Origin of the sequence: Streptomyces sp. NPDC001922 (assembly GCF_042891165.1) — a bacterium.
GTDB lineage: Bacteria > Actinomycetota > Actinomycetes > Streptomycetales > Streptomycetaceae > Streptomyces.
On record NZ_JBIASV010000004.1, the window covers coordinates 337,266 to 394,758 of the forward strand.

The following is a 57,493-nucleotide window of genomic DNA, read 5'->3' on the forward strand; positions in this document are numbered from 1 at the left end:
GGGAGCTGACCGGCGACGGCACGTGCCGCGGGGAAGAGCCGTACGGCCCGGTCGTGGGCGGCGACGACCCCGAGGACGTGGCCGGTGACGACGGCCGTGACCTGGAGTGCGGCGAGGGCCCCCGGCCCGAGCGGCGGCGCCGGGCCGTCCGCGGGGTGACCGCCGGCCGCCAGGAGCAGGGTGCGCGGCCCTTCGGTGAGCAGCAGCGTGCAGTAGTGGGCGATCAGATATCCCGCGGCGATCGGCAGCAGCGCGTGGACGAAGGCCGTGAACGGATGGGGCACCGGGCCGGAGATGAGGCGGACGGCGCCCGCGCAGACGGTGTGCAGCACCCCGACCAGCGCGACGGCTCCGAGGAGGCCCAGGGTGGCGGTGGGGGTGCGGCCCAGCGGTGAGGTCTGGACCGTGTCGATCCAGGAGGGCGCGTCGGAGAAGCCGTCGTAGGCGGTGCTGCCGAGCATCACACAGACCGTGGCGACCAGTCCGGGAGCGGCCGGTGTCGCGTCCAGCCCGTCGAACGGGTTCCGCAGGACGAGCCGTCCGTCGGCCCGGCGGCCGACCGGGGCGAGCCGTCCGAGCAGCGCCGAGTACACCTCGAAGGCGTCGCACCGGTCGAACCACCCGCGCCCGCAGAGGCCGGCGCCCGCCAGCTGGACGAGGGCGTAGCCGGTGAGGAAAGCCAGGAGGGCACCGGCCGACGCGGGCTCGGGCGAGGCGAGTTCGAGCCAGGTGTAGGCGAGCAGGCCGGCGGCGGCCGGCCAGTGGCCGAGGCGGTCCGGCAGCGGAACGGGGCCGGTGGCGGGGTCGCGGCGCAGGGCGCGGCAGAGCCCGGTGTGCAGGGCGCGCAGCGGGTTGAGCAGCCGCCACACCGGGCCGAGCAGCAGCGAGGCCGGGACGAGCCCCACCCAGAACAGGACGTGGACGGCGCCGGGTGCCGGGTTGCGGTCGGGGTCGTCGGGCCCGGCCAGCAGGAACAGGCAGACGGCGGCGCCCGCGAGGAGGCCGAGGCCCCGGAGTCCGGTGCGCAGGGCGGACGCGTCGGCGGCCCGCCGGACCGCGGCGGGGAGCGGGCGGCCTCCGTCGGCGCCGCGGAACCGGGACTGGGACCAGAGCAGCCCCAGGGCGAGGAACGACACGAACAGGGCGGCGAACGCCCCGGCATAGGCGTGGAACGGCGAGATCGGCAGGTCGTGCGAGGAGCCGACGCCGTGCGCGAGGAGGCGGATCACCGGACGGCGAGCTGGGCCAGCAACAGCCCGGATCCATGGGTCTCCACCTCGAACAGCCCGGTGCGGTCCAGGACGACGGTGAGCGTGGTGGTCCGCCCGGCCCGCAGCGCGGCGGACCGGTCGATGCCGTGGACGTGCAGCTCGTCGTCGGTGTCGCTGGTGACGCGCAGGGCGATCCGCCGGCCCTTGCGCAGCTCGATCCGGCCGGGGCGGGGACTGACCCGGCCGTCGGCGATCCTGACGGTGATCGTCCGGTCGGCGCGCGGCCGTCCGTGCCCGGTGGCCGGGGGCCCGCCGCCCGGTCCGCCGTCCGAGGAGGGCCGGCCGGATTCCGGCGGATGGTGGTGGCCGTGCCCCTGGGAGGGACGGCCGTGCCCGCTGCCCGCGGCGGTGGCCGTGAGCCGGGCGGTGCCCTGGACGGGCCGGCCGCGCACCGCCCACGCCGTGTGGTCGTCCGCGTAGAGCCGGGCGGTGAGCGTGTGCCGGCCGGCCGGGACGCCGGCGGCGGGGAGGTGGTGCCAACGGCCGTAGACCCGGGCCAGCTTGCGCCCGTCGAGCAGGAGGTGGGCGTGGCCGCCGCCGGGTACGGCGGCGCCGCCGACGCTGTCCGGGGTGAAGCGGAAGCGGCGGACGTCCAGCCGGACGTTCCACCCGTCCTCCGCGTCGGGCCGGACGGTCACGGTGACGGCCGGTGCGCCGCGCGCGGGCACGTCCCGCAGCCGGTGCCCGTCACCGTCGTCGGCGGTGAGCAGCCGGCCGGCCGGCCCGTCGGCGACGTCGTGACGGGTACCGGGCTTGTGATGGGTGGTGGGCCGCTCGGCACAGCCGGCTCCACCCAGCGCGAGGACGAGCGCGAGGGCCGGCGCGGCGACGGCGGACCGGGCCGACCGCCCCGCACGGCGCCGTCGGCGGGTTCGACGTTCCCTGCTCCCCGGCCCGGTCACGCCGTGGCTCCCGCCGGGTCCGCGGACCGTTCGTCCGTCCGCCGTGGCGCCGGGCCGGTGCTCCGTGCCGAGGCCACGACGGCCCAGAGCACCCACACCACCCCGAGCAGCCCGCGCAGCCAGGCGGGGCTCAACGGCAGCCAGGGGATCAGCAGGACGGCCTTGTCGAAGGCGTCCAGCAGCGTCAGCACGCCGAGCGCCACGGTCGTCCAGCCGAACGCGGGCCGCCGCCCGCGCAGCGCGAGCCCCACGACGGCCCACCACACCCCGGTGCACAGCAGGGCCAGCGGCGGTACGGCGGTGGGCGCCAGCGAGGTGGTCGCGCCGGCCACGTCGAGGGCCAGCCCGGCCGCGCCCAGCGCCGTGGCGGCCGTGGCCCAGCGGTGGTGCCGCAGCCGGCGCCACCAGAGCACCCCGCCGACCAGGGCGAGGACGGCGGCGACGGCCAACGCGAGCTGCACCTCGATCCGCTCGGCGCCGCGCGCCCCGTACCAGTCGCAGCCCGCGGGCAGCCGCCGGGCGCCCACGTCGTAGTCGGCGCAGACCAGCAGTTGGGCGATCTTCACCGGTTCGGCCAGCAGCCGGTGGGAGCCGCCGGAGACCTCCCCCGGCGTCCGTCCGCACACCGGCAGGGTGCGCGGGCTGCTGGCCCCGGTGTCCGACTGCCAGCAGTTGTCCCGGCCCTGGCCGTCCCACCACACATCGGTGCGGTTGGGCCGGTGCTCACCGCCGCGGGTCAGGCCCAGCCGGTTGCCGGCGTACCGGTTGTGGTGCGAGGTGTCCGTCTGTTTCGACCAGGCCTCCTCGCCGCGGATCCAGGCGGGCACGGCGTTCAGGTAGAAGCCGGTCCGGCGGTGCCCGTAGACCCAGTTGTCCTCGAAGACGTTCCAGTTGCCGCCCGCGGTGATGACGCCGGTGCCGGGCGGCATGGAGATCTGCGGGCAGACGACCCCGCGCTCGTAGCCGCGTTCGGCGGAGGGCCGGGCGCAGGTCCCGTCGGCGACGTACGGGTAGTAGTCCTGGTTGTTGTCGTGGATGAGGTTGCGCTCGAACCGGGCGTGGTTCTGCGGGAGTCCGGGGTGTCCGGGGAAGGCGCTGTCCATGGAGGCGCCGCCCATGTTGTGGTCGAACTCGTTGTCGTGCGCCCAGACCGAGTCCCCGGCCGTGCCCGAGTAGCCGACCATGTTGTGGTGGCTCCGGCAGCCCCGGATCTCGATGGAGTAGCGGGGTACGGCGTAGCCGCGGCCGTCGTTGATGTCGGAGGCGCTGCCCGGGTAGATGCCGGAGTCGCCGTTGCCGTAGGACTCGCAGTTCTTGTACAGCCCGTGGTCGCTGGCGAAGGTGAGGAAGCCGTACTCGTCGTTCCAGCGGGTGAGCACGTCGTCGATGACGAAGCCGTCGGCGGCCAGCACGTACAGCGAGTTGAACGTGGTGCGCTGGGCCGTGAAGTTGCGGAAGTAGACGCCGTCGGAGCCGTCCGCCCGGATCGCGTTGAGCTTGCGGTACCCGGCGTCGACGACCACGTCGCGCGGCCCGGCGCCGGTGCCCTCGATCTGCAGGTTCCGCTTGCCGAGGACGGCGACCAGGTTCTGGTTGTGCGGGCACTGCCGCTGCTGGGCGTAGGAGAGGATCTGGTAGCCGAGCGCGGCCGTGCGCGCGGTGAGGCGGGCGCAGGCTCCGGTGGGCGCGGGCTGGGAGGGCTCCTCCTCGTAGCGGCCGGGCAGGACGGCGATGTTCATGCCCGGCCGGTCCACGGCGTCGACCGCGGCCTGGAGATGCCGGAAGCCGTCCTTCCGGCACCGTTCGTACAGCTGGAGGTTGCGGCGGCGCAGGTCGTCGGGGAAGCCGGCGATCCGGCGCTCGAAGTCGCGTCTGCCGGTCTTGCACACCAGCAGGTCCGGCTCGCCCTTCCGGTACACCGGGACGCTGCCGGTGCCGTCGGGGAAGCGGACCTCGCGCTCCTCGTGTGCCTCCGCGGCGGGCGCCGTCACCAGCAGCGCGGCCAGCACGACCAGCAGAGCAGCTACTTTCCGTGTCCATGCCGAAGAGGCCATGCGCGAAAAGTAGAGCAGGGCTCACATATTGGGAAGACCCCATGCAGCCCCCCGAAGGCCCTGAAGGGCCGTGCAGCGCACCGGCGGCCGGGACGTCATTGACGGACCCCCGACGGCATTCCTATGGTCTTCCATAGGATTCCTTGAGCGGCGGGAGCACACGATGAGCGGCAGCGGCGGCATCGAGCAGGCAAGGAAGGCGGCCGAGGGACTGGCCCACTCCCCCGGATTCGGCAATGAGCACAGCTCGGAGGCGATTCCCGGCGCGCTGCCGCTCGGCCGCAACTCTCCGCAGCGCGCCCCGCTGGGCCTCTACGCGGAGCAGCTCAGCGGCTCCGCCTTCACCGAGCCGCGCGCACACAACCGCCGCTCCTGGCTGTACCGCATCCGCCCGTCCGCCGCGCACCCGGCGTTCGTCCGCACCGGCAACGGGGCCCTGCGCAGCGCCCCGTTCACCGAGACGGTCCCGGACCCGAACCGGCTGCGCTGGAACCCGCTGCCCGAGCCGGACGGCCCGGTGGACTTCGTCGGCGGCCTGTGGACCCTCGGCGGCAACGGGGACGCCCAGCAGCGCACCGGCATGGCGATCCACCTCTACAACGCCACCGCCTCGATGACCGACCGGGTGTTCTCGGACGCCGACGGCGAGCTGCTGATCGTCCCCGAGCGCGGCGGGCTGCTGCTGCGCACGGAGTTCGGCCTGCTGCGGGCCGAGCCGGGGCACATGGCACTGATCCCCCGCGGGGTGCGGTTCCGCGTCGAACTCCTCGACGCGAGCGCCCGGGGCTATGTGTGCGAGAACTACGGGCAGCCGTTCGCCCTGCCCGACCTGGGACCCATCGGCGCCAACGGGCTCGCCAACGCCCGCGACTTCCTCGCGCCGGTGGCCGCCTACGAGGACCGCGAGGGCCACGTCGAGGTGATCAACAAGTTCTGCGGCAACCTCTGGACCGCCACCTACGACCACTCCCCGCTGGACGTCGTCGCCTGGCACGGCAACCATGTGCCGTACGTCTACGACCTGCGCCGCTTCAACGTCCTGGGCAGCATCAGCTACGACCACCCGGACCCGTCGATCTTCACCGTGCTCACCTCGCCGTCGGACACCCCCGGCCTCGCCGGTGTCGACTTCGTGGTGTTCGCCCCGCGCTGGCTGGTGGGCGAGGACACCTTCCGGCCGCCGTACTTCCACCGCAATGTGATGAGCGAGTACATGGGCCTGATCGAGGGCGCGTACGACGCCAAGGCGGAGGGGTTCGTGCCGGGCGGCGGCTCGCTGCACAACATGATGTCGGCGCACGGTCCCGACCGGGAGACCTTCGACCGGGCGAGCGCCGCCGAGCTGCGGCCGCAGAAGATCGACGACGGGCTGGCCTTCATGTTCGAGACCCGCTGGCCGGTGACCGCCACCCGCCAGGCGGCGGAGGCCGGACACCTGCAGCGCGGCTACGACGACGTGTGGCAGGGTCTGGAGGCGAACTTCCGCCCCGGGGACCGTCCCTAGGTCCGGTCCTCCGGATCGGGCAGGATCGGGATCGGCGCCATGCACCGCGAGCCGAGGACCGGTCCGGGGACAGCCCCAGGAGGCACCGCGGACCGACCCCGGCACCCCCGCCCGGTCCGGTCCCCCGGAGCCGCGGCCGCACCCGGCACCGGTGCCCGCAGCCCCCGGCCCAGCCGTCATCGCCCCGGAGCCGCACCATGACCACCTTCGCCCCCGACTCCCTCGTACTGAACCGCAAGCTGCCGCTGTGGTACCAGGTCTCGCAGTCGCTGCGGGCCTCGATACTGGGCCGCCGCCCGCAGGATCCGCTGCGGCTGCCGACCGAGGACCGGCTGGCGGAGCACTACGGGGTCAGCGTGCTCACCATGCGCCAGGCCCTCAAGGAGCTGGAGTCGGAGGGGCTGATCAGCCGGCACCGGCGGCGCGGGACGTTCATCGAACCGTCCGCACGGCGCGGCGCCCCGGTCCGGCTGCTCGGCTCGGTGGACGCCATCGTGGCCCAGCAGTCGGGCGAGCGGGCCACCGTCCTGAGCCACGGGACGGTGCCCGTCCCGGCCGAACTGGCGGAGCACTTCCCCGGCCTGGACGAGGTGGTGGAGTACCGGCGGCTGCGCTGCGAGGAGAGCAGCGGCGAACCGACCAACTGGGCCGAGAACGCGGTACGGCCCGAGCTCGCCGAGCGGATCGACCTCGCCGATCTGACGCGCCTGCCGATGACGAAGGTGCTGCGGGACGCGGTCGGGGTGCGGATCAGCCGGATCACGGACACCGTCGAGGCCCGGCTCGCCGACCCGGAGACCGCCCGGCTGCTGAACGTGCCGCTGCTCAGCCCGATCCTGCACTACACGGGCGTGACGTACGACGAGTCCGGCCGGGTGGCCGACGTGGCGCGGATCCGCTACCGCGGGGACCGCTTCTCCTTCACGGTGACCCTGGAGGCATGAGGGGGCCTTGCACGATGAGCGTCCGGCGAGGTCGCGCGGTCCGGTGCTGTGCATCGCCAGGCGCCGGAGCGCTGGCAGCGGAGCCACCAGCGCTCTCCGGCAACACGGAGAGGTGCGGTGCCGGGCCGCGCGACCCGGGCGGGCATCGTGCAAGGCCCCCTGAGGGCCGCACCGCGGTGCCGAGCCCGGCGGTCCCCTCGGTCCGGTGACCCCGGAGGCAAGCGGGTCCCCCGCACGGGCCACGTGGGTACCATGCGGGCGGACGGAAGGACGTTCCGCGATGTCCATCGCGCCGGGGAGGGCCGCTGCGTGACGGCGAAACCAGCCGAGGAGCGGCCGGCCCCGGGGGCCGCGCCGCCGGCAGGCGCCCCGCTGCTCGCGGACCTGATGCCCTGGTCCGTGGCGCCGCTGCGGGCGGGCCGGGCGTGGCCGTTCGCCCCGGACGCCGCGTCCCTGCGCGCCCGCTGGGACGCCCTGGTGCGGTGCGACTCGGCCGAGGAGCGCGCCGCCCTGTTCCAGCCCTCACGGATCCGCGGACTGCACACCGCGGTGCCCCAGCTGCCCGGCCACGACGCCCCGACGGCACCGCTCGCCGCGGAGCGCGGACCGTGTCCCGAGCCGGTGCGGGTCCTGCACGGCCCGTTCGACCGGCAGTGGCTGATCCCCGACCACCGGCTGATCGACGCGGCCCGGCCGGAGCTGTGGCGAGTGGCCGGCCCCGGGCAGACCTTCGTGGTGGAACAGGCACGCGGCCCGGTGCCCGCCGCCCGCGCGGCGGAGGGCCGGGCCCCGCTCGGTGCCCCGGGCCCGGCCGGACCGGCCGTGGTGTGCTCCGCGCTGCTCCCGGACGGGCACGCGCCGGCCGGCCGCCCCGGGCGGATCCGGCCGCTCTTCCGGCGGCCCGGCGGCCGGGAACCCAACCTGGCGCCCGGCCTGCTCGACCGGCTCACCGATCTGCTCGGCCGGGCCGTCTCCGCCGAGGACTTCCTCGCCTGGACCACCGCCGCCGCGGCGCACGGCGCGAGCGGCTGCGCGGTGCCGCTCCCGCTCTCCCCCGCCGTCTGGGACACCGGGGTGGCACTCGGCCGCCGGATGCTGTGGCTGTACACGCACGGCGCGCGCTGCGGCCGGTCGCCGGACGACCGCCCCAAGCTGCCCGGCGGGCGCCGCCCGTACGTCCGGGCCGCCCTCCCGTCGAGCCTCCGCGCGCTGTCCGGCGCGCTGCGCTACGACGCCGACGAGGAGACCCTGCACCTGGGCGAGGGCCGGATCGCGCCGGTGCCCGCGGGCGCCTGGGAGTTCCGGGCCGCGGGGGTCCGCGTGCTGGAGCACTGGGTCGAGCTCCGCTCGGCACCGGCACCGGCCGGGCCCCTGGACGCGGTCCGGCCGGCTCTCTGGCCGCGGGAGTGGACCTCCGACCTGCTGGAACTGATCACCGTGCTCGCGCTGCTGGCCGAACTCCGCCCGCAGCAGCGGGAGTTGTCCGCACTCCTCACCGAGGGGCCGCAGCTCACGGCCGACGAGCTGCGGGCGGCCGGCGTGCTGCCCGCCCCGGCCGCGGCCCGCCACCCGGCGTCCGTGCTGGACCACCACGAGGAAGGCCCGAACGGCCAGTTCGCCCTGCTCTGAGCCGGTGCGGCACCGCCGCGGCGGGCCGGCGGAGTGGTTCCCCATGGCCCGCGGGCCTGCTGAAGACAGCGGCCCGGACCGCAGGCGGGAGCGGGCCCGGGCGCAGCGCACCGACAGCGCAACCGACCCGGACGCCCGCTCCCCTCACATCGTCCCGCCCGGGACCTACTTCTCGAGCGGCTTCAGACAGCGCGTGATCTGCGGCACGCCGTTGTGGAGCTCCTGGTACCGGCTGGTGCCGGCCGGGCAGGTGTCCACGCTGTCGGTCTCCACCACCTTGAACTCGGCCTTGATGCTCCCGCACTCGACGAGCTCGATCACGGGCTTCGCCTGGGTGCCCTTGTTCTCCACGCAGTCGCCCGGCTCGGCCGAGACGGCGGCCTTCTCCGCGCCCTTGGCGACGGTCCGTCCGTGCTTGTTCTTGGTGAGGGTGTTGCCCTTGCTGTTGTAGCTCCAGACGGCGGCGATGCCGAGGGCGACGACCACCGCGAAGATCTTGACCTTGAGGCTGCTCCCGGGCCGCCGCGGCGGGCGCGGTGCGGGACCGGGCATCATCTGCGGCCCGCCGTGGGGCGGCTGCCCCGGGTAGGGCTGCTGACCGTAGGGCCCCTGCTGCGGCGGTGCGCCGTACGGCGGCTGCTGCGGCTGGCCGTACGGGTGATAGCCGCCGGGCGGCTGAGGCGTAGACATACGAGTCCCCCATGAATGACAGTGCGGTGATGCCGCGTCAAGATTGACGTGGAGCCGACAAGTTAGCGCCCTGTCGCCGGAGCTCCGAGCCCGGGGGCCACCGCTGTCCCTGTGCGTCGCCATACGCCCGCGATGTCCCCTGCGGACCCGGCCCCGGCCCCCGGACTTCCCACCTAGCCGTCCCGGAGGATGCTCAGTCGAGACAGAACTCGTTGCCCTCGATGTCCTGCATCACGAGACACGACTCGTTCTCCTCGTCGGCAAGCAGGAGTCGCACGCGGACCGCGCCGAGCGGGATCAGGCGTGCGCACTCGGCCTCGAGCGCCGCCAGGCGCTCTTCACCCACGAGTCCCGTGCCGACCCGCACGTCGAGATGGAGCCGATTCTTGACGGCCTTGCCTTCGGGAACGCGCTGAAAGAACAGTCGCGGGCCCACACCTGAGGGATCCACGCAGGCGAACGCCGACCCCTGACGCTCGGGCGGCAGCGAGCGGTCGAAATCGCCCCACGTGGCAAACCCCTCCGGTGGCGGCGGTACGACGTACCCCAGCACCTCGCACCAGAAACGAGCGACGCGCTCGGGTTCCGCGCAGTCGAAGGTGACTTGGAACTGCTTGACCGATGTCATCGGCGGACCATGGCAAGGGGACTCCGGTGCTCGCTTCTGCATGTGAGGCGAGAAGGACGCTTCCCGAGTGAGGACCGGAATCGCACCGACACCGAGCCATGGCCGCCCTCAGGAGTGATCACCGCCACGCGCCGCGGCCCCTCCGGCACCGATGACAAACGCCCGGCCGGCGCGATAGGACCGGGCACATGAACGACTCCGCACAGCCGCAGCCCCTGCCGCTCGACGGCATCACCGTCGTCGCGGTCGAACAGGCCGTCTCCGCGCCCTTCGCCACCCGGCAGCTCGCAGACCTGGGCGCCCGGGTGATCAAGGTCGAGCGGCCGGACGGCGGCGACTTCGCCCGTGCCTACGACACCGCGGTGCACGGTCTGGCCTCGCACTTCGTCTGGGCCAACCGCGGCAAGGAGTCGATCGCGCTGGACCTCAAGGAGCCGCGGGGCCGGGAGGTGCTGGAGCGGCTGGTGGCGGACGCGGACGTCTTCGTCCAGAACCTCGCCCAGGGCGCGGCGGCCCGGCTGGGCCTGGACGCCGCGGCGCTCTGCGCGCGCCACCCCCGGCTGGTGGCCGTGGACATCTCCGGTTACGGGCCGGACGGCCCGTACGCCCACAAGCGGGCCTACGACATGCTCGTGCAGTGCGAGGCCGGGCTGGTCTCGGTGACCGGCACGCCGGAGCAGCCGGTGAAGGCGGGCATCCCCGCGGCCGACATCGCCGCCGCGATGTACGCCTTCTCCGGGGTGCTCGCGGCACTGCTGCGGCGCGGTGTCACCGGGCGCGGCGGTCCGGTCGAGGTGTCGATGTTCGACGCGCTGGCCGAGTGGATGGGGCATCCGCTGTACTTCGGGATGTACGGAGGCGAGCCTCCGGCGCGCACCGGGGTCGCGCACGCCGTCATCGCCCCGTACAACGCCTATCCGACGGCCGACGGGCCGCTGGTCCTGCTGTCGGTGCAGAACGACCGGGAGTGGCGGCGGCTCGCGGAACAGGTGCTGGAGCGGCCCGAACTGGCCGAGGACCCGGACCACGCGACCAATGTGGCCCGGACCCGGAACCGTACGAAGACCGATGCGGCCGTCACGGAGGCGCTGAGCGGCATGACGGCCGATGAGGCGGTGGAGCGGCTGGAGCGGGCGGGCATCGCCTGCGCCCGGCTCAACGGGGTGGCCGAGCTGGCCGCCCATCCCCAGCTGGCGGCCCGGGAGCGGTGGCAGGAGGCCGGCTCACCGGCGGGCCCGCTGCGCACGCTGCTCCCGCCCATCACCCTGCCCGGCGGGCAGGCGCCGCCTGCGGGAGCCGTGCCGGCCCTGGGGGAACACACCGGAGCGTTGCTGCACGCCCTGGGCATGACGGACGAGCAGGTCGCCGCACTGCGCCGGGACGGTGTCGTGGCCTAGCTCGACTCCACGTGCTGCCCGTGCGAGGTCCCGGGCTGCCGTATCCACGCGGCCAGGAGCCGAAGCGCCTCTTCGGAGCTGGAGCCTGCCTCGGCGGTGTAGACACTCAGCCGCTGGTCCGGGTCGGCGGGCAGGGTGAGGGACTCGTAGTTGAGGGTGAGCGGGCCGACGACCGGGTGGTGGAAGTGCTTGCTGCCGTGCGTGTGCCGGTACACGTTCTGGTCGGCCCACCAGCGGCGGAAGTCCTCATCCGCGATCGAGAGTTCGCCGACGAGTTCGGCCAGCAGCGGATCGTGGGGATGGCGTCCGGCGTCGCGCCGGAGCGAGGCGACGATGTCGTGGGCGTGGGTGTCCCAGTGGGCGTACAGCGAGCGGGCGGTCTCGTCGCAGAACATGAATCGCACCAGGTTCCGCTCGCGGTGCGGCAGCGCGTCGAAGTCGGTGAGCAGCGCCCGTGCCATCCGGTTGGACGCAAGTATGTCCAGTCGCCGCCCCAGCACAAGGGCGGGGGTGTGTTCGAGGGTCCGGAGGAGTTCGCGCAGCCCCGGGCGGACCGGCTGCGGACGCGTCGCCGTGCGGCGGGGCCTGCCTGCGGCGGGCTTGGCGAGCTGGAACAGATGGGTGCGTTCGACGGGATCGAGGCGTAACGCGCGGGAGATGGCGTCCAGCACGGTCTCGGAGACGTTCAGTCGGCGTCCGCGTTCCATGCGTACGTAGTAGTCGACGCTCACGCCCGCCAGTTGCGCGATCTCTTCGCGGCGCAGTCCCGGCACCCGCCGAGAGCCGCCGTCGTCGGACAGGCCCGCCTGGCGCGGGGTGATCCGTGCCCGCCGAGAGCGGAGGAACTCACCGAGAGCTGTGTTGCGGTCCATGCCGTTCACAATAGGGCCCAAGATCGCCCCGACGGCCCGCGAAAGGGGGACCGGCAGTCCCCCGGTCCGGCCGTTCCCGGGGCGAAGCGGACCCCCCGGAACTCGGTCAGCAGCCGATTCCGGTGCTGAAGTGGAACGTGTCGAGGCCGACCGGGGCCCACCCGCCCCGGCCGGCCGCTGTTCGCATCGAACGAAGGGAACTCCTGTGTCGGACACCAAGACATTCCTGATCACCGGCGTCAGCACCGGCCTGGGCCGCGCACTCGCGCGGGCGGCGTTGGCCGCGGGGCACCGGGTGGTGGGCACGGTGCGCACGCCCGCCGACGGACGGGCCTTCGAGGCTCTCGCCGGCGACGCGCACGCCCGCATCCTGGACGTGACCGACCATGAGGCGGTGGTCACGGTCGTGGACGGGACCGAGCGCGACCTGGGCCCGGTCGACGTACTCGTCGCCAACGCCGGGTACGGCCATGACGGCCTCTTCGAGGAGTCGTCGATGGATGACCTTCGCCGTCAGTTCGAGGTGAACGTCTACGGAACCGTGGCGGTGATCAAGGCCGTGCTGCCGCACATGCGGGAGCGCCGTTCGGGCCACATCATCGCCGTCACCTCGATGGGCGGGCTGATCACCATGCCGGGCCTCAGCTTCTACCACGGCAGCAAGTTCGCGGTGGAGGGCATCCTCGAAACGCTCGGCAAGGAGGTCGCCGACTTCGGCATCCAGGTCACCGCCGTCGAGCCGGGCAGTTTCCGGACCGACTGGGCCGGCCGCTCGATGATCCGCGCACCCCGTGCGATCGCCGACTACGACGAGCTGTTCGAGCCGCTGCGCGCCCGGCGCATCCACGGCAGCGGGCGCCAGCCGGGCGACCCGGACAAGGCCGCGGCCGCGGTGCTGCGCATCGTGGCGGCCGGCCGGCCGCCGACGCGCCTGCTGCTCGGCACCGACGCGCTTCGGCTCGTCCGGGCCGGACGCGACGCCTTCGAGCGCGACATGCTGGCATGGACCGAGCTGTCGGCCTCCACCGACTTCGACGACGTCAGCCGGTCCGCCTGACGTCTCTCGCTGTCGGGCCCCGGCGCGGAGCCTCGACGGCGGCCGTCATCACCGAGCCGGCCCGCTCCTGATCCACCACAGCCGGACCTGCTCGCGGGCCTTCACACCGCCCGGCGCCTCCTGGTAACCGGGGGACGTCACAACTCAAGCCAGGCGGGCGTTGTCCGACGGATGGCGCCGGCCGACAGGTGGCGTCGTCCGCCCGGGGCGGGGGTGGCGGGGCGCCGGTGCGGGCGATCGCCCAGCGGAGGATGGGGGGTACTTCCCGGGCCGCCGGGCCCGGAGGGAGAGAGCGCAGCCGACTGCGCCGACGACCGACACATACGGCGTGGGGCACCTCCCGTGCCCGAAGGGCTACGGGGAAGTGCGTGCCGGCACACCGCCGCCGGGGCGGATGTGCCGGACAGGGCCTGGGACCGTGCGCCTGGTCGGGTGGGGACGGGCCTGGTCAGCCGTGGTTGCCGAAGAGCGAACGGCGGAGCCGTCGCAGCGGGGCGAAGAGCGAGACCCGGGAGACCCGTGCCCCCCTGCTCGACACCGCCCGCACGTCACGGGACGCTATCTCCCGCATCAGCAGAGTGGCCTCCTCCGCCTCGCACGACGGCACGGCAGGGCCGGCCAGCACGGCGAGATGGCGGTCGAGGCGCGTACTGGACGCGCTGCTTCCGCAGCTGATGGCAGGGACTCGAGCCCTGCTGCGCATTGCTATCTGTTCCATGAGACTCCCCACCCAAACGAGGGCACCCGACCCGGGCAGGTTAACCCTACCGTCCCGTCACGTCACCCGCGCATCCGCGGGGCCCCGATTCACCTTCCCGGCAAGGGTGTTGACATTCGGAGGTGAACTGCGGTGCACCGGGGGCGCGTTGGCCGACCGGGGGTCTCGGGGGGCGCCGGCCCCGCCTCGGGGGCGCACCGATGGCGCACGCTGTGGGCGCCCGCGCCGGCGGCGGCTCCGGTCCGGCAGGCGGGGTGGGCGAGGAGGCCCCGGGAGGGGCCTCCTCCTCCGTGGGGGTGGCGGCCGGCTGTCAGGCCGCCGAGGAGAAGACGGGGAGATAGCCACCGGACTGTCCGGCGGCCTTGGGGTGGTAGGAGTTGTCGATCGGCAGGGTGACGCTGTGGATCCAGCTGTCGCTGGAGCAGATCTGGTGGCCGCTGAAGGTCCCGGTCACGTCGCCGAAGGTGAAGCCGTGGTCGGCGGCGCGCTTGGCGGTGGCGGCGTTGAGGTCGTCGGAGGCGGCGTTGAGGGCGGTCCGTTCGTTCTCGCTGAGGCCCGCGATACAGCTTCCGTTGATCTTGTACAGCCGCGGGTAGCCGAGGACGACGACCCGGGCGGCGGGGGCCTTGCCGCGGATGGCGGAGTAGACCTGGTCGAGCTTGCCGGGCAGCGTGGTGGCGACGTACTGACGCGCCTGCCGCACCCGCTGGAGACAGGTGCTCTCGGAGTTGAGCACGCAGGTGGTCATGACGTCGGCGAATCCGGCGTCGTTGCCGCCGACGCTGATGCTGACCAGCCCGGTGGCGGAGTTGAGCGGGGCGAGCTGGCCGGAGAGGACGTCACCGGTCCGCGCGCCCGAACAGGCGGTGAAGGAGAAGGACGCGGGCGCGTGGGCCGCCGCCCAGAGGGCGGGATAGGACTTGGTGCTGCGCTTGCAGTTGCCGCTGGAGCTGTCGTAACTCCCGGCGCCGACACCGGAGGAGTACGAGTCGCCGAGGGCCACGTAGCGGGGGGCGGCCTGTTCGGCGGAGTACGCCGCGCCCGCCCCGGCGAGGGCGAACGCGGCACTGAGGAGGATTGCGGACGATACGCCCGCAGACCGGGACAGTTTCATGGAACCTCCCTTAGCAGGACCTCTGCCACATCTGTCGTAGCAGCGCCCAGGCCACTCCGGAAGTGTCCATGCCAAACAAAGGTTCGGACCTTCTGCGCGGTGCGCACCCCCTGTCCCGGCCGTCTCCTCACGGACCCGGCAGGCCGGGCCAGCGGACAGCAAGCGGGGGCCGGCCGCAGGGGCCGGCCCCCGGATGGGAGCGTCGTTGCGCAGTCTCCCCGGGCGGCGGCTCCGTCGTCACGGACGCCGGAGCCGCCGCGGGGACGGTTGCCAGGGGCCGCGGTACGTCAGCCGACGTGTCCGGGCAGCGCCTCGTCCGCCGGTTCCTGCTTCGTGGCGGTGATCGCGGCCAGCGTGATGAGCAGGGCGACGACATACAGGGCGGCGGCGACGAGGAACGCCGTGGAGAAGCCCTGGGTGAGCGCGTCCCCGGCCCGGTGCACCAGGGTCAGGTCCTTGGCGGCGAGGGCCTTGTGGAGCGTCACGGCCGCGTCGGGGAGCCGGTTGTCGGCCGTGGTGGTGGCGATCGTGGCGAGGACGGCCAGGCCGAGCGCGCCGCCCACCTGCTGCACGGTGTTCAGCAGGGCGGAGGCGATGCCCGCGTCCTGCTGATCGACCCCGCTGACGGCGCCCAGGGTCATCGGAATGAACGTCAGGCCGAGGCCGACCGCGGTGACGAACATGGCCGGCATCAGCGCGGTCACATAGGAGGACCCGGGGTCCAGGGTGCTGAGCCAGAGCATGCCCGCGATGCCGATGAGCAGCCCGGGGGCGGCGATCCGGCGGGGCGCCAGCCGGCCGGCCAGCTTGGAGCCGACGGTCGCCGCCAGGACCATGCCGACGCTGAACGGCAGATAGGCGAAGCCGCTCTCGATCGGGCTGTACCCGAGGATCTGCTGCATGTACAGGGTCAGGAAGTAGAAGGTGGCGAACATGCCCGCGCCGACGAACAGCGCCATGGCGTAGCTGCCGAACCGGTTGCGGTCGCGGAACAGCCGCAGCGGCATCATCGGGTGCGCGACCCGGCGCTGCAGGGCCAGGAAGACCACGAGCAGCACGGCGGCCGCGGCGAAGCAGCCGAGGGTGCGGACGTCGCTCCAGCCGGCCTCCCCGCTGCGGGTGATGGCGTAGACGAGCGAGACCAGCCCCAGGGTGCCGGTGACCGCGCCGGGGATGTCCAGCCGCCCGGGGTTCCGCTCGCCCTCGGCGAGCGACTTGGTGCCCGCCAGGAGTGCCACGCCGATCGGGATGTTGACGAACATGACCCAGCGCCAGTCGACGTCGGTGAGCACGCCGCCGAGGAGCAGCCCGAGGGTGGACCCCATGCCCGCCATCGCGCCGTAGACGCCCATCGCCTTGTTGCGGGCCTCGCCCTCGGCGAAGTTGGTGGCGATCAGCGACAGGGCGGTCGGTGCGGTGACCGCGGCACCGATGCCCTGCAGCACCCGGGCGCCGATCAGCAGGCCCTCGTTCGGGGCCAGACCGCCGAGGAGCGAGGCGAGGGTGAAGACCGCGATGCCGAAGCGGAACATGCGGCGGCGTCCGAAGAGGTCACCGGCACGGCCGCCGATCAATAACAGCCCGCCGAAGGCCAGGGCGTAGGAATTGACCACCCAGGCCAGGTTCGACGCCGACACGTCGAGGTCGGACTGGATGCTGGGCAGCGCGATGTTGGTGATCGTGCCGTCCAGGGCGACCATGAGCTGCGCCATGGCGATGGTGAGCAGGGCCAGTCCGGAGCGCTGGACGGCCGGCGGGGCCTCGTCCGCGCCGGCCGCGGACACGGCCCCGAGGGGCTTGGACATGGGAGAACTCCTGGTGATCGAGAGCGGTTCGACGGTGCGGCCGGAGGAACGGCCGCTGGGACCGGGCCGACCGGGCGCGCGGGATCCGCACGGTCCGGCCGCCGGCCGAACGGCACGGGCCGCGGCCCGGACGTGGGGACGCGTGACCGGCGTCCCCCGCGAGAGGCCGCGGCGGAGAAACGGGGACGGGTGCCGGGCGCGGCCAGTTCATCCGTACGGCGAGTTCACCCGTACGGGCGAGGGTCCTCGGCCGGCCGCCCCTCAGACGTAGAGCTTGTCCACGAAGTCGAAGAGCTTCGCCCTGGTGCGCTCGGACTGCTGCTCCACGGTGAGGGACTCCTCGAAGCGCCCTCCGGGCTCCGGGAGTTTCTTGCCGCGGACGTAGAGGGAGCAGGCCAGGTCGGAGCAGATGTAGACCCCGACGGAGTTGCCCTCCCGGCCGGAGGGGCCCACCTTCCGGGCCGCCATCAGGGAGACGCCGTTGCCCGGGTGGGTGGTCAGGCAGAGGGAGCACATGCTGCGGTGCAGGGGCCCGCGGTGCTTGGAGGGGAAGCGGAGCGTCACGCCGATGAGCCGGCCGTCGCGCTCGACGACGATGTAGCTGCGGTCCGGCGCGGCGGGGTCCCGCCAGCCGAGGAAGTCCAGGTCCCCCCAGGGCCGTTCGGCCAGATCCCGCGGCACCGCCAGACGCTTGGCCTCTCCCTTGGAACAGTTGACGAACGAGGCGCGGATGTCCTGCTCACTCACTTCCTTCATGCGGCGGACGCTAGCAGCGCCTATGTATATTAGGCAACAACCAAGGAGCTCTAGGTTACGTCGTGGTGGAGGTGGCACATGGGTCGTGCTGGACTGACTTCCGGCCGGGTGGCGGAGGCGGCCGCGGACTTGGCGGACAAGGTCGGATTCGAGAAGATCACGGTGTCCGCGCTGGCCCGGAGTTTCGGCGTGGCCGACGCCAGCCTGTACTCGCATGTGAAGAACGTGCAGGACCTGCGGACCCGGGTCGCCGTGCTGGCCGCGTCCGAGCTGGCCGACCGCATCGCGGCGGCCGTGGCGGGCCGGGCCGGCAAGGACGCCCTGACCGCGTTCGCGCACGCCTACCGGGACTTCGCCCTCGCCCACCCGGGCCGGTACGCCGCCGCGCAGATCCAGCTCGATCCCGACGTCGCCGCGGAGTCGGCGGGGCACCGCCGGCTCGCCGAGACCACCTACGCCATGCTGCACGCCTACGAGCTGAGCGAGCCGGATCTCACGGACGCGGTGCGGCTGCTGCGCAGCGCGTTCCACGGCTTCGCCAGCTTCGAGGCCACCGGTGGATTCGGCTTCTCCCGCGACATCCAGGCCTCCTGGGAACGGGCGATCGAAGCGCTGCACGCCGCGCTGGAGCACTGGCCCGCCGCGCCGTCCGGGGACGGCGCCGCGTGAGGGACGACGGGTAGGGGCGGGTGCGGTCATGGCGCGCTCCCCGTCCTGCGGCGCGGAGCAGTGCGCGCCGCAGGACGGGGAGCGCCGTGGGCCGGGGCCGCCGTCGGGGCGACGGAGCCGGCCCCGACGCCGGGCTCAGGTGTTGGCGCCGCCGTCCACGGTGATCGAGGCGCCGGTGATCCACCGGCCGCCGGGGCCGGCCAGATGCGCCACTGTCGCGGCGATGTCCTCCGGTGTGCCGAAGTGGCCGAGGGCGGTGCGCGCCGCCTTGGCCGCGGCGTCCGGGCCGTCGGCGGGGTTGAAGTCGGTGTCGACGGGGCCCACCGAGATCACGTTGGCGGTGATGCCGCGCGGCCCCAGATCGCGGGCCAGCCCCTTGGTCATGCCGATGAGCCCCGCCTTGGTCAGCGCGTACAGGGTCAGTCCGGGGCGCGGGACCCGCTCCGCGACGCTGCTGCCGATGGTGATGATGCGTCCGCCGTCGGTCAGATGCCGGACGGCGGCCTGCGTGGCGACGACGGGGGCGCGGACGTTGACGGCCAGCAGCCGGTCCACGTCCTCCAGCGGGGTGTCCTCGATCGGGCCGCCGACGCCGGTCCCGGCGTTGTTGACCAGGATGTCCAGCCGGCCGAACTCGGCCACGGTCTGTTCGACCGCGGCGGTCACCGCGGCCGCGTCGGCGCAGTCGGCCCGTACCGCGAGCGCCCGGCGGCCCCGGGCCTTGATCCGCTCGACCACGTCGGCCGCGCTGTCGGCGCTTTCGCGGTAGGTGAGCGCGACATCGGCACCGTCGTCGGCGAGCCGCAGGGCGACTCCGCGCCCGATGCCGCGGCTGCCCCCGGTCACCAGGGCCACCTTGCCGTCGAGAGGCGTACTCATGAGCATCTCCCTTTCCGGAGCCGTTCATTGGACGGGAACAACAGGGGAACCGCGGGACCGTCGATGGCCTCTCGGGTCACACCGGGCGGGCCTTCTCGCCCACGTCGTCGGGCCGTTCCCCCGGGGGCGCCGGCGCGGGGACGGCGCCGCCCGCGGGGGCGGTCCGCCGGGGCCCGGCCCACTTGCGCATGACGGGCGTCTCCACGCCGTGGTACAGGAGGAAGGAGAGCGCCAGGCTGAGGGCGAAGGCGGCGGCGATGACGAGCAGCGCGGTGAACGGCGGCAGATGGTGGTCGAATCCGACGAGGCTGCGGACGAACAGCAGCGCGATCTCATGGATCAGATAGAAGGCGAACGAGACCTCGCCCAGCCTGCGGAACACCGGTGACCCCAGCCAGGAGGTGCGCCCGCGCGACTCGGCCACGGCCAGCGCCCCGATGAGCAGGGACATCGGAATGACCGACACCGCGTCGAGGGTGTAGTAGAAGGGCACGAACAGCCCCACGACATAGCCGACGGCGGTCAGCGCCACGGCCTGTGCCACGCCCGGACCGGTCCACCGGCCGGAGAGCACGATGCGGGCGATCAGAATGCCGAGCACGAAGTCCAGCAGCCGGACCGGCGGGAAGGTGAGGAGGAACCAGAAGGGGTACATCGACACCCCTTCCAGCATGGTTCCGTCGAAGTCGTCCGGGAACCGCGGGGTGCTGGGCAGCAGTTGGGCCACCGTGGGCAGCACCATGATCACGGCGATGGCGCCGCCGACCCACCACCAGAGCCGGGCCACGGGGATCTTCTTCACCAGCGGCAGCAGCAGCGGGAACAGCAGGTAGAAGAGCAGGTCGCAGGAGAGGGACCAGCTCGGGCCGTTGCCCCCGCCCGGGGCCGGCCGCCAGGCGTGCAGCAGCAGGACGTTCAGCACGGCGCTCACCGGCGGGGTGGAGGCGGCGGCGAAGAGGGCCATGGCCAGCGCGAAGGTGACCAGGTGGTTCGGGTACATCTTGAACATGCGGCGGCGCAGGAATCCGCCGTAGGTCTCCCCAGGCCTGGCCGACCAGGTGAGCACGAACCCGCTGAGGATGAAGAAGAACGTCACCCCGGCGGTGCCGGCGCTCTCGGTGGCGAAGTGGAACGCTTCCCCGACTCCGGTGTCCGGAGCGACGAAGTTGAACGTCGCGGCGTGGCACAGGAAGACCACCAGGGCCGCGACAAAGCGCATTCCGGTGATCGTGTCCAGCCGGCCACGGCGCACGAGACCCGCATTACCGTCCATGTGGCTTCCTCGTCGATACGCTCATCCGGGCGGCGCAGGGCCCGTTCTCCGTACTCCTGGGCCGTGGCACGCTGCTGTACGAAACGGTGGGACTGCCCGGAGGGACCTGTGGGCCCCGGCACGGCGCCGCCCCGTGGTTCCCGGCGGGTCCCCCGCGCTGTGCGGCGGGTCGCCGGGAGGTGGAGCGGACCGTCGCCGAACGTCCCCCGGTGGCGCGGCGCCCTGTGCGGAAGGGGCCGCGGCGGGCCTGATCTTTGCAGAAGACGGCGCACCGGTGTAGGTGCCGGGATGGCCCGTGGCGGACGTGGCCGCGGGCGGTCAACGGTCCGCGCCCGTACCGGTCCGACACGGTCCGCTCCGGTCCGGTCCGGTCCGCTCCAGTCCACTCCGGTCCGGTCACAGCGATCGGGCGATGACGATCCGCTGGATCTGGTTCGTCCCCTCGATGATCTGGAGCAGTTTGGCCTCCCGCATCCACCGCTCCACGGGGTGGTCCTCGACGCAGCCGTACGCCCCCAGGGCCTGGACGGCGTCGGTGGTGACGCGCATGGCGGTGTCGGTGGCGAAGAGCTTGGCGCGGGCCGCCGCGGCGGTGACCCGGGAGGCGTCCTCCCCCGCGTCCAGGCAGCGGGCGGCCTCGCGGAGGAGCGCGCGGGCGGCGGCGACCTGGGTGGACATGTCGGCCAGTTGGAAGGCGAGCCCCTGGAAGTCGGCCACCGGGCGGCCGAACTGGCGGCGGCTGTGGGTGTAGGCCACCGCGTGGTCGAGCGCGGCACCGGCCAGGCCGACGGCGCAGGCGGCGATGCCCAGCCGGCCGCGGTCGAAGAGGCCGGAGGCGATCAGGAAGCCCTTGCCGGGGCGGCCGACGAGCCGGTCGGCGGGGACCCGGGCGCCGTCCAGGACGACGGGGGCGGTGGGCGAGGAGCGGACACCCATCTTCCGCTCCGGCCGGCCGACGGAGAGGCCCGGGGTCCCGGCGTCGGCGAGGAGCAGGGACAGCCCGCGGACACCCGGGCCGCCGGTGCGGCAGAAGAGGTTGTAGTAGTCGGCCTGCCCGGCGTGGCTGGTCCACGCCTTGGTGCCGGTGACCGCGTAGTGGTCGCCGTCCCGGACGGCGGTGCTGCCCAGGGCGGAGATGTCGGAACCGGCCTCGGGTTCGGAGATGCAGTTGGCGCCGAGCTGTTCGCCGCCGAGCATGCCGGGCAGCAGCCGGGCCCGCTGCTCCTCGCTGCCGTGGGCGGCCAGCCCGTAGCAGGACAGCACATGGATGTTGACCGACTGGGCGACGCACAGCCAGCGGCGGGCCAGGATCTCCAGCACGGTGAGGTACGCCTCGTACGACCGGCCTCCGCCACCGTACGCGACGGGATACGGCAGGCCGAGGAGTCCGGCCTTGCCGAGGGTGCGCAGGAGCTCGCGGGGGAACTCGGCGCGTGCCTCGAAGTCGGCTGCGCGAGGGGCGAGTTCGCGGTCCGCGAGCTCTTCGGCCAGCGCGAAGAGCTCACCGTCCCGGTCGGTGCGTTCCGGCCGGGGCGCTGCCTCGCGGGTGCCGCCCGGCCCGGTGCCGTGGGATCCGGTGCCGTGCGGTCCGGTGCCGTGGGATCCGGTGCCGTGGGATCCGGTGCCGTGCCGCCCCGTGCCCTCCGGCCCGGTGCGGGCCGTGGCGGTGTCCGGTGCCGGCGGGGGTGCCGGTACTGCCGGTCGTGTCATGTGGTCGGTCCTCCGCGAGATGAAGGGGTCGGGGACGGCCGCGTCCGGACGGGGCGGCAGCGGTCAGCCGCGCCACTCGGCGGCCTCGGGCCAGGCGCGGGCCACCCGGCGGACGGCGTGGTCCCAGTACGAGCGGACGGAGAGGTCGGCGTAGATGAAGTCCCGCTTGAGCCGGACGTCCGACGCCGTGGAGACGGTGTACGGGCGCCCGCTCTGCTCCGCCAGGAGCTGGAGCCGGCAGGCGCGTTCCAGGACCTGGGCGAAGACGGCGGCGTGCCGGACGCTGCGGCCCACGATCACGCCGCCGTGGTTGCGCAGCAGGACCCCGGCGCCGTCGCCGAGCTGCTGGGCGATGGCCTCGCCGGTGGCCTGGTCGAGCACGGTGTTGCTGGTGTCGGTGAACAGCCCGAGGCGGCCGGTGAAGTGCGCTCCGTCGTGCGAGACGGGCCGGATCTCCAGATCCGTCGCCCCGAACACCAGGGTGTGCGGGGCGTGGCTGTGCACGATCCCGCCCACGTCCGGGCGGGCCCGGTAGATGGCCTGGTGGAGCGGGAGTTCGGGGGGTGCGAGGGGGTCGGTGGGGTCGTCGGCCCGGACGGAGGCGGCCACCACCTGGCCGGGGGTGGCCTCGTCGAAGCCGCACAGGGCGTTCTTGATGAAGAAGGTGTCCCGGCCGGGCAGCCGCGCCGAGATCTGGCCCTGGTTGAAGTCGTCGTGACCGTCCATGGACAGCATCCGGGCGCCCAGGGCGAGCTGGGCGCCCAGCCGTGCGGGCACCCGGTCACCGGGCCGGAACGAAACGGTCATGCGCGCTGCCCTCCGTTCGGCCCGCTCCGGGGTGCCGGGCGGTCCGTCGTGTTCCACAGGTCGTCGAAGACGGTGTGCACGGGGTACTCGCCGGGGGCCCGGCCGACGCACCAGCGGGCGACGGCGACCGCACCGGCCGCCGCGGCGCCGAGTGAGTGCACCTCGTGCCGGACGGTGAGCGTCTGCGCGGCCCAGGCCAGGCGGATCTCGTGGTCGCTGACCGGGGGCCCGGCGCGCAGGGAGGCGACATCGGACGGTTCGCGGCCGGTGCGGTCCCGCCAGCGGCCGGCGAGCGCCGCGGCGGTCGCGCTGGGCCGGTGGGCCTTGGCCGCCGGATGGCGTTCGAGGACGGCCGCCTCGGGCACGGCGCCGGTGACTCCGGCCCGTTCCATGGCGGTCAGCAGCCCGGCGAGGTGGTCCAGTGCGCGGGTCTGGAGGTAGTTGCCCAGGGAGAGGTTGGTGGCGCGGACGACGGCCGTGTCCCGGGCCAGCTCCGCCATCCGCACCAGGTGATCCGGGGCGAGGCCGGACACGCACTCCACGAGCGGCACCCGCAGCCGGGCGCACAGGTCCAGCACCCGGCCGACGGCCGCGGGCGCGCCGCAGTCGACGACGACGTCCGGGAGCGGCCCGCCGCCGGCCCAGGCCTCGGGCCGCCGGGGGTTCAACTCGCGGACTTTCAGGTCTTCTTCGGCGCAGCGGCGGGCGACGGCGCCGCCGAGCCGGCCCCGGCCGACGACGCCGACGACCCCGGCGCGCGGGACCGTGCGGGGTTCAGGCACGGGCCGCTTCCTCGAGGTGTTCCCCGACGAGGGCCACGATGCCGTCCACGGTCTCGTAGCTCTCGTTCTCCTCCTCGGGGTCCAGATAGACGCCGAGTTCGTTCTCCAGGGCGTCGATCATGCGGATGTAGGAGAGGGAGGAGTAGCTGACTCCGGAGAGGGACCAGCCGGTGGCGGCCAGTTCGGCCTCCGTGAGGTCGCCCTCGGCACAGTCGAGCACGATACGGACGACGCGGGCGCGGAGCGCGTCCGACGCGGGAACCGACATGGGGCTGTCTCCTTCGGGGTGTGTCACACGGTTTCCTTGGGTGCCTCGGGGGCCGAGCGGGGCGTGGGGCCGGGGCCTTCGACGACCGTCCGGGGTCCGGGTGCGTCGAACAGCCGGCGCAGCTCCGCCATGGCGGGTTTGCCGGTGGTGCCCCGGGGGATCTCCGGCACGACGCGGAGCAGGCTGGGCACCTTGTGGGCGGCGAGCCGTTCGGCGGTGTGCCGGCGCGGTCCGGCGGGGTCGAGCGCGGGGTCCGCGGCGAGGACGGCGCCGAGGGCCGGGCCGCCGTGCCGGTCGGTCACCTCCAGCACCACGGCGTCCCGGACGCCCGCGGCGCCGCGCAGCACCTCGGCGACCTCGACGGCGTCGATCTTGCGTCCGCCGACATTGATCACCTGGCTGGTGCGTCCGGTGAGGACCAGGCTGCCGTCGTAGAGGTAGCCGAGGTCACCGGTGCGGTAGTAGCCGTCGGCGGTGGTCCTGCTCTCCAGCGCGCCGGGCGCGTTGAGATAGCGGGTGCCCATGGACTCGCTGCGGACCTCGACCGGGGCGGCGGTGCCCACCGTGCCGGCCCGCAGCGACACCCCGGGCAGCGGCCGGCCGAGTCCCGGGTCCCGCAGCGGGTCGGGGGCGAAGGTGAGCGGTCCGGCCTCCGCGGCGCCGAAGTAGTTCTGCACCGGCACCCCGGTCAGTGTGGTGAACCGCTCCTTGGTCTCCGGGCCCAGCGGCGCCGCCGAGGAGATCGCCATCCGCAGGTCGCGGAAGGCGGCCCGGTCGGGGGCGCGCCGCACCAGCGACTCGTAGAGCGCGGGGAAGCCGACGAGCCGGGTGGCCCGGCTCTGCTCCAGCATCCGGACGACCCGCCCGGCGGTGGGCAGTCCGGCGGCGAGGTGCAGTTCGGCGCCGGTGAGGAAGGCCGGGAGCAGCGAGGTGTTGAAGGCCAGCCCGTTGGAGAGCGAGGCGAAGCAGGCGATCCGGTCGGCCGAGGTGAGGCCGGTGCCGGACACCCAGTTCTGGGCGGCCCGGTGGACCGCGTGCGCGGAGAACTCGATGCAGTGCGGCCGGCCGGTGGATCCGGAGGTGAAGCGGCACACCTCGGTGGTGGGGTGGAGTGGGGGGCGGTCCGGCCGGGCGGGGAGCGCGGTGAGCGCGAGCGGTCCCACGCTGCCGTGCCGTACGCCCCCCGCGGGTACGGCCGGGGTGTCCGCGTCGTGCAGCAGCAGGTCCAGTCCGCAGTCCTCGGCGATGGCCTCGGTCTCCTGCGGCCCCGCGGCGCGGTCGATGAGGAACGGCACCCAGCCCGCGCGCAGGACGGCGAGGTAGGCCACCACATAGGCGGCGGAGTTGGCGGCCCGGATGCCGGCCCGCGGCCGGTCGTCGTTGGGAGGTTCTCCGTCGGCGGGCGGCCGGCCGGTGCCGGGCGCGGCGCGGTCCGGGGCGGCGGGCCGCACCACGGAACCGGTACCGCGCGCGGCGAGGTCCAGTGCCGTGGCGGCACTCCGCTCGTACAGCTCCCGGTAGCCGAGCGTGGTGTCGCGGTCGACGACCGCGGTGCGCTCGCCGTGTGCGAGCAGGACACCGGAGATGAGGTCACTGAGCACGCTGCTACCTCTCGTTGTGGGCGTAGGCCCGGTTCAGCCGGTCGAGCTTCACGGCGGACGCCCCGGGGACGCCGAGCATCGCCACGTAGAGCACCTCGTGACGCTCCGGCAGCGCGGCGAGCGTCCGCCAGCGGTCGGCGTCGAAGCCCCCGACGGTGGTGATCGCGACGTCGGCGCGGGCCGCCCCGAGGCAGAGGAGCTGGGCGAGGGCCCCGGCCCGCAGCAGGGCCTCGTCGACCCCGGCCGCACCCGGCCGGAAGATCTCCTGGCCGGGGGCGTGGAAGAGCACCACGGCCGCGGCGTGCCGGAGGTGTTCCTGGCCCATGCAGATCCGCACCACCTCGTCGTCGTCGGGGGCGGGCGCGGTGGGTCCGTCCGCGGGTCCGGTGCCGTACAGCGGGTGGCTGCCGGGGGTGCGGCCGGTCACCCGCCGGACGACGAGGGTGGCGCCCAGGCCCGTGTCGGCGGGCAGGTCGGTGGTCAGCGGGGTGCGCAGCGCGGCGAGCACCCGGTCCAGACCGGCGCCGGACAGCGGGGCCTCGGCGAAGTCCTTGGTGGAGCGGCGCCGGGCGGCCAGCTCGGTGAGCGAGACGCCGCCGGGGAAGGCGGGGGCGCCGGGCAGCGGCGCCATGGCCGGGAAGAGCGGCCGGTGCCCGGCGGCGGCCGGGGCGCGGGCGGGGAGCGCGCGCCGGTACTCGGTGAGCGCCCGCCGGCACTCGGTCTCGGGCCAGACGGCGGCCCGCCCGGCGGGGACACCGCCCCGGTCGTCCGCACAGCTCCAGTCCCGGCCGCCCCGGGGGCTCCCGGCGCGGGCCCGCAGGATCAGCGCGCTGTGCACGAAGCGGCAGTTGAGGTCGAGTTCGAGCAGTTCGGCCAGGGGCTCCGGGGCGAGCCGGGTGCGCAGTTCGGCGCGCCGGTGGGAGTCCTCGGCCAGGCAGAGCAGATGGGTCGCCAGGTGGGCGGTGTCCAGCTGGGCGTAGAGATAGCCGCGGTCGCCGTACTTCCGCATCGACAGCCAGGGCCGGACGACGTTGAGCACCAGGGACTCGTCCGTTCCCGGAACGCCGAGCCCGCTGTCCTCCAGGGCGCGGGCGGTCCGGGCGCCGGTGCGCAGCAGCCGGCAGGCGCGCCGGGCCACGTCCAGCGCGTACACGGCCGGGCCGTCGGGGCCGGGGACGACGGCGCAGTGCTCGTACGGATAGAGGGCCCCGGCGGAGGGGGCGGAGGGGCCGCCGGTCGGCGAGCCGTCCGCGGCGGTCTCGAACAGGGCCAGGACGGCACGCAGTTCGGCGGGCACCGGTATCCGGGGCGGCCGGGCCGTGGGAGCGGCGCAGAGCGTCATCCGCTTCCAGAGGAGCGCGGCACCGTCCGTGGGGCCGGCGGTGGCCCGCTCCGTGCCCGGATCCTCGGCGCCCGGCGCGCCGGGCCCGTAACCTAGGACAGACAGGGATTCCTTCACCGGGCCACTCCTTATCGTCCGGCTTCGGAGCGCCATCGGTGTGAGAGCATTCGTTCGCCACCCATGAAATTGCTCGCAGAAGTGCAGAGTTTTCTGGTCATCGACTTGATCCCTTCAGGGGATACGGATAAGCCGAACGGAACACGGAGTTCTCGGGGCCCCGCGGAACCAGAGGTGAGCCTTTCAGAGCCGAACTCCGAGGTACAGACGTATTGTTGGCCCGTGGCGGTCGCGGCCGACAACGGACACGACGATGAACCGGGGGGACATTCCGTGATCTTGGAGCCCGCACCATCGCATGAGGAAAGCTCACTGCACACGCTGGCCCGGCTCCTGGAACAACAAGAAAAGGCCCTGGAGACGGCCTCCGTCCACGCGCGGTATCTGCAGGAGCAGATAGCGGCGCTCTCCCTGTACAGCTCCGGTGCGGATCCGGGCGTCTCGGGTGTGGAGGACGTCACCGATCCGGAGCGGGCCCGCGCTCTGCTGAACTCGGTGGCCGTGCTGGCCCGTCGGCAGATCCTGGTGATCCAGCCCTCGGTCCTCGCCCGGCAGCTGATCGCCGACTGGATGAGCCGTGACGGCTGTTGCGGCCGGGAGGCGGGCGTGACGATCCGCACCATTCACCAGAGCTCCGCCCTGCACAGCGCCCGCACCACCGCCTACCTGGAGAAACTCTCCTGTCTCGGGGTCCGGGTGCGGGTGGCGCCGTTATTGCCGTTCCGCCTCATCGTGGTGGACGAGGCCCTGGCCCTGGTGTGTCCGCCGGGCAAGCTGCTGCTGGTCCGGCACCCGGCCCTGGTGCGCCTGCTGGGGCGGGTCTTCGAGTTCTGCTGGGACGGCGCCCGGGACATCGCGCGCCCCGCGCCCGCGCCGGACGCGACGGCGGGCACCGTGGCCTGCCGGGGCCCGGCGGACCGCTCCCCGCGGCTGACCGAACAGCAGCTGGTGATCCTCAAGTTGTGGGCACGGGGCCGCCAGGACGCGGCCATCGCCCGGGAACTGCGCGTCTCGCCGCGCACCCTGCGCCGCATGGTGTCCGCGCTGCTGCGCCGGCTCGGGGTAAGCAGCCGCTTCGAGGCCGGCGTGGTGGCCGCCCGCACCTGCGGCCTGCTGGACTCCCCCGACCCGCCCGCAGACGGTGCCGAGGAAGGACCCGGCGAGCCGGTGCAGGCCGGGACACCGGGCGAGGCATGACACGTCCGCCGCCGCACTGTCCGCCGACGGCCACGGCCGCCACGGGCCAACCGGGGCTCTACACGGGCGGGACCGGCTCTGCCACGATCTGGTCCTGACCGCGGCCTGCCACCACCGGCGCCGCACACCGGGGTGACCCTGCCGTCCCCCGCACCTCCCCAGCACCGCCGAATCGAGGGCGCTTCCGCCCCGTCGCCTGCCTTCCCGAGGGAGTTCCGCCATGTCGGTGTCCGAGGCGTCAGCCGCCCGGGACGAGACCGTCCGCACGCCGCTTCCGGTCCTCGGAAGCGATGTCCTGGTACCGCTGGTGACCGGCGGAGAAGTGCCGTACGCCGCCCTGGACTACGCGGCGAGCACCCCGGCGCTGCAACAGGTCTGGGACGACATCGCCGCCTACGCCCCCTACTACGGCAGCGTGCACCGCGGGGCCGGCTATCTGTCCCGGCTGTCCACTGATCTCTTCGAGCAGAACCGGGCCACCGTCGCCCGCTTCCTCGGCTGCCGCCCCGACGACCAGGTGATCTTCACACGGTCCACCACCGACTCGCTCAACCTGCTGGCCGCGGCCGTCCCCGACGGAACGAAGGTGTTCGTCTTCGAGACCGAACACCACGCCTCACTGCTGCCGTGGCGGCGGAGCGACGTCCACTGCCTGCCCGCGCCCCGCAGCCGTACACACGCCGTCGAACTGCTCGAACGGGCGCTCACCGGCCTCCGGGGGCCCGCGCTGCTGTGTGTCACGGGGGCGTCCAATGTGACGGGTGAACTCTGGCCGGTCCGCGAACTGACCGAAGCCGCCCACCGGCGGGGCGCCCGGGTGGTGCTGGACGCCGCACAGCTCGTCGCGCACCACCCGGTGGACATCGCCGGACTGGACGTCGACTACGTGGCCTTCTCCGGCCACAAGCTGTACGCGCCGTTCGGCTCGGGAGTCCTCGCCGGCCGCGCCGACTGGCTGAACCGCGCCGAGCCGTATCTGGCCGGGGGCGGTGCGAGCAAACGGGTCGTCCGCCGCGCCGGCGGCACGCTGGACGTCGAGTGGCACACCGGCACGACCCGCCACGAGGCCGGCTCCCCCAACGTCATCGGCGTCCACGCGATCGCCTCCGCCTGCCGTACCCTCACCGCCGCGGGCTTCGACCGCCTCGCAGCACGGGAGCGCCGGATGGTCGCCCGGGTCACCGAGGGGCTGGCGGGGATCGGCCCGGTGAAGGTGCTGTCCCTGCTGGGCGAGGACTGCCCACGGGTGTCGGTCATCGGCTTCGTGGTCGCGGGCTGGAACAGCTCGCACCTGGCCGCCGCGCTCTCCGCGGAGTACGGGATCGGCGTGCGGGACGGGCTGTTCTGCGCCCACCCGCTGGTCCGCGTCCTGCTGGGCGGCACACCGACGGACCAGGGCCACTGCGGCGCCCCCGAAGCCGCCCCGGGAGAGCCCTCGCTCAACGCCCTCCGCGTGAGCTTCGGCGCCGGAACCCCCGACGAACACCTGGAACGCTTCCTGACCGCCCTGACGGAACTGATCCACCACGGCCCTCGCTGGAACTACCGCACAGAAAACGGCCGCTGCGTCCCGGCGCCCTGAACTCACGCGAAACCGGGACCTCGGGCCATGAGGGGCACAGACGGCGCGTCAGGACCAGGTGAACGAACGAGGCGGCGCAGCGCCACCGGCCCGGTCCGGACATGACGCAGCGGGGGGCCGCAGGGCCGGGTGCACGAAGAGGCGCGGCGCGCCACCGGCCCGGTGGTCCGGACATGACGCAGCGGGTGCCGCAGGGCCTGGTGGACGCAAGGGGGCGGGCCGCAGGGCGGAGTGAACGTCAGGGGGTGGGGGCGCAGGGGTGGGGGGTTCCGGAAGCTTCCGTGTATTTGTGGCCCGCCAGGGCCGTAAATATACGTTCCGGGGCGGCGCCCCCCCCGGGGGCCGCCCCCCCGGAGCCCCCACCCCCGAAACCCACCACACACCCGCACCCGACAAACCGGCCCCGTACAACAGACGCCCGCAGACCCCCGAGCGCGCGCCGCACGGCGAGACCGCAGCGCCCCCCACCCCCGTCAATACACCGGCATCCCCGGATCAACCCGCTCCGCCCACTCCACAATCCCGCCCCCCAGATGCACCGCATCGGGATGCCCGGACTTCCGGGCCACCGCCAGCACCTCCGCCGACCGGATCCCCATCCGGCAGAAGAAGACGACCTTCCGGTCGTCGGGCAACCGCTCCACCGCCGCACCCCCGTCGAAGAACTCCCCCTTGGGGATCAGCACCGAGCCGGGAAGGTCGGAGAACGCGTGCTCGTCCGGTTCGCGGACGTCGACCAGGTACAGCGGTACCTCCCGGTCCAGCAGGTCCTTGAGCTCGTCGACGGAGATCGTGTGCTCCCGGGCCGCCTCCGCCGCTTCCGGCGAGAGCAGCCCGAAGTACGGTTCGGCGGCCGTCAGTTCGGCCGGGCGGACGGCCGCGGGATCGCGCTCCAGGGGGACCGTCCGGCAGCCGCCGCTCAGCGCGTCGTACTCCGTGATCCGGCCCACGAGCGGCTCGCCTCCGCCGGTCAGCAGCTTGACGGCCTCCACCGCCAGCGCCGCCGACAGCCAGCCGCCGAGGACTTCCAGGAACCCGGCCATGCCGCGGAAGTACGGCGCGGGCGGGGCCGGATGGAGGTCCCGGTAGGTGGGTCCGTGCGCGTCCCAGAAGACCCCGACGCGCCCCCGGAGACGGTCCACGCCGCCCCAGACGAACGGTTTGCCCAGGCGGGCGCAGACGTCGTCCACCAGGTAGCACCGGGCGGGGTCCTCGCTCGCGCAGAGCACCACGTCGTAGTCGCGGAGGACCTCCTCCGCGGTGCCGGCGTCCAGCCGGGTCCGGTGCGTCACCACGGTGACGGCGGGATGGGTCTCGCGCAGCGCCGCCGCCCACGCGGCGGCGCGCGAGTCCTGCGGCACCGGGCGGCCGTCGGGGCCGGGCCGCCCCGGGCAGCGGTCCCACGTGCGCAGCGGCGCGCCGTCGGCGATGCCGAGCACGCCCACACCGGCGTCGGCGAGATGGCCGAGAGCGGGCGCGCCGACCTCGTCGGCGCCGATCACCAGAACGCGGCCGTTCTTCAGCCGGCGCTGACCCAGCGCGCCGATCTCGGCGAGGATCAGCTGTCGTGCGTGCCGGCGCACATCGATGTCTCCGAGTTCTTCGACCGGCTCGACCAGGGGCGGGAAAGGCATGGGACTCCTCATTCGGAAATCATGCGGAACGGGGGTGCTGACGACATCACTCGCGGTCCTTCTTTCCGCCGGGCCCCCTTTCCGTCCTGCCCTGTTTCGGCCACGCTCCCTTTCCGTGACGCCCCGCAGCGGCGAACCCGTCCCGGCGGGAAACGGAGCGGCCACGACCGGCGCAGAGAATTCCCATTCCCCCCCTCGCATCGCCCCCGCCGCCCGCACCGGCCATCCGCACCGGAAGAAGACACTCCGGATGCGAACCGAAAATGACCTTCCACACCGAACAAGGCCCTTGGGCTTCTCCACGAAACGGAAGGAAAACCAACCGTTCAGCGACGGACCCGAAGGCGCGTCCACCCGCTCCCGGCTATTCCGAAGCGGCGCCGCCCCACCGCGGTGTGTCGAGGATTTCCACCACGGCACAGCCCCAGTTGAACCCGTACCCGGTGCCGGCGAGCACCACCCGGTCACCGGGCTCCACCGCACCGGTCGCCACCAGATGGTGCAGACCGAGGGCCTGGTCCCCGGCTCCGAGATGGCCGATGCCGCGACCGAAGTCCCAGGTGGTGCGCTCGTGTCCGACGCCCATGCCGGCGAGCACGCTCCACCAGCGGACGGTCTGGCCCACGTTCGGCAGGACGAAGCGGCGGACCTCGGCCAGTTCGGTCTTCGCCTCGGACAGTGCCCGGCCCATGCAGTCGCCCACTCCGCCGGCGACCTGCTCGGAGATCTTCTCCAGGTCGCGCAGCCGGGAGCGCATGAACAGCTTCTTGCGCGACCGCATGTCCAGCGGCTTGTCCCCGGACGCCGGAGCGTCGCGCAGCGAGCGGCCCCGGTACATCTCCTCCAGCGTCGGATCGGCCGTCAGCACGGTGGCCAGGACGCGGGCGAAGCCGGGGCGCCGGGTCAGGACGGTTGCCGTGGCGCCGTCGGCCATGACCGTGCCGCTCTCGCTGCGATAGCGGTCGAAGCCGGGGTCGCAGAACCGCTCGCCGGTGGTGAGCAGCACGGCCGCGTCGTCGTCGCACGCCGCGAGGTAGGCCGCGCCCAGACTGAGCGCGGCCACACCGCCGTTGGACTTCTGGTCCACATCGACGGCCGGCGCGTTCCCGCCGATCGTCTGCTGCTGGATGTACGAGGCCGGGGTCCACATGTCCTGGCCCTGGTAGTAGGTGCTGGCGTGCAGGATCATGCGGACGTCGGCGGGGCGTGCCGCGCTCCGTTCCATCGCCTGCCGCACCGCACGGACCGCCATGTCGGGGGCGAACTCGTCGGAGACGACGGCTCCCAGCAGGGCGTTGGCCGTGTATTCGGCGGACGGATAGCGCCCCTCGGCGACGGCGTCGGCCAGATCGGTCGGCCGGCCGAGCCGGACCCCTATCGCGTCGAGGTAGATGTCGTTCAGAAGCATGCCCAACCTCCTCATCACCGTGCGGCACGAGCAGGCTCGCGGGGATCGCACGCATACGGGTCAGTGACAGCGCCACGTCCCACCCGGTGACCGGGCTCCGGGGCCGTGGCGGAAACGCAGGGCAGGACCGGCGGCCGGCCCGGGAACAGGACCGCTGCCCGTGCCGGCGCCGGCCGCCGCGCCACCCTCACAGATGCGCCCCGCCGGCGGTCTCCAGCCGTTCGCCGGTGATCCACCGGGCCTCCTCGGAGGCGAGGAACGCGACGGCGTCGGCGACATCCGCGGCCCGGCCGAGCCGCCCGAACGCGCTCTGGGCCGCCGCGTCGGCCGCCGCCGCGGGGTCCCCGCGGAACCGGTCCCCGTGGAAGTCCGTGTCGATCAGCCCCGGTGCGACGGTGTTCACGGTGATCCCCCGCTCCCCCAGGTGCCGGGCCAGGGAGTGGCCGAACACCTCGAGGGCGCCCTTGCTCAGGGCGTAGCCGATGATCCGGGGGTGTGCCACCCGGGCGGCGAGCGAGGAGATGTTGACGATCCGTCCGCCGGGTCCCATCAGGGGCAGCGCGCGCTGGACGATGAAGACCGGCGCCCGCACATTGACGGCGAGGGCGCGGTCCAGCTGCTCCGGGGTGAGGTGTTCGATGTCCCCGGAGCATCCGATGCCGGCGTTGTTGACCAGGATGTCGAGGGCGGTGCCGCCGGTCTGCTCGCGCAGCCCCGCTTCCACCCCGGCGAACAGCACCTCGGCGGCGTCGGGGGCGCCGAGCTCGGCCCGCACGGCGAACGCCCGTCCGCCGTTCCGCTCGATGGCCGACACGGTGTCCTTCGCCGCGGTTCCGTCGTGCCCGTAGTGCACGGCGACCACGGTGCCGGGCCGGCCCAGGCGTTCCGCCGTCGCCCGCCCGATGCCGCGGCTCGCCCCCGTGACCAGTGCTGTCCGAGCCACTTCCGCTGTCACGCATCCCCCTTATGTGCCGCGCGCAGAGCGCACAACGAACCCTCCGGCGGCGGGCGGCGGCGCCACCGGGACACGGCGGTGCGGCCGCTCGGTCACCTGGAGCGGTGCCTTGACGGTGTCGGGATTCAGCCGGGTACGGCTGGGGATCATGGATGAACGGTTCGGCGTTCCCGCCGCGGTGCCCCGCAACTTCCGTCCGGTGGACGGCACACCGTAGGCAGAGATCGCTTCCGGTGTTCAGCGTCGTGCGCTTGGTGCGAATACGGCTGTTCACATACGGGCGGCCACAGACCCTCACGCGACGCGGCCGACGCTCCACGCGTGGGCCGAATCGGCAGCCGGGGCCACCGGGCACGAACATTAACACGGTGTGTCGTGGCGGAGGCAAGCGTTCCTGAGCTCCTGCAACGACCTTTGCCAAGGCATGAGTTGAGGCTTCGGGGAGCTCCTCCCGAACCGCCGGGAAGCGGAGCGGGAGGCCCCGGCCGACGGGTGCGCACGGATGGCACGAACGGGGCGCGGTGGCATCCGTCGACTGCTAGGGTCGCCGGGCCGGTTGTGCGGGACCGGTGCGAACCGGACAGGTGTCGCACGGGCTTCCGGACGCTGCCGGACGCTGCCGGACACCGTTCATCGCAGGCCGGGCCCGGTGCGGCACCGCGACGCCGGGTCATCGCGCCGCCGGTCATCGCGCGGTCGGGTCATCGCGCGGTCGGCGTCGCCGGCAGGGAGGCCGGGAGCAGCGTCCCGCCCGACAGCGCCCGACGGAGCGAGCACCGCGCACGAGGCAGCCGACGGCCGGGCACAACGACCCAGGCCCGGCACAGCGCGTCACCCGCACCACACAACGCCCCACGCACCAGGCTCGAGAACCCACGTACCAGCAGCAGCACCGTCGTCCGACACCGACGACACCCGGCACCACACTGACGGCCCCTCCGGACGGCCCGCGTTCCGTGCCTGTTGCGCGGGCGGCGGTACGCCCGGGGACAACGCACCCGGGGAGAGACGCATGCACGGGACACCGCCCAGGTACAGCACGCCGCCCACGTCCGGTGAACCCCGCACGCCCACCGGGCAGGTGGACGTGCTGGTGGCCGGGGCGAGCACCGTCGGCCTGTTCACCGCGATGTTCCTGGCCCGGCACGGTGTCCGGGCCCTGGCCGTGGAGCGGCACACCGCTCCGCTCGCCCACCCGCGCGCCATGGGTGTCGGCCCCCGGACCGTGGAGCTGCTGCGCGAGGCCGGTATCGACGACGCGGTGGACGCCCGCTGCGTGGACATGTCCGGCAGCAATCTGCAGATGTTCTCCACGCCCACCCTGGCCACGGCCGACCTCGACGCACTGGCCGAAGCCGCGCCGCCGCGGACGGACGACTTCCGGGACATCACCCCGCGGACACTCCGCGGCACCTGCCCGCAGGGCCGGCTGGACACCGTGGCGATCGACGCCGCCCGCGCCCACGGCGCCACCGTCTCCTTCGGCACCGAGCTGCTCTCCTTCGTCCAGGACGAGGAGGGGGTGGAGGCCGAACTCAAGTGCGCGGAGGGCTCGTTCACCGTGCGGGCCCGGTATCTGGTGGCGGCCGACGGGGCGCGCAGCCCGGTGCGGTCCGCCCTCGGCATCGCCGCCTCCGGACCGGGCGAGCTGGGACAGCCGCTGGTGAGCGTGCTCTTCCGCAGCGATCTGCGGGACCTGACCGGCAGCCACACCTTTGTCATGTGCGACATCACCACGCACGAAGCGGCGGGCGGCCTGCTGCCCGTCGACGGCGACCGCGAGTGGATCTACCACACGCGCTACGACCCGGCGGCCGGCCAGTCGCTCCAGGACTTCACCCCTGAGCGCTGCCGTGCGCTGGTCCGCTCCGCCGTGGGCGTGCCGGGTCTGGAGGTGGAGATCGTCGACGTCCTGCCGTGGCAGGTCCGGGCGGCGGTCGCCGACCGGTTCCGCTCCGGCCGGGTCCTGCTCGCCGGGGACGCGGCCCATGTCATCCCGCCGGTGGGGGCGTTCGGGATGAACACCGGGGTGGCCGACGCGCACAACCTGGCGTGGAAGCTGGCCGCGGTGCTCCGGGGCGCCGCCGGGCCCGGCCTGCTGGACACCTACGAGGCGGAGCGCCGCCCGGTGGCGCTGACCACGATGGAGCAGTCGCTGCTGCGCCTGGACGACCCGGGTCTGCACTGGGGCCGGGGCCCCGAGGCCGCTCGTGCGCGGGCGGCGGCGGGCGCCCTCAACGCACCGGTGGTCCACCTCGGTTACCGCTACGACTCCGCCGCCGTCGTGGACGCCCGGCCGGCCCTGCCCTCCACGGAGGACATCGGACGCGCCCTGGACGGCGCCCCGGGCTCCCGGCTCCCGCACCGGTGGCTCCGGCGGGGCGAGGAGGTCGTGTCCACGCTGGATCTCGTCGGAGGCGGCTTCGCCCTGCTCACCGGGCCGGACGGCGGGGCATGGCTGGACGCCCTCCCGGGAGCGGCAGCCGCGCAGGGGGTCGCGGTGGCCGGTCACCGGATCGGGGGGAAGCCTCGTGCCGTGGGCAGGGGGAAGGCGGGTGCCGTGGACGGCGGTGGGAAACCGGGTGCCGTGGGCGGCGGCGCCGGCCGCAGCGGCGCGGCCGGGAACACCGGCCCCACCCACCCCATCGACAGCCTCACCCATCCCACGGACGACCTCGCCGATGCCGTCACTCCCTGGACCCACTCCGTCGGCATCAGCGGCTCCGGGGCGCTGCTGGTGCGTCCGGACGGCTTCGTCGGCTGGCGGAGTCCCGCGCTCGGCGAGGCCCCGGGCGAGGAGTTGCGGCGGGCGCTGGCCGCGCTGCTCTGCCGAGCGCCCGCAGAGGCCTGACGGGGCTGCGGGAACGGGACCGCACGTTCGCGCACAGACGGACGCCGATACGCGGACCTGCCGCCCCGGCGGTACGGGGCGGCACGGGCTCGCGCGGCCGAAGGTTCACGGGGCCGAGCACCCGGGCGGCCACCGGGCAGGCCCCGCCCAGCCGTCAGGAATCGAAGACCGGCATGGACTCCCCGCCGGGGTTCCACTGCTTCAGGAACGCCTCCTGGCGGGAGACGTCCATCATCTCCAGCCGTACTCCCAGGCTGTCCGCACGGTGGTACGCGTACGGCCGGCCGTACGGGCAGCCGGTGAACTCCAGGGGCAGCCCCTCGTCGGCCAGCCGGCGGGAGCTCTCCTCCACCGAACGGGTCCAGAACCCGACGTGATCGCACCGGGCGCCCAGGGAGGAGTCCCAGGGACTGCCCTCGGGGCCCTGGATCAGCTCGAAGTGCGGGGGCCCGGTGCGGGAGAACGCCATCCGGTACTCCCAAGGGCCCAGGGAATCCTCCTTGATGGGGCTCCACTCGGTCCGGACCGTCCGGCTGAGATCGTCCATGGCGCGCTCGATGTCCGGTACGACGAAGCAGACGTGGTAGAACACGGTCCCGTCTCCCCCTCTCCTGTGGTGTGTGGTCGTGCGGTTGCCTTCCGCCGGGGTCCGGCGGGGCACTCGGCCCCCGGCCGCCCCGCCGTCCCCGAGCCCGTCAGGTCCGGAGCAGGGAGCGGACGTGTCTGCCGTAGTCGGACCCGGCCGACAGCCCGTCCGCGAGGGCCCTCAGCTGCTCCTTGCCGATGTAGCCCATGTGGTACGCGGTCTCCTCCAGGCAGGCGATCCGCAGTCCCTGGCGCTTCTGCAGTACCTGCACGTACTGGCTGGCCTCCAGCAGGCTGTCGTGCGTACCGGCGTCGAGCCAGGCGGTGCCGCGCCCGAGCCGTACGAGCCGGCCGCGGCCCTCCGCGACCAGCATCCGGTTGACGTCGGTGATCTCCAGTTCCCCGCGGGCGGACGGGGAGATCTTCTCCGCGCAGATCAGGGCGTCGTTGCTGTACATGTACAGCCCGGTGACCGCGAGGTTCGACCGCGGCTCGGCCGGCTTCTCCTCGATGTCGAGCAGCCGGCCGTCCTCGTCGAGGGCGGCGACGCCGTAGCGCTCGGGGTCGGAGACGGGGTAGCCGAAGACGGTGCAGCCGTCCACCGTCCCCGCGGCCTCCCGCAGGGTTGCGGGCAGCCCCTGCCCGTAGAAGATGTTGTCCCCCAGGATCAGGCAGACGTCCTCGTCGCCCGCGAACTCGCGGCCGATGAGCAGCGCCTCGGCGATGCCGCGCGGGGAGTCCTGGGCGGCGTACCGGAGGTCCAGGCCGAACCGTCCGCCGTCACCCAGCAGGTGCCGGAAGGATTCGAGGTGCCGGCCGTCGCTGATCACGAGGATCTCGCGCATGCCGGCGAGCATCAGCACCGACAGCGGGTAGTAGATGAGCGGTTTGTCGTAGACCGGGAGCAGTTGCTTGGAGCTGACGGAGGTCAGAGGCAGCAGCCGGGTTCCGGACCCTCCGGCCAGCAGTATTCCGCGCATCGTGGTGAGTTCCTTTCCGAGGTGACCGGGCGGGACCGGGGACCGGCCGGTGTCGGGGACCGGCCGGTGTCGGCGCAGTCGGAGGACGGGGCTCAGACCGTCGAGGAGAGGGCCCCCGCACGGCCGCCGGCCCCGGTCTCCGCACGCCGGACGAGGGGACGCCACCACCGCGGGTTGTCCCGGTACCACCGGACGGTGGCGGCCAGCCCGGACGCCAGGTCGTGCCGCGGCGCGTAGCCGAGTTCCTCGCGGGCCTTGCTCCAGTCGACCGAGTAGCGAAGATCGTGCCCCTTGCGGTCGGGCACCTGCCGGACGGCGGACCAGTCGGCTCCGCACGCCGCCAGCAGCCGCTCGGTCAGCTCGCGGTTGGACAGTTCGGTGCCGCCCCCGATGTTGTAGATCTCCCCGGCCCGGCCCCGGGTGCGGACCAGTTCGATGCCCCGGCAGTGGTCCTCGACGTGCAGCCAGTCGCGGATGTGGCGACCGTCGCCGTACAGCGGCACGGTGAGCCCGTCGACGAGCCGGGTCACGAAGAGTGGGATCACCTTCTCCGGGAACTGCATCGGCCCGTAGTTGTTGGAGCAGCGGGTCACCCGCACGTCCAGGCCGTGGGTCCGGTGCTGGGCGAGGGCCAGCAGGTCGGAGGAGGCCTTGGACGCGGAGTAGGGGGAGTTCGGGAGCAGTGGGTGGGTCTCCCGCCAGGAGCCGTGCTCGATCGAGCCGTAGACCTCGTCCGTGGAGACGTGCACGAAGGTCCGTACCCCGTGACGCAGTGCGGCGTCCAACAGGCACTGGGTGCCCAGCACATTGGTGCGCACGAAGCCGCCGCCGTCCTCGATGGAGCGGTCGACGTGGGACTCGGCGGCGAAGTGCACCACGGTGTCGACGCCGGGCAGCAGCCGGTCGAGCACCGCGCGGTCGGTGATGTCGCCCTGCCGGAACCGGAGCCGGCGGTCGTCGGTCACGTCGGCGAGATTGTCGAGGTTCCCGGCGTAGGTCAGCTTGTCGAGCACGGTGACGGCGTCCGCGCCGGAGTCCCGGAGCAGCATCCGGGTGTAGTGGGATCCGATGAACCCCGCTCCCCCGGTGACGAGTAGGTGCATGGAAGGGTCTCCTTCGGTGCGCGGAGAGGAGGGAAGGGGAGGACGGGCCGACGGCCGGGGTGGCGGGCCGTTGCGGCGGACGCCGGAGGTCCTGCACCCGGGCGTCCGCGGCCACGGTGCGACGGCCTGCGCCGGCGCACCGTCAGGACAGCTTCTCGACGATGCCGAGCACCTCCGCCGGGGCGGGCATCGCGGCGATCTCCCCGGCGAGTTCCGCGGCCCGCTCGCGGTAGGACGGGGTGGTCAGCAGGTCCTCGGCCGCCGCGGCGACGGTCCGAGGGGTGTCCTCGCCGGGCAGCAGCATCCGGGCGGCGCCGTATCCGGCCAGCCGCTCCGACGGCGGCACCAGCTTGGGCATGTTGGGGATCAGCAGCTGCGGTACGGCGGCGGCCATGCCGGTGAGGGCGGTGCCGCCACCCGCGTGGTGGACCAGCAGGTCACAGCTGCGGGCGACGACGTCCAACGGCAGCCAGCCCGCCCGGACGCCCAGCCGCCGGGTGAGGTTGCCGGCGACGGCGGCCGGGGCGGCGACGACGATCTCGGCGTCCAGCTCCCCGACCTTTCCGACCAGTTCCACCAGGTAGTCGTCGAAGTAGCCGAGGGCGACCTTGGTTCCGGCGGTGATGCACACCCGCCGGCCGGCGGACCGGCCCAGCATCCAGGGCTCCAGGGGCTGCTGGAGGTTGCACGGCACATAGCGCATGGGCTGGGCGGCGGGCGCGTCGGCGGGGCGGACGCTCGGCGGGCAGATGTCGATCCACAGGTCGGCGGCCGGGACGCCGTCCAGGCCCAGCCGGTCCAGTTCGGGGCGCAGCTCCCGTTCGGCGGCGGTGTCGAAGGCGGGCGGCTCGCCGGAGTCCCAGGAGTGGCGTACGTACGGCACGCCGAGCCGGGCGGCGAGCAGGGGCGCGGAGAAGCAGAGCATGCCGCCGACGACGAGGTCGGGGCGCCACTGTTCGGCGAGCCGGCCGAGCGGTGCCAGGTAGGCCGCGGCCATCCGGCCGAAGCCGCGTCCGATGTACTCCGCGTGCTCCGACGGGCCGGCCGGTGCCGCGACCGGGGAGCCGGAACGGTCCGTGGAGAAGTGCTCCCGGATCGGGACCGGGGAGACGGAGAGGCCGGCGAGGCCGGCCCCGGCGACGGCGTCCGCCGTCTCGTCGTTGCAGGCCACGATCACCTCATGACCGGCGTTGCGGGCGGCCGTCGCCAGCGGGGTGAGCGGGAAGACCGTCGCCGGGCTGCCGCCGGTGACGAAGAGGATGCGCATGGACACCACCTGATCTGAGGCGCTTCGGAGCGTCGAGCGGACGGGGTGCGGTCCGTGGGACCCGGTTCCGGCCGGTCCGGAGCCGGCGGACGTGCGTGGCGCGTCCGGCCGTTCCGCCCTCCGGGGCGGTCCGCCCGGCCGGGCGGGGGCGGTTCCACGGTCGTGCGGGGTGGACGTGCGCGGCGGTGGTGCGGTCGTGCGGGCCCTGCCGCGCGCTCCCGCGCGTCCGGCAGGCGAGATCGGAAATACCGGAATACCCGGCACCGGAGGCCGGCGTCAGCACGCCGAGAACCGGCTCCGGAGGATTCTCCCGCACTTCGCCGCACCGCTTCGGCACATCAGGATCAACGATGTTCGGCGAATATCCGGAAGGTGATCGTCAATTACCCGCCGATGTTGTCGCAGCGCGTGCGACCAGGAGCGCTTCGCATTGATGGAGCCATCTTCCGAGTGGCGGGAGGCTCAGCATATACAGACTCCCGCCAAACCTGACAGAAGCAGGAGAAGTTGACTGACCGCAGCCACTCTCCCGCTTGAAATTGCCGCATATCCTGGCAAAAGGCAATGAACAACACTCACACTCCGCTCCCCATATGACGCTCTGTCACCCATTCCCCGCCGCAGCCCCATCCCCGACGATGGCGCGGACCGCACCCCGGCAACGCCTGCGCACCCTTGAATGTGACTTGGGTCACGGTATATTGACGTTATGATCACGGCCCCTTAGATTGCAGCAGCATTGCGAGCCGCACCGCCTTCGCCGCCGCTTGCTCATTCCTTACCCGGCACCCGGATTCATTGCCGACGCTTCACGTTCACGGCCAGCGATTCGAGTAAGGGAATCTCGCGAATCCATTGCCTATTTGCTGGTTCTGGCGGGGTGCCAGGACCCGTTGACCCGATGCAGGGGGGACATGTGGGGGGAGACGGGGGAAACACAGCCGTCGGACGGCCGGCGGCCGGGGACGAGACGGACGACCGGCCCCTGCCGTTACGCGGACCCGCCCGGGGCACGTCCGCCGCACCACCGGTCCCGGACCTGTCCCTGGCCACGGCGCCTTCGGCCCGGGAGCCGTCCACGGCGCCACCGGCCCGCCCATGGTTCGGCGCCGGGGCCGCCCAGCAACCGGTCTGGAGCAACCCCTGGCTGCTGGAGAAGGTCCGGCGGGAGCTGAGCGGACGGCCCGGCCCGGTGGCGGCCGCGGACACGGCCCGGCTGCGGTCCCTGCTCGCGCAGGCCGCCGCGGGGCGGATGGGGATCGTCCAGGCGGGCGACTGCGCGGAGGACCCCGCCGAGTGCACCGCCGCCCACGTCCGCGCCAAGGTCGCGCTGCTCGACACCCTCGGCCGGGACCTGGAGGCCCGGTCCGGTCTCCCGGTGCTGCGGATCGGCCGGATGGCCGGTCAGTTCGCCAAGCCCCGCTCCCGGCCCACCGAGCGGGTCGGCGGACGCGAACTCCCCTCCTACCGCGGCCCCCTGGTCAACGGCCCGGCACCCACCGACGCGGACCGGGCGCCGGATCTGCTGCGCCTGACGACAGGTCACCACCTCGCGGTATCGGTCATGAACCACCTGACCGAGCTGGGCCGGGGCCCCGGCGCCCCGGACGAGGCCGTCGTGTGGACCAGCCACGAGGCCCTGCTGCTCGACTACGAAGTGCCGCTGCTCCGCAGGCTCAGCGGCGGGGACCTGCTGCTGTCCTCCACCCATGTGCCGTGGATCGGCGACCGCACCCGGCAGCTCGACGGCGCCCATGTGCGGCTGCTCTCCTCGGTGATCAACCCGGTCGCGTGCAAGGTCGGGCCGGCGCTGACGCCGGACGAGCTCCTGCGGCTGTGCCAGGTGCTCGACCCCGGCCGCGAACCCGGCCGGCTGACGCTGGTCGCACGGCTCGGCGCCGGCCTCGTACGCACCGGGCTGCCGCCGCTGGTCAGGGCGGTGCGCCGGGCCGGGCACCCGGTGATCTGGCTGTGCGACCCGATGCACGGCAACACCGTCCTGGGCGCCCGGGGCCGGAAGACCCGTGCCGTCACCGCGCTGATCCGTGAACTGGAGGGCTTCCAGGACGCGGTACGGGCGGAAGGCGGCGTCGCGGGCGGGGTCCATCTGGAGGCCACACCGAACGCCGTCGCCGAGTGCGTCCGGGACACCGGGGACGAGCCGGGCGACCCGTACACCACCCTGTGCGACCCACGGCTCAACCCGGAGCAGGCCCGGGCCGTCCTCGCGGCCTGGCGCCGCCCGGCGGTCCGGCCGGAACAGCCCGGACCGGCCCTCGGTGTCCGGTGCCGGGGGCACCTCCCGGCGGTGCCCGGCGCAGCGCCACCGGGCGGGCCGGCGGCCGCGGTGCCGCCCCGGGCGGACGTTCCGGGCACACCGCGAGGCGCGGTGCCGGGCGTCGCGGAGCCGGGGTGACCCGCACCGGACGGCCCGGGCCCGGACCGGGGCGGCCGGTCGGGCCGGCCGCCCTCGGAACCCCGTAGGCAGCCGCCGCACCGCCCCGGCCGCACCACGAGTACCCCGTACCAGCACGGTCCCGACCCCTTTCCCGAGGACAAGGATGCAGATGGGCACGGAAGACTTCTCCGGCAGAGTCGCCCTCGTGAGCGGTGCGGCCGGTGGCATCGGCGAGGCCGTGGTCCTGGCACTGGCGGAGGCCGGCGCCTCGGTGGCCGCGGTGGACCTCGACGCGGAGGCACTGGGGGCGCTGGAGCGCACGGCCGGCGCCGGGGGCACCTCGGTCACCGGCTTCGTCGCCGATGTCGGGTCGGCGGAACAGGTCGGGACGGTGGTCTCGGAGGTCGAACGGCGCCTCGGCCCGATCGACCAGCTGGTCAACTGCGCCGGGGTGCTGCGGGCCGGCTCCGCCCTGTCCCTGACGGAGGAGGACTGGGCGCGGACCTTCTCGGTCAATGCCGGCGGGGTGTTCCGGCTGTCCACCGCCGTCGCCCGGCGGATGGCCGGGCGGGAGCGCGGCGCGATCGTCACCGTCGCCTCCAACGCCGCCCACGTGCCCAGGATGCACATGTCCGCGTACGCGGCGTCCAAGGCAGCCGCCGTGGCGTTCACCAAGAACCTCGGGCTGGAACTGGCCGCCCACGGCATCCGGTGCAACGTGGTGGCCCCCGGGTCCACCGACACCCCCATGCTGCGTGCGCTGTGGCACGACGAGAGCGGTCCCCGCCGTTCGCTCGACGGGGTGCCGGAGGAGTACCGGGTCGGCATCCCCCTGGGCAGGTTCGCCCAGCCCTCGGACGTCGCGCACGCCGTGTGCTTCCTGCTGTCGGACCGGGCCTCCCACATCACCCTGCACGACCTGGTCGTCGACGGCGGCGCGGCACTCGGCGGCTGATCCGGCGGGGCACCGACACCTCGCACCGCCGTCGTGCCAAGCCACCCGACGTCCTGCCGATCCGCCCGTCGTACCGGCCTGTTCATCGGACCGCCCCCGCGTCACCTCCGCCCGGGCCCCGCTCCGTACCGCCGCTCCGCCGCGCCACCCTCCGGTTCCCGAAGCCGACGACCCCCGAGAGGAGAGCTCCGGCCTTGACCATCCCCGCCATCGCTCCGTATCCCATGCCCCGGCAGGAGGATCTGCCGGCCAACACGGCGCCCTGGAAACCCGATCCGCGCCGTGCCGTGCTGCTGGTGCACGACATGCAGCGGTACTTCGTCGAGCGGTTCCCGGCCGGCCGCGAACCCGGTACCGCGCTGGTCGCCCATACCGCGGCGCTGCTGCGCCGCTGCCGTGCGGACGGTGTCCCCGTGGCCTACACGGCACAGCCCGGGAACATGACCGAGGAACAGCGGGGCCTGCTCGCGGACTTCTGGGGCCCGGGCATGAACACCGCCCCCGAGCACCGCCGCATCGTCGACGCGCTGGCTCCCGACCCCGCCGACGCGGTGTTCACCAAGTGGCGCTACAGCGCCTTCCAGCGGAGCGGCCTGCTCGATCATCTGCGGTCCTCGGGCCGCGACCAGCTGATCCTGTGCGGTGTCTACGCCCACGTCGGCTGCTTGATGACCGCCGTGGAGGCGTTCAGCCACGACATCGAGACGTTTCTCGTCGCGGACGCCGTCGCCGACTTCTCGCCGGAGCACCACTCGATGGCGCTCGACTACGCGGCGGCGCGCTGCGCGGTCGTGCTCTCGACCCGGGCCCTGCTGGCCGGACTGGACCGGTCGCAGCTCCTCGGCCGGGCCTGACGGCCGGCTTCCTGTCGGGCGCCCGGCACAAGGCGCCCGAGCCCGGTTCCCCTGTCGGGTGCCCGCCACGGGCCCCCGTCCACAGCGCGTCTTCCGGAGGGCAGGCGTCATGACGCACGAACGGGCACGTCACCTGCAGTTGCTGGACCGCTTGGCCGCTCCCGATCCGCCCGCCTACGCGCTGCTGCACCGCCCGGAGGCCGCCGGCCGGCGGGTCGAGATCCTCCTCGGCGAGATGTCGGCACCGCACCGGCTCGCCGACCTGCCGCTGTCCGAGCCGGGCCGGGTCACCGGCCGGCCGCGGCACGAACTGCTCGCGCTGGTCCCCTACCGGCAGATCTCCGAGCGGGGGTTCAGCTGTCACGACGACGGGGCGCCCCTGCTCGCCCTGACCGTGACGGAGCAGACCGTCTGCCCGCTGGACACCGCCCTGGCGCACCTCCCGGACACCCCGATCAGCCTCGCCGGCGCCCACTTCGACATCGACGACGCGGCGTACGCCGCCATCGTCCGGCGGGTGCTGGCGCAGGAGATCGGCCACGGCACGGGCGCCAACTTCGTCATCAAGCGGTCCTTCCTGGCGGAGGTCACCGACTTCTCGCCGCGCACCGCGCTGACCCTGTTCCGCCGGCTGCTGACCGTGGAGCGGGGCGCGTACTGGACGTTCGTGGTGCACACCGGGGACCGGACGTTCGTGGGCGCCACCCCGGAGCGGCACGTGAGTCTCTTCGACGGGACGGCCGTGATGAACCCGATCAGCGGCACCTTCCGGTACCCGCCGGCCGGGCCCGGCCTCCCCGATGTGATGCGGTTCCTCGCCGACCCCAAGGAGGCGGGCGAACTGTCCATGGTGGTCGACGAGGAGCTGAAGATGATGGCCCGGATCGCCGACCGCGGCGGGCGGATCGTCGGGCCGTTCCTCAAGGAGATGGCGACGCTCGCGCACACCGAGTACCTCATCGAGGGCCGCACCTCCCGGGACGTGCGGGACATCCTGCGGGAGACGATGTTCGCGCCCACGGTGACCGGCAGCCCGCTGGAGAGCGCCTGCCGGGTGATCCGGGAGTACGAGCCGCAGGGGCGCGGCTACTACAGCGGGGTCGCCGCGCTGGTCAGCCGGGACATCAACGGCGGCCACTCACTGGACTCGGCGATCCTGCTGCGCACGGCCGACCTCTCCGGCGGGTCGCTGCGGATCGCGGTGGGCGCGACCCTGGTCCGCGACTCCGACCCACGCTCGGAGGTCGCGGAGACCCACGCCAAGGCGCAGGGCGTGCTCCGTGCCCTGGGCGTCCACGGCGGGTCCGGCGCCCCGGCGGCGGCCCCCGCACCCCACCTCGCGGTCCACCCCGACGTCCGCAGGGTGCTCCAGGCACGCAACGCGGACCTCGCGCCGTTCTGGCTGGACCGGTCCGGCCAGGAGCGGAGCGCCTTCATCCGGCCGGAGTCGGCCGGCCGTCGGGCGCTGATCGTCGACGCCGAGGACACCTTCACCGCGATGCTCGCCCATCAACTGCGCGCGCTCGGCCTGGACGTCGAGGTGCGCCGGTTCGACGAGCCGTACCGGACCGAGGGGTACGACCTGGTCGTCATGGGCCCCGGACCGGGCGATCCGCGGGACCGGGACCACCCCCGGATCGCCCGCCTGCGGTCGACGATCCGCCGGCTGCTCGCCTGCCGCACCCCGTTCCTCGCGGTCTGTCTCAGCCACCAGGTGCTGGGGCTGCTGCTCGGCTTCGGCCTGGTGCGGCGGGAGCGCCCCAACCAGGGCGTGCAGCAGGACATCGACTTCTTCGGACGGCGGGTGCGGCTCGGCTTCTACAACACCTTCGCCCTGACCTGCGACACCGACGCGGTGCGGTGCGACGGCGTCCCCGGGACGGTCGCGGTGAGCCGGGAACAGCACACCGGTCAGGTGCACGGGCTGCGCGGACCGGCCTTCCGTTCCCTCCAGTTCCACGCCGAGTCGGTGCTCAGCCGGGACGGCATGGCGGTGCTCGGCGAGGCGGTCACCGCACTGCTCTCCGGCTCCCCGCACAGCAGCGCGCCCGTCCCGGTCGACTGACCCGCCCGGGCCTCCCCTGCCCGTCGGGTCCTCCGTCCCACGAGTCCCCCGTCCCCGCTACGCACGAGGTCGAACAGTGTCGAAACTTGTCATCGCCGGTGGCGGCATCAGCGGACTGGCCGCCGCCCTGGGCATCGCCCGCCACGGTCACCGCGTCGACGTCCTGGAGCGCAACGGCGCCTTCGCGGAGCTGGGCGCCGGAATCCAGCTCGCGCCCAACGCCTTCGCCGCGCTGGACCGGCTCGGCGTCGGAGCCGAGGTACGGAGCACCGCCGTCCATATCGACGATCTGCGGCTGATGGACGCCCTGTCGGGATCGGTGCTGGCCGCCCTGCCGCTCGGCGCGGAGTACCGGAAGCGGTTCGGCCATCCGTACGCCGTCGTGCACCGCGGCGACCTCTACGCACCGCTGCTGCGCGCCTGCCGCGAGCACCCGGGGATCCGGCTGCGGGCGGACAGCACCGTGGTGGGCTTCGAGAACGCGGCCGCGTCGGTACGCTGTCTGCTCGCCTCGGGTGAGCGGATCGAGGCGGACGGTCTGATCGGCGCGGACGGCATCCGCTCGGCGGTCCGGCGGCAGTTGCTCGGCGACGGGGACCCGCGGGTCTCCGGCCACACCATCCACCGCGCGGTCGTGCCGATGGAATCCGTCCCCCGTGCCCTGCGGTGGAACTCCGTGACGCTGTGGGCCGGTCCGGGCTGGCACCTGGTGCACTACCCGATCGCCGGCGGCACGACGCTGAACCTCGCGATCGTCCGGGACGACGGGGCCACGACCGCCGTCTCCGGGCTCCCGGTGCGCCGCGCACACGTGCTGGAGAGCTATGCCGAGGTCCGCGGCACCCCGCGCGACCTGCTGGAACTCGGACAGGACTGGCGGACCTGGGTGCTGTGCGACCGCGACCCGGTGCGGCGCTGGGCGGAGGGGCGGACGGTCCTCATCGGCGACGCGGCGCACCCCATGCTGCAGTACGCGGCCCAGGGCGCCTGCCTGGCCCTGGAGGACGCCGTGGTCCTGGGCGACCTGCTGGACTGCGGGTCCGAGGAGATCGCCGACCGGTTCGCCCGGTTCACCGCCGTCCGCCGGGAGCGCACCGGCCGCGCCCAGGACGCCGCGCGGTGGATGGGTGAGGCGCTCTACCACCCGGCGGGCGAGGCGGCCGAGGCCAGGAACTCGCTGCTGGCACCGCTCTCCACACCGGATCTGCTCGACGCCGTGGCCTGGCTGCACACGGCCCGGATGGACACGTCCCCGGAGCCGGACGGGGGTGCCGCGGCCGGTACGTCAGGGGATCGCGTCATGGGACCGTGATGGGCAGGCCGTCAGCGCGTCAGGGTCACGACGCGGGAGGACTTGAGGACGCGGCCCTTTGTGTCCAACGCCTGGACCCGGAAGTACAGTCCTGCGTCACGCGTCGGGATCGCCGTCTCGAACCCGGTCCGCCGGGCGTGCCGCACGACCACCGACAGGGAATCGGGGTCCGGCCCTGCCAGCACCCGCCACGCCGTGGTCTGCGTCGAACCGTTCCAGGAGGCGTGGACGACGCTGTTCCCGCCGTCGGACGTCGCCACCACGCTCGGCGGATAGGAGGGCTTGCCGACCCACGTGTTCCGGAAGGCCCGGTACGAGATGTTGGAACCCGGCAGCTTCGCGTCGTAGAGCAGGTTCTCCGAGCCGTTGCCCTGCGTGTTACCCGCGTTGGCGTATTCCGAGTAGTACGAGCTCTGGCCCCATCCGATGAACTTGTTGCCGTTGTCCAGGGCCTGGGTGTTCCCCTGGGACGCCGAGAACAGCGGTGGCCGGTGGTAGTACGTCCGCGCGGCGGTCGCGCGGCGGCGGTCGACGTCCAGGTCCAGGACCAGGCCGTGCGACTCCTGTTCCGGTGTGCCGTCCGGCTGGTCGCAGCAGCCGTCGTCGAACAAGCTGATCTTCCCGTCCGGCCCGAACCGTGCGTCGTGCTGCCAGGAGAAGTCCGCGTCGGGGCCGAAGGTGAAGTCGCTCTTCCTGCCGCCGAGCTGCCAGCCGACCTTCCCGGTCTCCCGGGAGATCGTGTAGATCGCCCAGAAGTTCCGGAGCGAGGCCAGCAGCTCCCCTCCGGGGCCCTCGTCGATCGAGTTCAGGTGGAAGGCGTCCCATACCCCGCCCGACGTCGAGGCGTCGGAGGCCGATACCTCGGAATCGGCGGGGTCCAGGTGATCCAGGAGGTCCCAGGAGAAGACGAGCCTTCCCGTCTCCAGGTCGACCTCCTGGATCTCGCTGTCCAGGATGGACCCGTCCTCCGGCCCCCCGTAGGGGCGGAGATCCATGGGGACCGGCTTCGTCGCGATGAACAGTGCGGTCCCCCTGCGGGTCAGGAGGAACTCGTGCTCGTCCGGGGAGAAGCCATGATGCGCGAAGACCGTCTTGAGCAGGCGGTAGTGGTCGTCGTAGATGTAGTAGCACCCGCCCGGTTCGGGGGCACCGCCCGGCAGGTTCGTATAGGTGGGCGGAATGGCGATGGACCCCTGCCACCAGGTCAGCACCGGCTGCGCCTTCCCGGACCCGGGGCGGTGATAGGTCTGGACCTTGAAGTCCGCGTTCTGCAGGTCGGGGGAGGGCAGGGGACGGAACCAGACCGGATCGCCGGAGTTGTCGGAGATCAGCGCCCCCGTCTGACCGACCACCGCGGTGCCGATGGCATAGGGGCCGACGAAGATCTCGCCCCGGGCGGTCCCCGGCTTGTGCGCGGTCACCGTGACCCGCTGGGGGTGCAGGCCCGGCTCGGAGACGAAGCTCCAGACGTCGCTGCCCGAAGTGATCGGCGGCGGGGTGGTCGCACTGCCGGTCGGGGGAGCGGGCTCCGTCGCGCACAGGCGCGGCCGGTCCGGTCGCGGACCGGCCGCGGCGGGGGGCGGGCAGCTCAGGAAGGCGAACCCAGCGGCCAGCGCACAGGCCCCTGCGGTACGGCTCACCCTTCTCCTCCTGCGAGCCCCCGGGCGCCCCTCCGCCATGTCCCGTCTCCTCACGGCCGTGTCTTCCGTCTGCGTCGCTCGAGAAGTTGCTGTGGCGACGGTAGGCGCCACCGCCGGCTTGCGCCCGTGACAGGACCGCGCAGTGGGCCATTCGGACGCGGTGGCGGCGCCTCACGGAGAGACCGGGGCGCTCGCCGCCACCCGGTCCGAGCTCCTGCTGCCAAACCAAGGGTGCTGCCGGACGGGCCTGCGGACAGCCGGGCGGCACCCGGCCGGAGGCACCAGCGCCCTCCTCTTCGCCGTCCGGCCCGGCGGTGCAAGGGTCACGCGGGGCCAACAGGCCGGTGCATGGGGGGTGAGTCCCCTCGTCCGGCGGACATCCGGATGCGATGCTCGCCCACCGGCCGTCCCCTGACGGGGGATCGGCGATACGGAGACGGCCGGTGGACTCGCGGTGACAGCGGCCGGACACGATCCGAGCCGTCGCGCAGCGGCCGGGGGTGCACGCCGGCATGACGGCAGGTGCGAGATCAGTGCGGACCTTGTGTCACCTCCTTCGAGGATAACCTAGAAGCCCTCGGTTTATACCTAGCCTGCGTAGGAACTCTGTTTCGTTTGCGCTGCGAAGAGTCCGAAGCGGCCTGGAATGGCCGCTGGTTGACGGTTCACCAGGACACCTGCCCACGACCAAGCTCGGCGAGCACCACGCGTTCGCGGCCGGGAACGGTGACATCGTCGGCGCCGCCCACCGGAGGCGCCCCGACTGCCGCATCCCGCGGTCGGGCCGGGTCGCACGACGGTGACGCCCGGTCAGCACCGGCCGGCGCCGGACAGGACCGGTCGGCGCAACCCTGAGCCCCCGGGCCCGGGTTTTCCGGCGGCACGGCCGGGCATCCGGGAAACCTGCGTGCACCGGCGGCGCCGGTGCCGGATCATGGGCGTGACGCGCGCCGGACGACCGTCCGCGCCCCTCGACCGAGCCGGAGGACACCCTGCCGACCGACGCCCCGCCACCCCGGGCCGAGCCCGCCGCGGCGCACGACGCTCTGCCGATCCGGCTGACGATGGACGACAGCGACTCCCCGTCGGATGTCGTGGACGCGCTGTTCCTCGGCCGGTTCGCCAACGGTGAGCAGCCGTACTCCCGCAGCACCTCGATCGACCGGGTCAAGTCCGGGGCGACCCTGCTGCCCGAGGCCGCCACCGTGCTGCGCTCCGCCCGCGACGACGACCGCAGCGCGCTGCTGGCCGAGGGCGACGGCTGGACGCTGCTGGTGTCCCGGTGGAACCGCGGCGCGGATGTCACGGTGACGGCGGTCGACGACGCACTGGCCGAGGAGGTGCTCCGCCGGAGCGTCGACGGCGCGGAGGACGAGCCGGAACCGCAGCCGGAGAACGTGACGATGGGCTTCTGGTACGTGTCACCGCGGCGCGGCCCGCACCGGACGACCCGGCAGATCTCGGCCGGGACGTGGGAGGAGATCCGGCCGAACTACACGGCACCGGTAGCCGACGCGATGGACCGGCTGATGAAGGTCACCCCGGACGACATCTCGGGCCGGCTCCTGCTGCTGCACGGCCCGCCCGGCACGGGCAAGACCTCCGCCCTGCGGACCCTGGCACGCTCCTGGCGCGACTGGTGCCAGGTCGACTGCGTCCTGGACCCGGAGCGGCTGTTCAACGACGTCGGCTATCTGATGGACATCGCTATCGGCGAGGAAGAGGGCACGGCGAAGGGCCGTTGGCGGCTGCTGCTCCTCGAGGACTGCGACGAGCTCATCCGCGGCGAGGCCCGGCACACCGCGGGCCAGGCGCTCTCCCGGCTGCTGAACCTCACCGACGGACTGCTCGGACAGGGCCGCAACGTGCTGGTGGGCGTCACCACCAACGAGGACCTCGAACGGCTCCACCCGGCCGTGGTCCGGCCGGGCCGGTGTCTGGCCCGGATCGAGGTGGGGTCGCTGACCCGTGGCGAGGCGGTGCGCTGGCTCGGCACGGAGCAGGGTGTCGGGCGGGACGGCGCAACGCTGGCGGAGCTGTTCGCCCTGCGGCGCGGCACCGGCCCGGCGTCCGTCCTGCCCCACCCGGCCACGGGAGCGGACGCGGGGCTCTACCTCTGACCTTCCGGCCGTCGCCGCGCACCGACCGGCCGCCTCCGGCTCGGGCTCCTGTCCCTGTCCCTGCTCCGGCTCCGGCTCCGGCTCCGGCTCCGGCTCCGGCTCCGGCGGGGCGTATATCTCCGGCCTCAGGCTTCCCGCCGGGCCCACCAGTGCTGATGTGCCTGCCGGTGCTGCCGGGCCCGCCCGCGCTTCGGGCCTATCGGGCCTGCGGGGCCCGCGGGGCCTGCGGGGCCTGCCGGGCGGGCCTCGCCGTCACCCTGCGATCACGGCCGGTCGGTGCCGTAGGCGGCACGCAGGGCGTCCTCGACGGCTGCGAGTGCCGCGGCATGGTCCAGGCCCAGGCGGTGGACCCGCCCGGCGTAGGCCGAGGCGGCCGCGGCGGCTTCCCGGTCCGCGGCCTCCCCGGCAGCGGCGACGAACGTCCCGTTGCGGCCGCGGGTCTCGATCACCCCGTCCGACTCCAGCGCGCGGTACGCCTTGGCGACGGTGTTCGCCGCCAGCCCCAGCTCCTCGGCGAGCCCCCGGACCGTCGGGAGTTTGTACCCGACGGGCAGCGCGCCCGAGCGGGCCTGGTCCGCGATCTGGGCGCGGACCTGTTCGTAGGGTGCCTCGGGAGAGTCGCCGGCGACGGTGACCTTCAGGCTCACGGGGGACTCCTCACACTGCGCTGAGCTGTTCGGCACCATCGTCTCGCACGCCCGGGCCGGCGTCCCGGCGTGTCGTACGAAACGCCTCACTCATCCGAAACACCCCACCGGCCCACCCCGGTTCCACTCCCCCAGCCCATCCGGGAGACAGTCCGGGGACAACGCCTACGCGGACGGGAGGTCCGTCGTGGGCGGCAGCGTCACGGCGCGGTCGGGCAGCGCCGCGTCGTACGCGACGGAGTCACCCGCCCGGTGCCAGTGCAGCACGAAGCGGTCCCCCGCCCGGTAGGCGTCCAGCCCCGCCCTGCAGTAGGCGACCATGTCGTCCGGGAGGGCGTCCAGCGGGAACCAGTCGAGCTGCGAGCACTTCTCGGGCTCACGGTTCACCGGCTCGCCGCCCGCGCCGTACGCGGCCTCGAAGAACCACCCGGTGCGCGGCCGTGCGTCGGCCCGCGGCGCGCGGTGCTGCATCACCAGAGCCACCCGCAGGTCCTCGGGGCGGAGGTCGAGGCCGGTCTCCTCGCGTGCCTCGCGGATCATCGCCTCCCGGACGTCCTCGCCGTCCTCCACATGTCCGGAGGGCGCGTGCCACAGACCGTCGGCGTAGCCGGTGTTGGCGCGGCGGCTGAGCAGGACCTGCCCCTCCCTGCGCAGCACGAGGTGCACATCCACCACCTCGGTGTGGCGCCGCGGCGGGGCCGGGTGGACCACCATGGCGTACCGCTCGTCGGTGACCGGCCGGCCCCAGAGAGCCGCGTCGGCGGACAGCCGCTCGGTGTGCACCCGGGCCGCCCAGGGGGCCACCGCCGCGGAGAGTTCGCCGAGCGGCACGCCCGTCGGGTCGATGTCGCCCCAGACACCCTCGATCAGAACGAGCCGCCCGCCGGGGCGCAGCAGGCCCGCCCAGTGACGCAGCACCGCGGCGCGGTCGGGCAGCATCCACACCAGATGGCGGGCGAGTACGACATCGAACCGCCGCTCCCCCACAGGGGGTTCGGCCGCGTCCCCGACGAGGACCCGCGCGCCGGTCCCGGCGAGCTTGGCCCGGGCCTGCTCCGCCATGCGCGGGGAGAGGTCGACCCCGGTGACCCGGTGGCCCCGCTCGGCCGCGAGCAGAGAGAGACTGCCGGTCCCGCAGCCGATGTCGAGGACGTCGGACGGGTCACCGGGCAGCCAGTCGTCCAGCCGCGCCGCCCAGGCGGTCCGTACGGCGGGGTCGCGCAGCCCGTGGTCCGGTTCGTCGTCGAACGCCGCCGCGGCGGAATCCCAGTACTCGGCGGCTGCGGCCGTCCGGCCGTCCGGGTCCGGGTCCGGGTCCGGGTCCGGCGAAGGTGTCGGGGCCGAGGGTGCCCGTGGGCTCGTCCGATCCGTCGAACCCAGCGGACTCTGCGAACTCATCGGACTCTGCCGGCTCTGCTGACTCTGCGGACTCATCGGACTCTGCGGGCTCTGCGGGCTCTTGGGGTTCTTCGAGGTCTCGGAGTGCACATCGGGATCGTCGCACCGGCCACTGACAACGGCCGCGCGTCTCCCGGAACGGTGCCTCCCGGAGGGGACTTCCGGCACCCGGTCCTCGTCATGGGCGGGGGTGGCGCGCCCCGAGTTGCCGGTACCGCCTCCGGCGGGCGGCGAGCCGGGCGTCGGGCTCCTGGCCGCGCAGGGCGGCGAGTTCCTCGCCCAGCACGGCTCCCAGCCGCGCGAGGAACGCGGCCGGGTCGTCCGCGGCGTCGGGAGTCACTCCGCCCACCGCACCGCCGTCCGGCACCTCCTCGACGATGCGGTCCACGATCCCCCGGTCGAGCAGGTCGGCGGAGCGCACGCCCTGGCGGGCGGCGACCTCGTACGCCCGTTCCGTGGTGCGGTACAGAATCGCGGAGGCGCCCTCGGGCGGCAGCGGGGAGAGCCAGGCGTGGCGTGCGGCGAGCACCCGGTCCGCGGGCAGCAGCGCGAGCGCGCCACCGCCCGCGCCCTGGCCGAGCAGCAGACACAGCGTCGGCGCGGGCAGCGTGACGAGGTCCGCGAGGCAGCGCGCTATCTCACCGGCGAGTCCGCCTTCCTCGGCTTCCCGGGACAGTGCGGCACCCGCGGTGTCGACCACGGTGAGCAGCGGAACGCCGAGCTCGGCGGCGATCCGCATCCCCCGGCGGGCCGCCCGCAGTCCGGCGGGACCGAGCGGCGACGCCGCCTCGCCCTGCCGGTCGTGCCCGAGGACCACACACGGCGTTCCGCCGATCCGGGCGAGCGCGAGCAGCAGCCCGGGGTCGTGCTCCCCCGCACCGGTGCCGCTCATCGGGGTGACATCGCGGCCGACGGCCTTCAGCAGCGCGCGGACGCCGGGCCGTTCGGGCCGCCGGGAGCGCCGGATGGAGTCGGCGGTCGCCGGCTCGTTCCCGGGCCCGGCCCCGGGCTCGGGCTCGGGCCCGGCCCCCGGACCGCTCCCGCCCCGGCCGTCCGCCCCGGCCTCCCGCGCACCGACGTCCCGGGAACCGGCGTTCCGGGAACCGGCGTTCCGGGCGGGCGCGGTACTCCCCTCGTCCTGCCGCGGCGCGCGACCGCCCCGCACCGCCACCTCGCCGCCCTGCTCCGTCGATTCGCCGCGCAGCCCGGCGTCGCCGCGCAGCCCGACCTCGCCCTGTGGTCCGGCCTCGCCGGGCGCTCCGGCGTCGCCGCCGCGGAGGACGGCGAGGGCGTGCGCCGCGGCCTCGGGCAGCTGTTCCACGGGGAGGACCGCGTCCACCAGCCCGTGCGCCAGGAGGTTCTCGGCGGTCTGGACACCGGGCGGGAACTCCTCCCCGTACAGCGCCTCGTGGACCCGGGGACCCAGAAACCCGATGAGGGCCCCCGGTTCGGCGGACGTGACGTGTCCGAGGGATCCCCACGAGGCGAACACGCCGCCCGTCGTCGGGTGCCGCAGATGGACCAGATACGGCAGTCCGGCCGCCTTGTGCTCCGCGATGGCGGCGGTGACCTTCACCATCTGGACGAAGGCGATGGTGCCCTCCTGCATCCGCGTACCGCCGGAGGCGGGTGCGGCGAGCAGCGGCAGCCGTTCCGCGGTGGCCCGTTCGACCGCCCGGACCAGCCGTTCCCCCGCCGCGACCCCGATCGACCCGGCCAGGAAGCGGAATTCACAGGCCACCACCGCCACCCGGTGCCCGCGTATCGCGCCCTCGCCGGTGACGACCGACTCGTCGAGGCCCGTGCGCTCACGGGCCCGCTCCAGATCGGCACGGTAGTCGGGGTCCTCGGTGGTGACCGCGACCGGCTCGTCCCAGCTGCGCCAGGTTCCTGGGTCGACGACGGCTGCGATCAGGTCCAGTGCCGGGGTGCGGGGGCTCGGTCGCGTCATGGGGGACACCCTGCCACGATCACCCGTCCGTCCGGCGGGACGCAATCCCCTCGCGGACCGGCTCCCACCGGCGAGGACACCGGGCGGCGCGGCAGAGCGCAGCCTCACCTACTTTCCATATTGGAAAGTAGGTGCCAGTATGGAAAGCATCGAAGACGGAGACCGGGGCCGATAACACAGGGGGACGACCATGTCCGGAGCGGTGGAAGCCGGCGCGGCACTGGAAGGTGCCGCACGGATGGAGCGGGCCGCGCGGGCCCACAGCGGCTGGTACGCGACCTGCCTGTGGGTCTTCGCGGGGTGGCAGTTGATCCTTCTGCCCACCGTGTTCCTGTGGCGCGGGCCGATGGGGGCCCTGGTCTGCAGCGGGGCGAACGCCGCCCTCGTCACCGCGCTCTCCGTCCACGCCGCACGACAGCGGACCGTGCCCCGTGGCCACACCCGCAGGCACCTCGGCGTCATCGGCGCCTGGATCGTGGCCTACACCGGCAGCATCGTCCTGGCATTCACCGTCCTGGAGCCCGGCCCGCCCTTCGTCGCAATGGCCGCGGTGGCCTGTGCCCTGCCGCCCGCCTGGGGCGCGTGGCGGACGAGGCGTCCGGCGTGACACGGGAGACGGCACCGGACACCTCCGCACGGCGCGAGGACGGACAGCACGGGAAGGGGCAGCGCGGGAACGGACAGCGCGGGGACGGCCCGCACCCCCGCCATGCGCTCGCACCGCTGCTGGCCTCGCCGGTGCGGCTGTCGGTGGTCGCCGCACTGGCCGCCGTGGACAAGGCCGAGTTCGGCTATGTGCGGGACCTGGTCGAGATCACCGACTCCGCCCTCTCGAAGCAGGCCTCGGCGCTGGAGGAGGCGGGCTGGGTCGCGGTGGAGAAGGGACAGGTCGGCCGCCGACCGCGCACCTGGCTGTCCCTGACCGAGGAGGGACTGACCGTCTACCGACGCCACATGGCCGCCCTGCGGGCCATCGCGGGACCGTTGGCGTGACGGGTGGCGGTTCCACCGTCCCGAGCCGACCATGACCGCTGCGGGCCGGCACCCACGGCTGTGCCGGACGCAATCCCCCGCGGACGAGCCGGAACGCGTGCCCGTGACGATCGCCCCCCACCGCATCACGGAGCCGACTCATCGACGCGGTCCTGACACTCGGACGCTCCCTCGGGCTGGAGCGGATCACGGTGCACTCAAGTGATCGAGCGATTCCGGCTTACTCGCGCCACGGGTTCGGCCCGTCCCACCGACTGCTGCAGGCCGGCCCGACAGCCCCGTGCGCACCTCCCGGTCCGGATCCGGAAACCGCTCACGCCCCCCGCTCCGGAAGGGCCACCGCGCCCCCTCCCACACCCCGCCACCCCCCGCTGATGCCCGGTGGCTGAGCCCCCGCTTAGCCTCCCCTTAAGCGGACCATAACGATCCCCTTCTCCCCCTCTCCATGGCGTTTTCCGTCGTTCCGCCGGTCTAGCGTGCTGATCGCCGGGGCGGGGTTCCGGCCGTCGGTGCCGCCGGATTCGGGGGGCGGAACCGCCGGCCGGCCCCGTCCGCAGTTCCCCCGAACACCCTGAAGGAGCACCCCACATGACCGCACGTCGCCAGGCCGCCCGGCTCGTCGCCATCGGCTTCGCGCCGCTCGCGCTCGCCGGGCTGGCCGCCGGGCCTGCGGCCGCGCACGGTTCCATGACCGACCCCGTCAGCCGGGTGTCCGCCTGTTTCGCCGAGGGTCCGGAGAGCCCCAAGTCGGCTGCCTGCAAGGCGGCTGTCGCGGCGGGCGGGACCCAGCCGCTGTACGACTGGAACGA

The 57,493-nt window shown here is 73.7% G+C and carries 47 protein-coding genes (2 of these 47 only partly in view); 18 read left to right on the plus strand and 29 right to left on the minus strand.

What is annotated here, in order from left to right:
* The 3 genes in view from ACFYYR_RS09300 to ACFYYR_RS09310 are tightly spaced (each overlapping or abutting the next) and all read right to left on the minus strand, a layout consistent with a single transcriptional unit that may run on beyond the window.
* Positions 1-1,226: the 5' portion of a hypothetical protein gene (locus ACFYYR_RS09300; RefSeq protein WP_388849300.1), read on the minus strand. Its footprint begins 58 nt before the window's first position; the window shows 1,226 of its 1,284 coding nt (coding positions 1-1,226); the start codon lies at positions 1,224-1,226; the stop codon falls past the left edge of the window.
* Positions 1,226-2,173: a hypothetical protein gene (locus ACFYYR_RS09305; protein ID WP_388848933.1), complete on the minus strand. Its 948-nt coding sequence runs from the start codon at positions 2,171-2,173 to the stop codon at positions 1,226-1,228. Before ACFYYR_RS09305 ends, ACFYYR_RS09300 begins: the two co-directional genes overlap by 1 nt.
* Positions 2,170-4,227 (minus strand): right-handed parallel beta-helix repeat-containing protein, encoded by a 2,058-nt coding sequence (locus ACFYYR_RS09310; protein WP_388848937.1) that lies wholly within the window; start codon positions 4,225-4,227, stop codon positions 2,170-2,172. The genes ACFYYR_RS09305 and ACFYYR_RS09310 overlap by 4 nt, the downstream gene beginning before the upstream one ends.
* A gap of 163 nt (positions 4,228-4,390) precedes the next feature.
* Between ACFYYR_RS09310 and hmgA the strand changes: the two genes are divergently transcribed.
* The 3 genes from hmgA to ACFYYR_RS09325 all read left to right on the plus strand — a co-directional run bounded on the left by hmgA (position 4,391) and on the right by ACFYYR_RS09325 (position 8,304).
* Positions 4,391-5,731, plus strand: coding sequence for a homogentisate 1,2-dioxygenase (gene hmgA, locus ACFYYR_RS09315; protein WP_388848940.1), 1,341 nt, complete (start codon positions 4,391-4,393; stop codon positions 5,729-5,731).
* A gap of 197 nt (positions 5,732-5,928) precedes the next feature.
* Positions 5,929-6,675, plus strand: a complete 747-nt coding sequence (locus ACFYYR_RS09320; protein ID WP_388848943.1) for a GntR family transcriptional regulator — start codon at positions 5,929-5,931, stop codon at positions 6,673-6,675.
* Positions 6,676-7,062: 387 nt separating this feature from the next.
* Positions 7,063-8,304 (plus strand): type ISP restriction/modification enzyme, encoded by a 1,242-nt coding sequence (locus tag ACFYYR_RS09325; protein WP_388849303.1) that lies wholly within the window; start codon positions 7,063-7,065, stop codon positions 8,302-8,304.
* Positions 8,305-8,469: 165 nt separating this feature from the next.
* Here ACFYYR_RS09325 and ACFYYR_RS09330 read toward each other — a convergent pair whose 3' ends face one another.
* Both ACFYYR_RS09330 and ACFYYR_RS09335 read right to left on the minus strand, forming a co-directional pair.
* Positions 8,470-8,994: a hypothetical protein gene (locus tag ACFYYR_RS09330; RefSeq protein ID WP_388848946.1), complete on the minus strand. Its 525-nt coding sequence runs from the start codon at positions 8,992-8,994 to the stop codon at positions 8,470-8,472.
* A gap of 193 nt (positions 8,995-9,187) precedes the next feature.
* Positions 9,188-9,622, minus strand: coding sequence for a VOC family protein (locus ACFYYR_RS09335; RefSeq protein WP_388848949.1), 435 nt, complete (start codon positions 9,620-9,622; stop codon positions 9,188-9,190).
* 188 nt (positions 9,623-9,810) lie between these two features.
* Between ACFYYR_RS09335 and ACFYYR_RS09340 the strand changes: the two genes are divergently transcribed.
* Positions 9,811-11,019: a CaiB/BaiF CoA transferase family protein gene (locus ACFYYR_RS09340; RefSeq protein ID WP_388848952.1), complete on the plus strand. Its 1,209-nt coding sequence runs from the start codon at positions 9,811-9,813 to the stop codon at positions 11,017-11,019.
* On the opposite strand, the gene ACFYYR_RS09345 is transcribed toward ACFYYR_RS09340, so the two are convergent.
* Complete coding sequence (locus ACFYYR_RS09345; RefSeq protein WP_388848955.1) at positions 11,016-11,891, minus strand: helix-turn-helix transcriptional regulator; 876 nt, start codon at positions 11,889-11,891, stop codon at positions 11,016-11,018. The genes ACFYYR_RS09340 and ACFYYR_RS09345 overlap by 4 nt on opposite strands.
* 205 nt (positions 11,892-12,096) lie before the next feature.
* Here ACFYYR_RS09345 and ACFYYR_RS09350 point away from each other — a divergent pair, with 205 nt between their 5' ends.
* Positions 12,097-12,948, plus strand: a complete 852-nt coding sequence (locus ACFYYR_RS09350) for an oxidoreductase (RefSeq protein WP_388848958.1) — start codon at positions 12,097-12,099, stop codon at positions 12,946-12,948.
* 448 nt (positions 12,949-13,396) lie between these two features.
* On the opposite strand, the gene ACFYYR_RS09355 is transcribed toward ACFYYR_RS09350, so the two are convergent.
* From ACFYYR_RS09355 to ACFYYR_RS09370, 4 genes are all read right to left on the minus strand, one after another.
* Positions 13,397-13,666, minus strand: a complete 270-nt coding sequence (locus tag ACFYYR_RS09355; RefSeq protein WP_388848960.1) for a hypothetical protein — start codon at positions 13,664-13,666, stop codon at positions 13,397-13,399.
* 310 nt (positions 13,667-13,976) lie between these two features.
* Positions 13,977-14,780 (minus strand): SGNH/GDSL hydrolase family protein, encoded by an 804-nt coding sequence (locus ACFYYR_RS09360; protein ID WP_388848963.1) that lies wholly within the window; start codon positions 14,778-14,780, stop codon positions 13,977-13,979.
* Positions 14,781-15,067: 287 nt separating this feature from the next.
* Entirely contained in the window at positions 15,068-16,585 is a 1,518-nt protein-coding gene (locus ACFYYR_RS09365; RefSeq protein ID WP_388848966.1) for an MFS transporter, read from the minus strand.
* 261 nt (positions 16,586-16,846) lie between these two features.
* The gene (locus tag ACFYYR_RS09370; protein WP_388848969.1) at positions 16,847-17,341 is read right to left on the minus strand and encodes an FBP domain-containing protein; all 495 of its coding nucleotides are present in this window, start codon (positions 17,339-17,341) and stop codon (positions 16,847-16,849) included.
* 78 nt (positions 17,342-17,419) lie between these two features.
* On the opposite strand from ACFYYR_RS09370, the gene ACFYYR_RS09375 reads away from it, so the two are divergent.
* Positions 17,420-18,010, plus strand: coding sequence for a TetR/AcrR family transcriptional regulator (locus ACFYYR_RS09375; protein ID WP_388848972.1), 591 nt, complete (start codon positions 17,420-17,422; stop codon positions 18,008-18,010).
* A gap of 135 nt (positions 18,011-18,145) precedes the next feature.
* On the opposite strand, the gene ACFYYR_RS09380 is transcribed toward ACFYYR_RS09375, so the two are convergent.
* From ACFYYR_RS09380 to ACFYYR_RS09415, 8 genes are all read right to left on the minus strand, one after another.
* Positions 18,146-18,889: an SDR family NAD(P)-dependent oxidoreductase gene (locus ACFYYR_RS09380; RefSeq protein WP_388848975.1), complete on the minus strand. Its 744-nt coding sequence runs from the start codon at positions 18,887-18,889 to the stop codon at positions 18,146-18,148.
* A 76-nt stretch (positions 18,890-18,965) separates the two neighbouring features.
* The gene (locus tag ACFYYR_RS09385; protein WP_388848978.1) at positions 18,966-20,162 is read right to left on the minus strand and encodes an acyltransferase family protein; all 1,197 of its coding nucleotides are present in this window, start codon (positions 20,160-20,162) and stop codon (positions 18,966-18,968) included.
* A gap of 396 nt (positions 20,163-20,558) precedes the next feature.
* Entirely contained in the window at positions 20,559-21,872 is a 1,314-nt protein-coding gene (locus ACFYYR_RS09390; RefSeq protein ID WP_388848981.1) for an acyl-CoA dehydrogenase family protein, read from the minus strand.
* Between the two features lie 63 nt (positions 21,873-21,935).
* Positions 21,936-22,679, minus strand: a complete 744-nt coding sequence (locus ACFYYR_RS09395; protein ID WP_388848984.1) for a class II aldolase/adducin family protein — start codon at positions 22,677-22,679, stop codon at positions 21,936-21,938.
* Positions 22,676-23,461 carry a dihydrodipicolinate reductase C-terminal domain-containing protein gene (locus ACFYYR_RS09400; protein ID WP_388848987.1) on the minus strand — a complete coding sequence of 262 codons (786 nt, stop codon included), beginning with the start codon at positions 23,459-23,461 and terminating at the stop codon, positions 22,676-22,678. The genes ACFYYR_RS09395 and ACFYYR_RS09400 overlap by 4 nt, the downstream gene beginning before the upstream one ends.
* Entirely contained in the window at positions 23,454-23,729 is a 276-nt protein-coding gene (locus tag ACFYYR_RS09405) for a hypothetical protein (protein ID WP_388848990.1), read from the minus strand. Before ACFYYR_RS09405 ends, ACFYYR_RS09400 begins: the two co-directional genes overlap by 8 nt.
* Positions 23,730-23,752: 23 nt before the next feature.
* Entirely contained in the window at positions 23,753-25,330 is a 1,578-nt protein-coding gene (locus tag ACFYYR_RS09410; protein WP_388848993.1) for a class I adenylate-forming enzyme family protein, read from the minus strand.
* 4 nt (positions 25,331-25,334) lie between these two features.
* Positions 25,335-26,789, minus strand: a complete 1,455-nt coding sequence (locus ACFYYR_RS09415; RefSeq protein WP_388848996.1) for a nitroreductase family protein — start codon at positions 26,787-26,789, stop codon at positions 25,335-25,337.
* 273 nt (positions 26,790-27,062) lie between these two features.
* On the opposite strand from ACFYYR_RS09415, the gene ACFYYR_RS09420 reads away from it, so the two are divergent.
* On the plus strand, positions 27,063-27,986 hold the full coding sequence (locus ACFYYR_RS09420; protein WP_388848999.1) for a LuxR C-terminal-related transcriptional regulator: 924 nt from the start codon (positions 27,063-27,065) through the stop codon (positions 27,984-27,986).
* A gap of 226 nt (positions 27,987-28,212) precedes the next feature.
* Positions 28,213-29,568 carry an aminotransferase class V-fold PLP-dependent enzyme gene (locus ACFYYR_RS09425; RefSeq protein ID WP_388849306.1) on the plus strand — a complete coding sequence of 452 codons (1,356 nt, stop codon included), beginning with the start codon at positions 28,213-28,215 and terminating at the stop codon, positions 29,566-29,568.
* A 473-nt stretch (positions 29,569-30,041) separates the two neighbouring features.
* On the opposite strand, the gene ACFYYR_RS09430 is transcribed toward ACFYYR_RS09425, so the two are convergent.
* The 3 genes from ACFYYR_RS09430 to ACFYYR_RS09440 all read right to left on the minus strand — a co-directional run bounded on the left by ACFYYR_RS09430 (position 30,042) and on the right by ACFYYR_RS09440 (position 33,565).
* The gene (locus tag ACFYYR_RS09430; RefSeq protein ID WP_388849002.1) at positions 30,042-31,202 is read right to left on the minus strand and encodes a ThiF family adenylyltransferase; all 1,161 of its coding nucleotides are present in this window, start codon (positions 31,200-31,202) and stop codon (positions 30,042-30,044) included.
* Between the two features lie 364 nt (positions 31,203-31,566).
* The gene (locus ACFYYR_RS09435) at positions 31,567-32,610 is read right to left on the minus strand and encodes a ketoacyl-ACP synthase III family protein (protein ID WP_388849005.1); all 1,044 of its coding nucleotides are present in this window, start codon (positions 32,608-32,610) and stop codon (positions 31,567-31,569) included.
* Between the two features lie 187 nt (positions 32,611-32,797).
* Positions 32,798-33,565 (minus strand): SDR family oxidoreductase, encoded by a 768-nt coding sequence (locus tag ACFYYR_RS09440; protein ID WP_388849008.1) that lies wholly within the window; start codon positions 33,563-33,565, stop codon positions 32,798-32,800.
* 1,012 nt (positions 33,566-34,577) lie between these two features.
* On the opposite strand from ACFYYR_RS09440, the gene ACFYYR_RS09445 reads away from it, so the two are divergent.
* Positions 34,578-36,416 carry an FAD-dependent monooxygenase gene (locus ACFYYR_RS09445; RefSeq protein ID WP_388849010.1) on the plus strand — a complete coding sequence of 613 codons (1,839 nt, stop codon included), beginning with the start codon at positions 34,578-34,580 and terminating at the stop codon, positions 36,414-36,416.
* A 154-nt stretch (positions 36,417-36,570) separates the two neighbouring features.
* Here the strand turns inward: ACFYYR_RS09445 and ACFYYR_RS09450 are convergent, their stop codons facing one another.
* The 4 genes from ACFYYR_RS09450 to ACFYYR_RS09465 form a co-directional block, all read right to left on the minus strand.
* A complete protein-coding gene (locus ACFYYR_RS09450; protein ID WP_388849013.1) occupies positions 36,571-37,008 on the minus strand; it encodes a VOC family protein in 438 nt (145 codons plus the stop codon).
* Positions 37,009-37,111: 103 nt separating this feature from the next.
* Positions 37,112-37,981, minus strand: coding sequence for a glucose-1-phosphate thymidylyltransferase RfbA (rfbA, locus tag ACFYYR_RS09455; RefSeq protein ID WP_388849016.1), 870 nt, complete (start codon positions 37,979-37,981; stop codon positions 37,112-37,114).
* 92 nt (positions 37,982-38,073) lie between these two features.
* The gene (gene rfbB, locus ACFYYR_RS09460) at positions 38,074-39,084 is read right to left on the minus strand and encodes a dTDP-glucose 4,6-dehydratase (protein WP_388849019.1); all 1,011 of its coding nucleotides are present in this window, start codon (positions 39,082-39,084) and stop codon (positions 38,074-38,076) included.
* 142 nt (positions 39,085-39,226) lie between these two features.
* On the minus strand, positions 39,227-40,351 hold the full coding sequence (locus ACFYYR_RS09465) for a nucleotide disphospho-sugar-binding domain-containing protein (RefSeq protein WP_388849022.1): 1,125 nt from the start codon (positions 40,349-40,351) through the stop codon (positions 39,227-39,229).
* 916 nt (positions 40,352-41,267) lie between these two features.
* Here ACFYYR_RS09465 and ACFYYR_RS09470 point away from each other — a divergent pair.
* The 5 genes from ACFYYR_RS09470 (at position 41,268) to ACFYYR_RS09490 (ending at position 47,935) form a co-directional block, all read left to right on the plus strand.
* Positions 41,268-42,767 carry a 3-deoxy-7-phosphoheptulonate synthase gene (locus ACFYYR_RS09470; protein WP_388849025.1) on the plus strand — a complete coding sequence of 500 codons (1,500 nt, stop codon included), beginning with the start codon at positions 41,268-41,270 and terminating at the stop codon, positions 42,765-42,767.
* A gap of 151 nt (positions 42,768-42,918) precedes the next feature.
* Positions 42,919-43,704: a 2,3-dihydro-2,3-dihydroxybenzoate dehydrogenase gene (locus ACFYYR_RS09475; protein ID WP_388849028.1), complete on the plus strand. Its 786-nt coding sequence runs from the start codon at positions 42,919-42,921 to the stop codon at positions 43,702-43,704.
* 194 nt (positions 43,705-43,898) lie between these two features.
* Entirely contained in the window at positions 43,899-44,558 is a 660-nt protein-coding gene (locus ACFYYR_RS09480) for an isochorismatase family protein (RefSeq protein ID WP_388849031.1), read from the plus strand.
* A 109-nt stretch (positions 44,559-44,667) separates the two neighbouring features.
* Entirely contained in the window at positions 44,668-46,623 is a 1,956-nt protein-coding gene (locus ACFYYR_RS09485) for an anthranilate synthase family protein (protein ID WP_388849034.1), read from the plus strand.
* A gap of 76 nt (positions 46,624-46,699) precedes the next feature.
* Complete coding sequence (locus ACFYYR_RS09490) at positions 46,700-47,935, plus strand: FAD-dependent monooxygenase (RefSeq protein ID WP_388849037.1); 1,236 nt, start codon at positions 46,700-46,702, stop codon at positions 47,933-47,935.
* A gap of 11 nt (positions 47,936-47,946) precedes the next feature.
* Here the strand turns inward: ACFYYR_RS09490 and ACFYYR_RS09495 are convergent, their stop codons facing one another.
* Positions 47,947-49,575: an arylsulfotransferase family protein gene (locus tag ACFYYR_RS09495; RefSeq protein WP_388849040.1), complete on the minus strand. Its 1,629-nt coding sequence runs from the start codon at positions 49,573-49,575 to the stop codon at positions 47,947-47,949.
* Positions 49,576-50,567: 992 nt separating this feature from the next.
* Between ACFYYR_RS09495 and ACFYYR_RS09500 the strand changes: the two genes are divergently transcribed.
* Positions 50,568-51,695 (plus strand): DUF5925 domain-containing protein, encoded by a 1,128-nt coding sequence (locus ACFYYR_RS09500; RefSeq protein WP_388849309.1) that lies wholly within the window; start codon positions 50,568-50,570, stop codon positions 51,693-51,695.
* A gap of 263 nt (positions 51,696-51,958) precedes the next feature.
* Here the strand turns inward: ACFYYR_RS09500 and ACFYYR_RS09505 are convergent, their stop codons facing one another.
* From ACFYYR_RS09505 to ACFYYR_RS09515, 3 genes are all read right to left on the minus strand, one after another.
* On the minus strand, positions 51,959-52,342 hold the full coding sequence (locus tag ACFYYR_RS09505) for a GntR family transcriptional regulator (protein ID WP_388849043.1): 384 nt from the start codon (positions 52,340-52,342) through the stop codon (positions 51,959-51,961).
* Between the two features lie 165 nt (positions 52,343-52,507).
* Positions 52,508-53,740, minus strand: coding sequence for a methyltransferase domain-containing protein (locus tag ACFYYR_RS09510; protein WP_388849046.1), 1,233 nt, complete (start codon positions 53,738-53,740; stop codon positions 52,508-52,510).
* A gap of 178 nt (positions 53,741-53,918) precedes the next feature.
* The gene (locus tag ACFYYR_RS09515) at positions 53,919-55,691 is read right to left on the minus strand and encodes a carboxyl transferase domain-containing protein (RefSeq protein ID WP_388849048.1); all 1,773 of its coding nucleotides are present in this window, start codon (positions 55,689-55,691) and stop codon (positions 53,919-53,921) included.
* Positions 55,692-55,881: 190 nt separating this feature from the next.
* On the opposite strand from ACFYYR_RS09515, the gene ACFYYR_RS09520 reads away from it, so the two are divergent.
* The 3 genes from ACFYYR_RS09520 to ACFYYR_RS09530 all read left to right on the plus strand — a co-directional run.
* Positions 55,882-56,298, plus strand: coding sequence for a hypothetical protein (locus ACFYYR_RS09520; RefSeq protein ID WP_388849051.1), 417 nt, complete (start codon positions 55,882-55,884; stop codon positions 56,296-56,298).
* A gap of 116 nt (positions 56,299-56,414) precedes the next feature.
* Positions 56,415-56,684: a winged helix-turn-helix domain-containing protein gene (locus ACFYYR_RS09525; RefSeq protein ID WP_388849312.1), complete on the plus strand. Its 270-nt coding sequence runs from the start codon at positions 56,415-56,417 to the stop codon at positions 56,682-56,684.
* A 588-nt stretch (positions 56,685-57,272) separates the two neighbouring features.
* A protein-coding gene (locus ACFYYR_RS09530; RefSeq protein ID WP_388849054.1) for a lytic polysaccharide monooxygenase crosses the window boundary here: on the plus strand, positions 57,273-57,493 show its start. It continues 847 nt past the right edge of the window; the window shows 221 of its 1,068 coding nt (coding positions 1-221); its start codon is at positions 57,273-57,275; the stop codon falls past the right edge of the window.

Coding starts and splice junctions, on each gene's coding strand:
- ACFYYR_RS09355 (WP_388848960.1), bottom strand. CDS start 13,666: ATGGAACAGATAGCAATGCGCAGCAGGGCTCGAGTCCCTGCCATCAGC.
- ACFYYR_RS09365 (WP_388848966.1), bottom strand. CDS start 16,585: ATGTCCAAGCCCCTCGGGGCCGTGTCCGCGGCCGGCGCGGACGAGGCC.
- ACFYYR_RS09320 (WP_388848943.1), top strand. CDS start 5,929: ATGACCACCTTCGCCCCCGACTCCCTCGTACTGAACCGCAAGCTGCCG.
- ACFYYR_RS09395 (WP_388848984.1), bottom strand. CDS start 22,679: ATGACCGTTTCGTTCCGGCCCGGTGACCGGGTGCCCGCACGGCTGGGC.
- ACFYYR_RS09515 (WP_388849048.1), bottom strand. CDS start 55,691: ATGACGCGACCGAGCCCCCGCACCCCGGCACTGGACCTGATCGCAGCC.
- rfbB (WP_388849019.1), bottom strand. CDS start 39,084: ATGCACCTACTCGTCACCGGGGGAGCGGGGTTCATCGGATCCCACTAC.
- ACFYYR_RS09370 (WP_388848969.1), bottom strand. CDS start 17,341: ATGAAGGAAGTGAGTGAGCAGGACATCCGCGCCTCGTTCGTCAACTGT.
- ACFYYR_RS09335 (WP_388848949.1), bottom strand. CDS start 9,622: ATGACATCGGTCAAGCAGTTCCAAGTCACCTTCGACTGCGCGGAACCC.
- ACFYYR_RS09340 (WP_388848952.1), top strand. CDS start 9,811: ATGAACGACTCCGCACAGCCGCAGCCCCTGCCGCTCGACGGCATCACC.
- ACFYYR_RS09345 (WP_388848955.1), bottom strand. CDS start 11,891: ATGGACCGCAACACAGCTCTCGGTGAGTTCCTCCGCTCTCGGCGGGCA.
- ACFYYR_RS09310 (WP_388848937.1), bottom strand. CDS start 4,227: ATGGCCTCTTCGGCATGGACACGGAAAGTAGCTGCTCTGCTGGTCGTG.
- ACFYYR_RS09375 (WP_388848972.1), top strand. CDS start 17,420: ATGGGTCGTGCTGGACTGACTTCCGGCCGGGTGGCGGAGGCGGCCGCG.
- ACFYYR_RS09485 (WP_388849034.1), top strand. CDS start 44,668: ATGACGCACGAACGGGCACGTCACCTGCAGTTGCTGGACCGCTTGGCC.
- ACFYYR_RS09430 (WP_388849002.1), bottom strand. CDS start 31,202: ATGCCTTTCCCGCCCCTGGTCGAGCCGGTCGAAGAACTCGGAGACATC.
- hmgA (WP_388848940.1), top strand. CDS start 4,391: ATGAGCGGCAGCGGCGGCATCGAGCAGGCAAGGAAGGCGGCCGAGGGA.
- ACFYYR_RS09380 (WP_388848975.1), bottom strand. CDS start 18,889: ATGAGTACGCCTCTCGACGGCAAGGTGGCCCTGGTGACCGGGGGCAGC.
- ACFYYR_RS09385 (WP_388848978.1), bottom strand. CDS start 20,162: ATGGACGGTAATGCGGGTCTCGTGCGCCGTGGCCGGCTGGACACGATC.
- ACFYYR_RS09405 (WP_388848990.1), bottom strand. CDS start 23,729: ATGTCGGTTCCCGCGTCGGACGCGCTCCGCGCCCGCGTCGTCCGTATC.
- ACFYYR_RS09465 (WP_388849022.1), bottom strand. CDS start 40,351: ATGCGCATCCTCTTCGTCACCGGCGGCAGCCCGGCGACGGTCTTCCCG.
- ACFYYR_RS09510 (WP_388849046.1), bottom strand. CDS start 53,740: ATGAGTTCGCAGAGTCCGCTGGGTTCGACGGATCGGACGAGCCCACGG.
- ACFYYR_RS09435 (WP_388849005.1), bottom strand. CDS start 32,610: ATGCTTCTGAACGACATCTACCTCGACGCGATAGGGGTCCGGCTCGGC.
- ACFYYR_RS09475 (WP_388849028.1), top strand. CDS start 42,919: ATGGGCACGGAAGACTTCTCCGGCAGAGTCGCCCTCGTGAGCGGTGCG.
- rfbA (WP_388849016.1), bottom strand. CDS start 37,981: ATGCGCGGAATACTGCTGGCCGGAGGGTCCGGAACCCGGCTGCTGCCT.
- ACFYYR_RS09360 (WP_388848963.1), bottom strand. CDS start 14,780: ATGAAACTGTCCCGGTCTGCGGGCGTATCGTCCGCAATCCTCCTCAGT.
- ACFYYR_RS09520 (WP_388849051.1), top strand. CDS start 55,882: ATGTCCGGAGCGGTGGAAGCCGGCGCGGCACTGGAAGGTGCCGCACGG.
- ACFYYR_RS09325 (WP_388849303.1), top strand. CDS start 7,063: ATGCCCTGGTCCGTGGCGCCGCTGCGGGCGGGCCGGGCGTGGCCGTTC.
- ACFYYR_RS09390 (WP_388848981.1), bottom strand. CDS start 21,872: ATGACACGACCGGCAGTACCGGCACCCCCGCCGGCACCGGACACCGCC.
- ACFYYR_RS09330 (WP_388848946.1), bottom strand. CDS start 8,994: ATGTCTACGCCTCAGCCGCCCGGCGGCTATCACCCGTACGGCCAGCCG.
- ACFYYR_RS09445 (WP_388849010.1), top strand. CDS start 34,578: ATGCACGGGACACCGCCCAGGTACAGCACGCCGCCCACGTCCGGTGAA.